Origin of the sequence: Streptomyces sp. NRRL WC-3605 (genome assembly GCF_001509795.1) — a bacterium.
Lineage (GTDB): Bacteria > Actinomycetota > Actinomycetes > Streptomycetales > Streptomycetaceae > Streptomyces > Streptomyces viridochromogenes.
The window spans coordinates 56,021-111,354 of record NZ_LLZN01000041.1; the positions used below are offsets into that span (position 1 = coordinate 56,021).

The following is a 55,334-nucleotide window of genomic DNA, read 5'->3' on the forward strand; positions in this document are numbered from 1 at the left end:
CGCCGAGCTGCTGGGCGGGATGCTCGGCGCCCGCACGGTTCGCCTCCCCCGTACGGCGGCCCGCTCGGCGATCGCCGCCGCGTGGGGGCTGCGGCTGCTGCCGGCGTCTCCGCACCTGTTCGACGCGGTCCTGCGGGTGCCGCTGATGGACTGCTCGCGAGCCCGCGCGGAACTGGGCTGGGAGCCGTCCCGCACGGCGCCCGAGGTGCTCGAGGAGTTCCTGGGGGGCCTGCGGGAGGGCGCGGGCGCGGGCACCGCCAACCTCCGGGGCCGGAAGGCCGGCTGAGGCGGCGGGCGCCGGGCGGATCAGCCCGTCGGCTCCTCCGGGGCCGGGTGCTCGGGGTGGACCGCGCCGGTCTGGGGCTCGCCCTGCCGGCCCGTGCCCGCCTCGTCCGTCTCCGGGACGTCGTCGGACTCGGACTCGGAGGCGTCGCGGGTGGGCCCGGCGGGCACCTCCCACGGGTCCTCCCCGCCGCGCGCCTGCTGGTCCGGCAGGTCCCTGGGGATCGGGTCCGGGCTCTCGCCGGGTGCCTCTCGGCGATGGTCGTCCATGGTGCGCCTCCCGCGTGTCGGACGCTGCGAGTACCGTCCCGGGGCCTCGGCAAACGTCAGCGCGGCACGGACCGCGCGGGGGTGCCGCCGGACTCCGGCGCGGGGCCGGGGCGGCGCCCGCCGTGCGCGAAGAAGTCGGCGACCGGCAGGATCGCGGCGCCGACGGTCACCGCGTCCGGGCCGAGCCTGCCCAGTTCGATGCCGACCTTCTCGGCCGGGTGCCGCAGCGAGTAGGAGGCGGCGTGGCGTCGGACGGCGGGCAGGAAGCGGGTGCCGAGCTGGAGGCCGGCCCAGCCGCCGATCAGGATGCGCTCCGGCTGGAAGAGGTTGATCAGGTCGGACAGGCCCGCGCCGACGTACTCGGCGGTCTCCTCCAGCACGGTGAGCGCCACCGGGTCGGCCGGACCGCCGTCGGCCGGGTAGGCGCCGGAGAGCATCACGGACAGCGCGGTCTCCTCGTCGGCGCCCGGCGGGACGCTGCCGCCGGCCTCGACCCAGCGGGCGAGCAGCGACTCGGCTCCCGCGTACGCCTCCAGGCAGCCCAGGGCGCCGCAGCGACAGCGCCGGCCGCGGACCCGGACCGTCAGATGGCCCCACTCGACGGCCCGCCCGTGCTCCACCTCCGGGGTGACCAGGCAGGCGCCGACGCCGGAGCCGAAGAGGACGACCAGCGCGTTCCCGGCGCCCCGGCCGGCGCCGAACCACATCTCGGCCTGGCCGAGCGTCCGGGCGCCGTTGTCGATGAAGTACGGGACGCTGTCGGGGAGTTCCGAACCGTCGCGCAGCAGCCGCTCCAGCGGGACGGCGTCCCAGCCGATGGTCTGGCCGTGCACCACGGCACCGAGGTCGGGGGCGCGTTCGACGATGCCGGGGACCCCTATGCCGACGCCGAGCAGCCGTCCGGGTCCGATGCCGGCGCCCGCGAGCACCTCGGCGACGCCGTCGCGCACATGGCGGACGATGCCGTCGACCTCGTAGCGCTGCTGCTCCAGCGGCAGTTCGGCGCGGGCGAGTTCGGTGAGGGTGAGGTCGAACAGGCCGACCCGCACCCGGGTCTCGCCGACGTCGACGCCGATCATGTGGCCGCTGCCGGGGGCGACCCGCAGCAGGATGCGGGGCCGGCCGCCGTCGGAGTCGACGCTGCCGGCCTCCTCGACCAGGCCCTCGCCGATCAGCTCGGCGACGACGTTGCTCACGGAACCGGAGCTGAGTCCGGTCGCCGGGCCGAGTTCGAAGCGGCTGAGGGGTCCGTCGAAGTAGAGGCGCTGGAGTACGGCCGTACGGTTGCCCCGTCTGAGGTCCCGTACCGTTCGCCCGTTCCGCCCCGCCATGCGGCTCCCTTCCGACCTGCCGTTTCCCGCCCCGATGGATCCGCCTCCATTGTGAACCACGACGTCAGGTGCTCGGCCGGGCCCCGGCGCATGGCCCCGGCGGCGGCGAAATTCGCTGGCCCCGACATGTCATCCTGCCTAACCTAGCCGTGAACCTAGAGCCCCTAGGTTTTGCCGTTTCCGTACCAGCTCCCCTGGAGGCTCCCGTGAGGTCACTCACCGAGGCAGAGATCCGCGACTCGTTCGTCAACTGCTCCAAAGGCGAGGCGAAGCGTCTGTCGGTGCCACGCGACCTGGACGAACGCCCCTGGGACGACCTCGACTTCCTCGGCTGGCGCGAGCCGGGTGCCCCCGACCGCAGCTACCTGGTCACCGAGCGCGAGGGACGGCCGGTCGGCATCACGCTGCGCTTCCCGTCGCAGCAGCGCGGCTTCACGCACCGCAGCCTGTGCTCCCTGTGCCTGACGACCCACCCGGGCGGGGGCGTCTCCCTGATGACGGCCCGCAAGGCGGGGCCCGCCGGGCGCGAGGGCAACTCGGTCGGCCTGTACATGTGCACCGACCTCGCCTGTTCGCTCTATGTGCGCGGCAAGAAGGCCCCCGCGTCGGGCGGGCGGTTCGAGGAGAGCCTGACCCTTCAGGAGCAGATCGCCCGCACCACCGGGAATCTGCACGCCTTCCTCGACAAGCTGTACGCCTGAGTCCTCGCCCCGCTCCCCCGTGAGCCCGTTCGGCCCACCCGCCGCCCGGGTGTCGGCGGTCACCGGCCCCGCTCCTTGCTGTGGCCCGGCCCCTGCGACCACCCTGGGGTTCCTCGCGGAGCATCATGATCCGCGAGCGGTGTGCGGGGACGGTGAGAGGGGAACAGCCCAAGGATGCGTAAGGCACGTGAGGGGCAGTGGTCCCGCGAGCGGCTGGCCAAGGCCCTCCGGGACCCGGTGGTGGTGCAGACGCTGCGGTCGGCGGCCGCGGCGACGATCGCGTATGTCATCGCGCTGCGCCTGAGCCCCGAGGCGGCGCCGCTGACCGCTCCCCTGACGGCGCTGCTGGTCGTCCAGGTCACCTTCTACGCCACGCTCACCAACGGCATCCGCCGGGTGAACTCCGTGGTGGCCGGCGTACTGGTGGCCATCGCCTTCAGCCTCCTGGTCGGTCTGACCTGGTGGAGCCTCGGCCTGCTGATCGTGGCGGCGCTGGGGGTCGGCCATCTGGTGCGGGTCAACGAGTACGTCCCCGAGGTCGCGATCAGCGCGATGCTGGTCCTCGGCGTCACCTCCGTCGGCGACGTGGCCTGGGCGCGCGTGCTGGAGACCCTGATCGGCGCCGTCGTCGGCCTCGGTTTCAATCTGCTGCTGGCGCCGCCCGTCTGGGTCGACGAGGCCGGTGAGTCCCTGGTGGATCTGTCCCGGCGGCTGCGCCAGTTGATGCTGCGCATCGGCGAGGAGGCCGCGGGCCGGCAGCCGTACGAGCAGGCGGCGGCCCGGCTGCACGAGGCGCGCCGGCTCGACCACGACATCATCGAGGTGGACGCGGCGCTCCGGCAGGCCGAGGACAGCCTGCGCCTCAACCCGCGCGTCCGCGAGGGCCTGCTGCACCGCGTGGTGCTGCGCACGGGACTCGACACCCTGGAGATCTGCACGGTGGTGCTGCGCGTCCTCGCCCGCACCCTCACCGACCTCGCCAAGGACCGCGAGCCCGACTCGCTGTTCGAGAAGGAGACGGGCGCGGTCCTCGACCAGCTGCTCTCCGAGATCGCCGACGCGGTGGTCAGCTTCGCGGTCCTGGTCACCACCCATGTCAGCAGCAACGCCGACGCGGCGGAGTCCCGGCTGTCCGCGGAGCTGCACACGGCGGCCGGCACTCGTGACCGGCTGGCCCCGCTGCTGCGCGAGGAGGCGACGCACCGGCCCGAGCACTGGCAGCTGTACGGCGCCGTCCTGACCGAGGTGAACCGGATCATCGACGAGATGAACACCGAGCACCGCTCCCGCCGTCTGCTGGAGGAGCTGGACCGCGTGTCGCAGGAGCAGCGCGCCAGGATGCCGCGGCTGACCCGGATGCGGGAACGCATGGGGGTGCAGGAGAAGCTGTGGAGCCGCACCGGGGTGAGCGGGCGCTCCCGGTAGCCGTGCGGTGCCCGCGGCGCGCGCGGCGGCCGGTGCCGTCCTTGCGCCGGGTGGCGGCGGCACGCCATGGTGGCCGGGCGACCAGGACGACCGACGACCTGAGGTGGGACATGGGTACGGGTGGGCTGAGCAGGCGCCGGTTCGTCGGGGCGCTCGCGGGGACGGCCGCCGGCGCGGCCCTGCCGGCGGTCACGGGCTGCGACGGCGCACCGGCCCCCTCCCGGACGCCGGCCGCGCGGGCGTCCACCCCCGGGACACGCCCGAGTCCGCAGGCCGAGAGCCGTGCGCCCTCCGGGCCCCGCCCTCTGTACCTGGGCACCTACACCTCCGTCGACGGCGGCGGCCAGGGCATCGGCACCGCCACGTACGACCCGGTCACGGGCCGGGTCACGGGCGCCGGGACGATCGAGGGCGTCCCCGATCCGTCGTATCTGGCCGTCCATCCGGACGGGCGCACGCTGTACGCGGTCGACGAGCGCGACGACGGCGCGGTGACCGCCGTGCGCCTGGCCGACCGGAAGGTGCTGGGGAGCCGGAGCACCGGCGGCTCGGCGCCCTGCCACCTGTCGGTGCACCCGGGCGGGCGGTGGCTGCTGAGCGCCAACTACGGCACGGGCAGCGTGGCCGTGCACCCGATCGAGGCGTCGGGGGCGCTCGGGGAGCGCACCGACCTCGTCACGCACTCCTCTCCGCCGCCCGGCCCGGACCAGGACGGCCCGCACGCCCACCAGATCGTCACGAGCCCGGACGGCCGCCATGTGCTCGCCGTCGATCTGGGCACGGACACGGTGTACACCTACCGCCTCGACACCAACGCCGGGAAGCTCACCGAGGTCTCCCGGGCGCGGGCCGCGTCCGGCGCGGGGCCGCGCCATCTGACGTTCCATCCGGGCGGGCGGTACGCCTATCTGGCGAACGAGGTCGACGACACCCTGGCGGTCTGCGCGTACGACCCGGCGACGGGCCGGCTGACGATCGGGCCGGGGCAGGACACGGGGTCGGAAGCGGGTACCAACTATCCGGCGCAGGTCGCGGTCGCGCCCGACGGCCGGCACGCGTGGCTGGCCAACCGGGGGCACGACAGCCTCGCGCGCTACGCGGTGGAGGAGGACGGCGCCCGGCTGCGGCTGCTCGGCACCGTGCGGGCCGGCGGCGACTTCCCGCGCCAGATCGCGCTGTCCCCGGACGGAGCCCTGCTGTTCGCGGCGAACCAGAAGTCGGGCACCGTCGCCGTCTTCCAGGTCGACGCGGCGGACGGCGGACTGCGCCTCGCGGGCGAGCCCTTCGCGTCACCCGTCGCCGTCTGCGCGCTGCCGCTGTAGGGTCCGCGGGCAGCCGGCGGCGGCCTGCGCGAGCAGCGCGTGGACGCGTTCGGTGAGCTGGGCGAGGTCGTCGGCGGGCCGGTGGAAGGTCAGGCGTACGTCGCCGTGGGTGCGGACGCGTTCGATCCGCAGGGTGAGGCCGTGCCGGTCGACGGCGAGGGGCCGCACCCGGACCGCGCCGTGCAGGCTGCCGGGGTCGACGAGCCGGGAGAGACGCTCCACGGCGTCCGGGTGGCAGTCGGCGAGGTGGGTGAGCAGCCGGGCCTCCGCCTCGGCCAGCGGGTCGGGCCGGGCCTCGGCGAACTCGGCGAGGTCGACGACCTCGGGTCCGGAGGGCCGGCGCAGCACCACCCGTGCGGGCCGGAAGGCGAGTTCGTCCCGCTCGGGCGTGAACCAGCCGGACAGCCAGAGCCGGACGCGGATGCGGGTCCGGACGGGCACGGGGGCGACGTCGGCGAACTCCAGGACGGCGGAGGGCTCCCCGCGCGGCGCGCAGATCGCGGCCGTGCGCAGGGCGCTGTCCTCCGGCACGGACAGCAGGAGCCGCCCGTCGTCGCCCATCCGGTGCGCGCCGACGAGCTCCTCCCGGCAGCTCTCGGTGGTCACCGCGCAGGACCAAGCGGCGGCGAGCACCGAGCGGGCCTGTTGTGCCGCGGAAGGAGCGGCCGTCCAGGTCTGGCTGTCACCCATCCCCAACCTCCTCTTAGGTAAGCCTTGCCTAACCTATCGGAGATCGAGGCGCACGCCAACCAGCCCCGCCCGTCCGGGTCGTGCCGGGGTCAGGAGGTGAGCACACCCAGCAGCGCGCGGACGCACAGGTCCCGCACCTGTTCCCGGGTCAGGTCCTCGCGCCGCAGCCACTCCAGGCAGACGGCCGTGGTGAATGCCAGCCAGCCCCGCACGGCGAGACGGACCTCCGGGCGCTCCCGCGCGGCCGGGCCGAACTCGGGGTCGGCGGCCAGCGCCTCCAGGATCTGCTTCTCCTGCGCGGCCAGGGCGCGCCGGTAGACCGAGCGCACGGCCTGGTCGCCCGCCGCGTCGGCGCGGTGGAAGGCCCGGTAGCCGTGGGCGTGGGCCTCGACGTACCCGAGGAACGTGTCGAGGCTCGCCGAGAGCTGGTCGCGCACCGGGACGCCGGGCTCGGCCGCGGTCATCCGCAGCATGCGCTCGCTCTCCCGCTCGACGACGGCCGCGAAGAAGTCCCGCTTCGTCGGGAAGTAGTGGTAGAGCAGCCCGCGCGAGACCCCGGCGATCTCCGCCACCTGCTCGATCCACACCTCGTCGTACGGGTGCTCCGAGAACAGGCGGGCGCCGACGGCGAGCAGTTGGGCCCGCCGCTCCTCGGTGCCGAGCCGGCGGCGTACGCGCTCCCCCTGGTTCCCGGCCATGCGCGCACCTTACTTGACGGGGCTTCGGCGGCGGGCCCAGACTGTGGCGCGTTATTGAACCCACGTACAACGAGCCCGAACTGCCGCCCCACCGAGGGAGATCGCGTCATGGCGGAGACGACGACCGGCACCGGTCTGCCGAAGGGGTTCCGCGGGGCCGAGCAGGGCTGGCCCGAGCTGTCGCGCATACCCCACCCCCCGTACCGCGTCCCGCTGGTCGGCGATGTGGTGGGCGCCAGCCGGCACACCCCGCTGCAGGACTCCCTGCGGCTCGCGCGGCGGCTCGGCCCGATCTTCCGGCGCCGGGTGCTGAACAGGGAGTTCGTGTTCGTCGCGGGCGCCGCGCTCGCCGCCGACATGGCGGACGAGTCCCGGTTCGCCAAGCACGTCGGCCTGGGCATCGCCAATCTGCGGCCGGTCGCCGGCGACGGCCTGTTCACCGCGTACAACCACGAGCCCAACTGGCAGCTCGCGCACGACGTCCTGGCCCCGGGGTTCAGCCGGGAGGCCATGGCGGGCTACCACCCGATGATGCTCGACGTGGCCGGCCGGCTCATGGACCAGTGGGACCGGGCGCAGGAGGCCGGGCTGACCGTCGACGTGCCCGGCGACATGACCAGGCTGACCCTGGAGACCATCGCCCGCACCGGGTTCGGCCATGACTTCGGCTCCTTCGAGCGGTCCCGGCCGCATCCCTTCGTGACGGCGATGGTGGGCACCCTCACCCACGCCCAGCGCCTGAACTCCGTACCGGTGCCGTGGCTGCTGCGGCGGGCCGCGCGGCGCAACGACGCCGACATCGCGTTCCTGAACCACACCGTCGACGAGCTGATCCGCGCGCGCCGCGCGGACGGGCCCGGCGACGGGGACCTGCTGGACCGCATGCTCGCGACCGCGCACCCGGAGACCGGCGAGCGGCTCTCCGCGCTCAACGTCCGCCGCCAGGTGATCACCTTCCTCGTGGCCGGTCACGAGACCACGTCGGGCGCGCTGTCCTTCGCGTTGCACCACCTCTCCCGGCACCCCGACGTCGCGGCCCGCGCCCGCGCCGAGGTCGACCGCGTCTGGGGCGGCACGGAGGCGCCTGGGTACGAGCAGGTGGCCCGGCTGCGCTACGTGCGCCGGGTGCTGGACGAAGCGCTGCGGTTGTGGCCGACGGCGCCCGCCTTCGCCCGGGAGGCCCGCGAGGACACCGTGCTGGGCGGGGAGCATCCGATGCGGCGGGGCGGCTGGGCACTGGTACTCACGCCGACGGTGCACCGGGACCCGGAGGTCTGGGGCTCGGACGCGGAGCGCTTCGACCCCGACCGGTTCGACCCGCGGGCGGTGCGGACGCGGGCGGCGCACACCTTCAAGCCGTTCGGGACGGGCGCCCGGGCGTGCATCGGACGGCAGTTCGCGCTGCACGAGGCGACGCTCGTGCTGGGCCTGCTGCTGCGCCGGTACGACTTCCGGGCCGATCCCGCGTACCGGCTGCGGGTCACGGAACGGCTGACCCTGATGCCGGAGGGACTGCGGCTGGGCCTGGAGCGGCGGACGGCCGCGCCCGCGCCGGCCGAGGACCTCACGTCCGTGCAGGGAGACGACTCAGCCCCGCGCTGCCCAGCGCGCCGGGCGGGAGACTGAGCCGGGCAGCCGCGTCCCGGCGCTCCCCCGCGCCGCGTTCACCTGCGGCTGGGTCAGGAAGAAGGCGTCCGTCAGATCGGCGTCCGTGAGGTCGGTGTCGCGCAGATCGGCGCCGATGAGGTCCGCCCCGCGCAGATCGGCACCGGTCAGGTCGGCCGCGATGAGGTAGGCGCCGCGCAGGTCGGCCCCGCGCAGATCGGCGCCCCGGAGCCGGGCGCCCATCAGGTCGGCGCCCCTGCGGTTCTTCCCACGGCCCCGCACCCCCGCGCGGGCCAGCTCGCTCGTCCTGAGCAGAAGCACGTTCACCCGCTGCCGGTGGGCGGCGACGTCGAGCGCTGCCAGGTCCTCCGGAGTCCCGAGGGTGAGGGTTTCCGTGGCCTCCACGAGTGCGCGCAGGTCGGCGCGCAGCGGGCGGGCGGCGGGCAGGGACAGGGCCTCTGTGAGGTACCAGAGCAGTTCGTGCAGCTGCCGGACGACGGGGAACACGTCGGACATCTTCCGGGCGCGGTCCGCCGGACCCCGGCGCCAGTCCTCCCCGCCGAACGTGACCTGCGAGACCTTCTGCCCGGCGCCGAAGCAGTCGTAGACCGTGCAGCCGTTGAAGCCCGTGTCGCGCAGCCGGGCGTGGATGCCGCAGCGGTGGTCGTCGAGGAGATTGCGGCAGGGCGTCCCGGCGGCCTTGTCCACCGCGAAGTCCGCGGAGGCGGAGAAGGGCAGCGCTACACAGCACAGCCCGAAACAGTTCGCGCAGTCGCCACGCAGTTCGGCGAGGGCACCGGGGTGATCTTGCATGTCTCTCATCCTAGGCGGCGGACCGGTGCGGCCCGTGCGGGGCGGACGCCTCAGCCGCGCGGGAAGAGCTCGAACGCCACCGCCGGGCGGCCGCCGAACCGCTCGCCCGTCGCCGTGGCGTTCGCGGTGAGGAAGCGGCGGGCGTAGGACTCCGGGTCCTCGTCCGTCAGCACCTCGATGTAGGTGCGGTGTTCGAGCAGGGAGCGCACCGCCCGGTCGAGTCCGGCCGCGGCGTCCACCGCGTGCGTGGGCGAGCTGGAGCCGGCGACCGCGACCCACCGGACGCCGTCCCAGGGTTCGAGGCTCTGCTCGGTGAGCTCGGGGAAGATCCAGCGGTTGCCGGCGTCGCCCGCGGCGTCCAGGGTGGCCCGGCCGACCGCCACATGGTCCGGGGTGTTCCAGGCGACGCCGCCCCAGGTGTCCCGGTGGTTGAGGGTGATCACCAGCTCGGGCCGGTGGCGGCGGATCGCGGCGGCGATGTCGCGGCGCAGCGCGGTGCCGTACTCGATGACGCCGTCCGCGTGGTCCAGGAACTCGACCGCCGTGACACCGACGACCGCGGCGCTGGCCCGCTGCTCGCGTTCGCGCAGCGGGCCGCACTTGGCCGGTTCCAGGGTGTCGATGCCGGCCTCCCCGCGGGTCGCGAGGACGTAGGCGACCTCACGGCCCGCGTCGGTCCAGGCGGCGATGGCGGCGGAGCAGCCGTACTCCAGGTCGTCCGGGTGGGCGACGACGGCGAGGGCCCGCTGCCAGTCCTCGGGCATGGGCTGCAGCTGAGGGGGCGTCGGCTCGGTCATGCCCGCACCCTAACCCGTGGGCGGCGCGTCACGCCTCGTCGCGGGTGAGGGCGAGCAGCCGGTCCAGCACCCGGGGGCCGCCGGCGCGGACGCCGTCGTGCTCGAACTCGTCGGTGACCCAGGTGCGCAGTCCGCGGACGGCGCGGGCGGTGGCCAGGGAGTGCGCGGTGTCGACGTACATGTCGTCGTGGTAGACGGCCGCCGCGACCGGGACCTCGTTGACGGCGAGGCGCGCCGGGTCGTACAGGGGGGTCCAGTCGGTGCGGGCGGCGAGGATCTCGGCGGTGTCGCGCAGCGGGCGCAGCGCCGGGTCGCAGTCGAACATCCAGGGGTGGATCGATTCGCCGGTGAAGAGCAGCGGCCCGTCCCCGGCGAGCGTCTTCGCCGCGTCGAACTGCGGGAACTCGGCGCGCACCCGCTCGGCGGCCCAGGCGGTGGGCCGGGCGTCCTGAGCGTAGATCGCCTCGTGGACGAGCGCGTACAGCGGGTGCCCGGCGTACGACAGCAGGCCCTGGACCTCCTCCTGGAAGGCGTCCGACAGGGCGGTCCCGCCCGAGGTGCGGACGAAGGCGTCCTCCAGGAGGTAGTGCAGCCGGTGGCTGCCCTCGCTGCCGCCGAGGAGGATGCCGAGCGACTGGAAGGCCTCGGCGGTCAGGCGGTAGCCGTTCGGCAGGACGACGTCGTGTGCGAGGAGGTGGTCGGCGATCCGGCGGGCCCGCTCGACGTCCTGCGGGTAGCGGGCGTAGTGCGCGGCGACCTTGCGCTCGATGCGCGGGTAGGCGGCCCGGTAGACGTCGTCGGCGTGCGCGTCCAGGGAGGGCAGCCCGCCGGTGACGACTGCGGCGGTCAGGGCCTCCGGGGCGGTGGAGAGATAGGTGACCGTGCAGAACCCGCCGAAGCTCTGGCCGAGGACGGTCCAGGGGGCGCCGCCGGTCACCTCCCGGCGGATCAGCTCGCAGTCGCGGACGATCGAGTCGGCGCGGAAGTGCGTGAGGTGGTCGGCCTGTTCGGCGGGGCCGCCGCGCAGCGGGAGCGTCTGGCGGTTGGCGGGCGTGGAGTGCCCGGTGCCGCGCTGGTCGAGCAGCAGGACCCGGAACTCCTTGAGCGCGCGGCCGAGCCAGGCGCCGCCCTTCCCGACGAAACGGTTCGCCCCGAAGCCGGGGCCGCCCTGGAGGTAGACCAGCCACGGCAGGTCCTGGTGCGCCTTGTCCCCGGCGACGACCTCCCGGGCGAACAGCTCGATCGTCTCCCCCGTCGGGCGGGAGTGGTCGAGCGGCACGGTGAAGCGTCGGTCGGTGAGGACGACGCCGGGCTGGCGGTAGCTGACGGACAACGGTGCTCCCGGGACGGAGGTTTTTTCGGGCCGCGTCCCAGTTCAGCACATGTTCGTCCGCCGGGTGAGCCCCGGGATCATGAAATCGTACTGAACGGCGGATCAGCGTGCGGCGAGCGAGGACCGCCGCACCACGAGTTCCGGCTGCAGGACGACCCGGCGGTGCTCGTGCGTCCGGGCACCCGTCTGCGCCTCGGTCTCCTCCAGCAGCATCTCCGCGGCCAGCCTCCCCATGGTGACGGCCGGCTGCCGTACGGAGGTCAGCGGGACGGCCGCCGCGGCGGCGAACTCGATGTCGTCGTACCCGACGATGGCCAGGTCGTCGGGGACGCCGACGCCGGCCGCGTACAGGGCCTGGAGCACGCCGAGGGCGAGCAGGTCGTTGGCGCAGAACACGGCGGTCGGCCGGTCCGCGAGGCCGAGCAGGCGGGCCCCGGCGTCCCGGCCGGCGGCCACGTCGAGCCGTTCGGTCGGCAGTTCCCGCAGGTGCCCGGGGCCGAGGCCGGCCTCCTCCAGCGCGTTCAGGGCGCCGGTGCGGCGGTCGCGGACCTGGTTGAGGCCGGGCGGGCCGCTGACGTAGGCGATGGAGCGGTGCCCGGCGTCCACGAGATGCCGTACGGCGAGCGCGCCGCCCGCGACGTCGTCCACGGAGACCGAGCACTCCGTGGTGCCCTCGGCGACGCGGTCGACCAGGACGAACGGGATGTTGTGCCGCCGGAACGCCTCGATGTTGCGGCTGGTGGCGTCGGCCGGGGTGAGCAGCACGCCCCGCACCCGCTGCTCGGCGAACAGGGACAGGTAGTCGGCCTCCTCGCTCGCGCTCTGCGCGCTGTTGCAGACCATCACGCCGAGCCCGGCGTCGCGGGCCGTCCGCTCGGCGCCGCGGGCCACGTCGACGAAGAAGGGGTTGCCCATGTCGAGGACGAGCAGGCCCATGATCCGGCTGCGGCCGGCGCGCAGTTGGCGGGCGGACTCGCTGCGGACGTAGCCCAGGCGGTCGATCGCGGACTGCACCCGCGCCCGGGTCTCGGTCGCGACCGACTCCGGGCGGTTGATCACGTTGGAGACCGTGCCGACGGAGACTCCGGCGGCGCGGGCGACGTCCTTGATACCCACCGACTGGGCCATCGGGCAGGGACCTCCAGTAGAGACGGAACACGACAGGGGCGGCGGGAAGGGGCTTCACATTACCGTCATGCCGCCCACGGCCGACCGCGCTCGGGCGGGCAGGCGGGCAGGCGGACGCCCGAGGGTGCGCACCGGCGCGGACGTCCCGGCTCAGGCCAGATGGAAGACCTCGGTGAGGGGCTTCATGGCCGCGTCGGGTCCGGCGCCGTCCAGCGACTCGAAGAAGGGCGCCATCTCCGCCTGCCAGCGGGCGTTGACGTCGGTGGCCTCCATGCCGGCCCGGGCGGCGGCGAAGTCCTCGGTCTCCAGGTAGCCGACCAGCAGGCCGTCCTCCCGCAGGAAGAGCGAGTAGTTGTGCCAGCCGGTGGCCGAGAGCGCCTGAAGCATCTCGGGCCACACGGCCGCGTGCCGCTCGCGGTACGCGTCGAGGCGGTCCGCCCGGACCTTGAGCAGGAAGCACACGCGCTGCATCAACGCCCCCTCCGTTTCTAGAAGTTGAACTGGTCGATGTTCTTCGCGTCGAAGACGGTCGGCTTGCCGAGGCTGATCACGCCGTCCTCACCGATCGTGTACTCGCCCATGCCGCCGGCCGTGAAGGTCTCGCCCTCCTTGCCGGTGATCTGCCCGGAGGCCAGGGCGACGGCGGTCCGCGCGGCCAGTTCGCCGAGCTTCGCCGGGTCCCAGAGCTCGAACGCCTCGACGGTGCCGTTCTTGACGTACTTGCGCATGTCGTTGGGGGTGCCGAGGCCCGTCAGCCTGACCTTGCCCTTGTACTTGGAGCCCGACAGGTACTGGGCGGCGGCCTTGATGCCGACGGTGGTCGGGGAGATGATCCCCTTCAGGTCCGGGAACTCCTGGAGCAGGCCCTGGGTCTGCTGGAAGGACTTCTGGGCGTCGTCGTCGCCGTAGGCGACCTTGACGAGCTTGACGTCCTTGTACTTCGGGTCCTTCAGCTCCTTCTTCATGAAGTCGATCCAGACGTTCTGGTTGGTCGCGGTCTGCGCGGCGGACAGGATCGCGATCTCGCCCTTGTAGCCGATCTGTTCGGCGAGCAGCTGCACCTCGGTGCGGCCGAGGTCCTCGGCGGACGCCTGCGAGACGAAGGCGTTGCGGCAGTCGGCCTTGGTGTCGGAGTCGTAGGTGACGACCTTGACGCCGTTCTTCATGGCCTGCTTGAGCGCGGTGCACAGGGCGCCGGGGTCCTGCGCGGAGACGGCCATCGCGTCGACCTGCTGTTGGGTGAGGGTGTTGACGTACGACACCTGCCCGGCGGTGTCGGTGGCACTGCTCGGCCCGACCTCCTTGTAGCTGGAGCCCAGTTCCTTCAGGGCCGCCTCGCCGCCCTTGTCGGCGGAGGTGAAGTACGGGTTGTTGACCTGCTTGGGCAGGAAGCCGACGGTCAGTCCCTTCTTCAGCTCGGCGTTCGGGTCGGCCTTGCCGGCCGTGGCGGCGGAGGCACCCTCGTTCTCGACGTCCTCCTTGGTGGTGCCGCCACAGGCGGTGGCCGCGAGGGCGAGGGAGGTGACGGCGGCGAGGGCCGCGCAGGCACGGCTCAGGGATGACTTGCGCATGGCGGTGGGTCCTTTACGGGGAGGAAAGGGCTGGACGTTACGAGGTCGGGGCCGAGGCGGCTCTGCGGCCCGCCCTCGCCACGGAGATCTGGCGCGCGACCCGGGGGCCGAGCACGGACAGCACGAGCAGGACACCGGTGACGACGATCTGCGACTGGGCGGAGACGTCCTTGAGGCTCATCACGTTCTGCAGGGCACCGATCAGGAACACCCCGGCGACGGCACCGCCCAGCGTGCCCTTGCCCCCGTCGAAGTCGATCCCGCCGAGCAGCACGGCGGCGACGACCGACAGTTCGAGCCCGGTGGCGTTGTCGTAGCGGGCGGACGCGTAGTGCAGCGCCCAGAAGATCCCGGTGAGCGAGGCCATCAGGCCCGTCACCGTGAACAGGATCAGCTTCTGCCGCCTCACCCGGATCCCTGTGAATCGCGCGGCCTCCTCGCTCGCGCCGATCGCGAACAGCGACCGCCCGAACGGGGTGGCGTGCAGGGCGACGACGGCGATCGCGAGCAGCACGAGGAAGGGCAGGAACGCGTACGGGAGGAACGTGTCGCCGATCCGTCCGGCCGCGAAGTCCAGGTACTGCGCGGGGAAGTCGGTCACCGCGTCCGACCCGAGCACGATCTGCGCGACACCGCGGTACGCGGCGAGGGTGCCGATGGTGACGGCGAGGGACGGCAGGCCCAGCCTGGTGACGAGCAGGCCGTTGACCAGGCCGCACACCACGCCGAGCAGCAGGCAGATCGGGATGATCGTCTCGATCGCCATGCCCTGGTTCCACAGGGCGCCCATCACGGCCCCGGACAGACCGGCGGTCGAGGCGACCGAGAGGTCGATCTCCCCGGCGACGACCAGCAGCGTCATCGGCAGCGCGATGAGGGCGATGGGGAGGGTGTTGCCGATCAGGAACGACAGGTTGAGCGCGTTGCCGAAGCCGTCGACGGTGCCGAACGACAGCAGGAGCACGACGACGAGGAGGGCGCCGACGACCGTGTCCCAGCGAACGGCGCGCGCGAGGGGGGAGTCAGCCATGGCGAGCGTTCCTCTTCTTCAGGGCGGTGGCCACGCGCAGCGCGACGATCCGGTCGACGGTGATGGCGAGGAGGAGCAGGACGCCGTTGATGGCGAGCACCCAGACGGAGCTGACGCCGAGGGCGGGCAGCACGCTGTTGATCGAGGTGAGCAGCAGCGCGCCGAGGGCGGCGCCGTAGACGCTGCCGGAGCCGCCGGTGAAGACGACGCCGCCGACCACGACGGCGCTGACGACGGTGAGTTCGTAGCCGCTGCCGGTGCCGGAGTCGACGTTGCCGAAGCGGGCCAGGTACAGGGCGCCCGCGAGTCCGGCGAGCGCGCCGCAGAAGATGTAGGCGGCGAGGATGCGCCGGCGCACGGGGATGCCGGCGAGGCGGGCGGCCTCGGGGTTGGAGCCGAGGGCGTACAGTTCCCGTCCGCTGCCGTAGTGCTTCAAGCAGTACGCGGTGGCGACGAGGACGGCGAGGGCGATCAGGGCCGGCCAGGGCACCGCCCACACCCCGCCGGAGCCGAAGTCGACGAAGCCGTCGGGGAGGGCGGAGGCGACGATCTGGCGGGAGCCGACCCAGAGGGAGTCGACGCCGCGGATGATGTAGAGGGTGCCGAGGGTGACGACGAGCGCGGGGACCTGGCCGAGGCTGACGAGCAGGCCGTTCAGCAGGCCGAAGCCGACACCCATGAGGACGGCGAGCAGCACGGCGACGACCGGGTTCCCGCCGCCCTGGAGGTAGAGGCCGGCGGCGAAGGCGCTGATGCCGAGGGTGGAGCCGACGGACAGGTCGACGTTCCGGGTGATCACCACCAGGGACTGCCCGGTGGCGACCAGGACGAGGATGGTGGCGTTCAGCAGCAGGTCCTTGATGCCCTGCTCGGTGAGGAACTCACTGTTCCCCAGCTGGGTGACGGCGATCATCACCAGGAGGACGGCCAGGATGGCGAATTCGCGCATCTTGAAGACCCGGTCGACCAGGCGGGTGCCGCTGGACGCCGGCACGTCGGTCACGGGGGCCTTGTCGGGGGTGGTCACCGTCATGCGGCGGCCCTCCCGGTGGCTGCGGCCATCACGGTTTCCTCGGTGGCTTCGGAGCGCGGGAGCTCGGCGGTCAGCCGTCCCTCGTGCATGACGAGCACGCGGTCGGCCATGCCGAGGATCTCGGGCAGGTCGGAGGAGATCATCAGGACGGCGACGCCGTCGGCGGCGAGTTCGCCGAGCAGCCGGTGCACCTCGGCCTTGGTGCCGACGTCGATGCCCCGGGTGGGTTCGTCGACGATCAGCACCTCGGGCCGGGTGGCGAGCCACTTGGCGAGGACGACCTTCTGCTGGTTGCCGCCGGACAGGGTGGAGACGGCGTCGGCGATCCGGGCGTACTTGACCTGGAGCCTGACGGCCCAGTCGAGGGAGCGGCTGCGTTCGGCGCCACGGTCCATCAGGCCGGCCCGCACGGTCGAACGCAGCCCGGTGAGGCCGATGTTGCGCTCGATGGACAGGTCCATCACGAGGCCCTGGGCGCGCCGGTCCTCGGGGACGAGGGCGAGTCCGTTGGCCATGGCGGTGGACGGGGCGCCGCTGGTGAGGGGCCTGCCGCCGACGTGGACCTCGCCGGCGTCCCATCGGTCGATGCCGAAGACGGCCCGGGCGACCTCGGTGCGTCCGGCGCCGACGAGTCCCGCGAGGCCGACGATCTCCCCGCGCCGGACGTCGAAGGAGACGTCGGTGAAGACGCCCTCGCGGGTCAGCCGCCGCACGCTGAGGGCGACTTCGCCCGGTGCGACGTCCTGCTTGGGGTAGAGCTCGTCGAGGTCCCGGCCGACCATGCGGCGTACGAGGTCGTCCTCGGTCATGCCGTCCACCGGCTCGCTCGCGACGAAGGCCCCGTCCCGCAGGGTGGTGACCCGGTGGCAGATCTGGAAGATCTCCTCCAGCCGGTGGGAGATGAACAGGACGGCGGCGCCCTGGTCGCGCAGGGTGCGTACGACGCCGAAGAGGCGGGCGACCTCGCTGCCGGTGAGGGCGGCGGTCGGCTCGTCCATGATCAGGACGCGGGCGTCGAAGGACAGCGCCTTGGCGATCTCGACGATCTGCTGGTCGGCGATGGACAGGCCGCGCGCGGGGCGGTCGGGGTCGAGCGTGACGCCGAGCCGTGCCATCAGGGCCAGGGTGGCCTCGTGGGTGGCCCGGTGGTCGATACGGCCGAGGGAGCGCCGCGGCCGGCGGCCCATGAAGATGTTCTCGGCGATCGACAGGTCGGGGAAGAGGGTGGGCTCCTGGTAGATCACGGCGATGCCGGCGTCGCGGGCGTCACCGGGTCCGTGGAAGACGACGGGCGAGCCGTCGAGCAGCACCTGGCCGCTGTCGGGCCGGTGCACACCGGCGAGCGTCTTGATCAGGGTCGACTTGCCGGCGCCGTTCTCGCCTGCGAGGGCGTGCACCTCCCCGGGGGACAGCTCCAGGGAGACGTCCCGCAGGGCGCGGACCGCGCCGAAGGACTTGGAGACGTCCCTGAGCGCCAGAACCGGGGCCGGACCCGTGGTGGACGGGTGGGTCATTGGGGGCTCCTCGACGACACCGGCGGGACGGCCCTCCCGGCGTCGTGAAAGGTTTCAACTCGGTTGCCGGGACGTTAGGCACGGACCCCATGTCACGTCAATGGGTGCGGGGCGAAATATTGCGACGCCGGTCGATCGCCGCCATGTCACGGGAAAGTGACGGCGGCACGGGGGTTGACACCCCTTCAGGCGGCTCATACGTTCCCGTTCTGAATCGTTTCACAGTGAAGCGTTCAGTTCGCTCCCCCACCGATCCAGGTCCCGACGTCACAGGAGCCCTCAGTGACCGAGCTCGCCGCGGTGAAGGCCGCACTCAAGTCCCAGGCCGTCGAGACGCCGTCGTGGGCGTACGGGAACTCGGGGACGCGTTTCAAGGTCTTCGCCCAGCAGGGCGTGCCGCGCTCGCCGCGGGAGAAGCTGGACGACGCCGCCAAGGTGCACGAGTTCACCGGGGTGGCGCCCACCGTCGCCCTGCACATCCCGTGGGACCGGGTCGACGACTACGCGGCGCTGGCCCGGCACGCCGAGGAGCGCGGGCTGCGGCTGGGCGCGATCAACTCCAACACCTTCCAGGACGACGCCTACCGCCTCGGCAGCGTCTGCCACCCCGACGCGGGCGTGCGCCGCAAGGCGGTCGACCATCTGCTGGAGTGCGTCGACATCATGGACGCCACCGGCTCGCGGGACCTGAAGCTGTGGTTCGCCGACGGCACCAACTACCCCGGCCAGGACGACATCCGCGCCCGTCAGGACCGGCTGGCCGAGGCGCTGGCCGAGGTGTACGGGCGGCTCGGCGAGGGCCAGCGGATGCTGCTGGAGTACAAGCTGTTCGAGCCGGCCTTCTACACGACCGACGTCCCGGACTGGGGCACGGCGTACGCGCACTGCCTGAAGCTCGGCCCGAAGGCGCGGGTCGTGGTCGACACCGGCCATCACGCGCCGGGCACCAACATCGAGTTCATCGTCGCGACGCTGCTGCGGGAGGACCGGCTCGGCGCCTTCGACTTCAACTCGCGCTTCTACGCCGACGACGACCTGATGGTGGGCGCCGCCGACCCCTTCCAGCTCTTCCGGATCATGTACGAGGTGGTCCGCGGCGACGGCCTCGGCTCCGACGTGGCCTTCATGCTCGACCAGTGCCACAACATCGAGGCGAAGATCCCGGCGATCATCCGGTCGGTGATGAACGTGCAGGAGGCCACGGCGAAGGCACTGCTCGTGGACCGCGCCGCCCTGGCCGGCGCGCAGGCCGCCGGGGACGTGCTCGGGGCGAACGCCGTGCTGATGGACGCGTACAACACGGATGTGCGGCCGTTGCTGCGCGAGGTGCGCGAGGAGATGGGGCTGGATCCCGATCCGATGGGGGCGTACGCCCGGTCCGGGTGGGCCGAGAAGATCGTGGCCGAGCGGGTGGGAGGCGAGCAGGCGGGGTGGGGGGCGTAGGCGTCCGCCGGGTTCTCGTTCCTCGCGGACCGCGGGTTCGCGGGGGCTTGCCGCACAGTTCCCCGCGCCCCTGGAGGCGCGTTCCGCTCACCCTCTTCCTCAAGGACTGGTTGCCATGGTTCACCGTGAAGTCGCTGCTCTGCTTGCCCGGTCTCGTCGGCTGGGCGCCGACCCCCGCAACACCAACTACGCCGGCGGCAACGCCTCCGCCAAGGGCACCGGGACCGATCCCGTCACCGGCGGGGACGTCGAGCTGATGTGGGTCAAGGGGTCCGGGGGCGACCTCGGGACGCTGACCGAGGGCGGGCTGGCCGTACTGCGGCTCGACCGGCTGCGGGCGCTGAAGGGCGTCTACCCCGGTGTGGAGCGCGAGGACGAGATGGTCGCCGCGTTCGACTACTGCCTGCACGGCAAGGGCGGCGCCGCGCCCTCCATCGACACCGCCATGCACGGCCTGGTCGACGCCACGCACGTGGACCATCTGCACCCGGACTCCGGGATCGCGCTCGCGTGCGCGGCCGACGGGGAGAAGCTGACGGCGGAGTGCTTCGGCGACACCGTGGTGTGGGTGCCGTGGCGGCGGCCCGGGTTCCAGCTCGGCCTGGACATCGCCGCCGTGAAGGAGGCCAACCCGCGCGCGATCGGCTGTGTGCTCGGCGGGCACGGCATCACGGCCTGGGGCGACACCTCCGAGGAGTGCGAGGGCAACGCGCTGCGCATCATCCGCGGCGCCGAGGCGTTCCTCGCCGAGCGGGGGAAGACCGAGCCCTTCGGGCCGGTCCTCTCTGGGTTCGAGCCGCTGCCGGAGGCCGAGCGGCGGGAGCGGGCGGCGGCGCTGGCGCCGTACGTGCGGGCCGTCGCCTCACGGGACCGGCCGCAGGTCGGGCACTTCGACGACTCGGAGACCGTGCTCGACTTCCTGGCGCGGGCCGAGCATCCCCGGCTCGCCTCGCTGGGCACCTCCTGCCCCGACCACTTCCTGCGCACCAAGGTGCGGCCGCTGGTCCTGGACCTGCCGCCCACCGCGCCGCTGGACGAGGCCCTGGCCCGGCTGGCGGAGCTGCACGCCGCATACCGCGAGGAGTACGCCGCCTACTACCGGCGGCACGCCCTGCCGGACTCCCCCGCCATGCGCGGGGCGGATCCGGCGATCGTGCTGGTGCCGGGGGTCGGCATGTTCAGCTTCGGCAAGGACAAGCAGACCGCACGGGTGGCGGGCGAGTTCTACGTCAACGCCGTCAACGTGATGCGCGGCGCCGAGGCGGTCTCCGCCTACGCGCCCATCGAGGAGACGGAGAAGTTCCGCATCGAGTACTGGGAGCTGGAGGAGGCCAAGCTGCGGCGGATGCCGCCGCCCAAGGCGCTGGCGACCCGGATCGCACTGGTGACCGGCGCCGGCAGCGGGATCGGCAAGGCGATCGCGCACCGGCTGGCCGCCGAGGGCGCGTGCGTGGTCGTCGCGGACCTGGACGGCGAGAGCGCCGCCGCCGTCGCCGAGGAACTGGGCGGTCCCGACCGGGCCGTGGCCGTGACGGTGGACGTCACCGACGAGGAGCAGATCGCCGCCGCCTTCCGGTCCGCCGTCCTCGCGTTCGGCGGTGTGGACCTCGTCGTGAACAACGCGGGCATCTCCATCTCCAAGCCGCTGCTGGAGACCTCGGCGCGGGACTGGGACCTCCAGCACGCCATCATGGCGCGCGGCTCCTTCCTCGTGTCCCGGGAGGCGGCCCGCGTGATGACGGCGCAGGGACTCGGCGGCGACATCGTCTACATCGCTTCCAAGAACGGCGTGTTCGCCGGCCCGAACAACATCGCGTACGGCGCCACCAAGGCCGACCAGGCCCACCAGGTGCGGCTGCTCGCCGCCGAACTCGGTGAGCACGGCATCCGGGTCAACGGGATCAACCCGGACGGCGTGGTGCGCGGTTCGGGCATCTTCGCCGGCGGCTGGGGCGCCCGGCGGGCCGCGGTGTACGGGGTGGAGGAGGCGAAGCTGGGCGAGTTCTACGCCCAGCGGACCCTGCTCAAGCGTGAGGTGCTGCCCGAGCACGTCGCCAACGCCGTGTTCGCGCTGACCGGCGGCGAGCTGACCCACACCACCGGCCTGCACATCCCGGTCGACGCCGGTGTCGCGGCCGCGTTCCTGCGGTGAGCGCGGGCGTGCGGGCGTACGCGGCGGTCGACCTCGGCGCGTCCAGCGGGCGCGTCATGACCGGCCGGGTCGGCCCCGGCACCCTGGAGCTGACCGAGGCGCACCGCTTCCCCAACCGGCCCGTACGGGTTCCGGAAGGGCTGCGCTGGGACGTCCTCGGCCTGTACGCGGGAGTGCTGGACGGGCTCCGGGCGGCCGGGCGGGTCGACTCCGTCGGCATCGACAGCTGGGCCGTGGACTACGGGCTGCTGGACGCGGACGGGGCGCTGCTCGGCAACCCCGTGCACTACCGGGACGCCAGGACGGACGGGGTCGCGCGGACGGTGTGGGAGACCCTGCCCGCCGCCGAGCTGTACGCGGCGACGGGGCTGCAGTACGCACCGTTCAACACTTTGTACCAGCTGGCGGCCGCCCGTGACTCCGCGCAACTGGCGCGGGCGCAACGGCTGTTGCTCATCCCGGACCTGATCGCCTACTGGCTGACCGGCGAGCAGGGCACCGAGCTGACCAACGCCTCCACCACCCAGTTGATCGACCCGCGCACCCGTGACTGGGCGTACGGTGTGGCCGCGCGGCTGGGCGTGGACCTGAGCCTGTTCGCGCCGCTGCGCGCCCCGGGCGACCCGGCGGGACTGCTGCGCGAGGAGGTGCTGGAGGAGACCGGGCTCACCGGGCCGGTGCCGGTGACGGCGGTCGGCTCGCACGACACGGCGTCCGCGGTGGCGGCCGTCCCGGCCGAGGGCGAGCGGTTCGCGTACATCTGCACGGGCACCTGGTCGCTGGCCGGTCTGGAACTGCGGGCGCCGGTCCTGACGGAGGAGAGCCGGGCCGCCAACTTCACCAACGAGCTGGGCCTGGACGGCACGGTCCGCTACCTGCGGAACATCATGGGGCTCTGGCTGCTCCAGGAGTGCCTGCGGGCCTGGGGCACCCCCGACCTGGACGGGCTGCTGGAGGAGGCGGCCCGGGTGCCCCCGCTGCGGTCGGTCGTGGACGCGGGAGACGCGGCGTTCCTGGCGCCGGGCCGGATGCCGGAGCGCATCGCCGCGGCCTGCCGGTCGTCCGGGCAACCGGTGCCCGCGTCCCCCGCCGAGATCACGCGCTGCATCCTGGACTCCCTCGCGCTGGCGCACCGGCGGGCCGTCCTGGACGCGCAGCGGCTCGCCGGTCACCCGGTGGACGTGGTGCACGTCGTGGGCGGCGGGGCGCGCAACGCGCTGCTGTGCCGGCTGACGGCCGACGCGTGCGGGCTGCCCGTGGTGGCCGGCCCGGCCGAGGCGGCCGCCTTCGGCAACGTCCTCGTCCAGGCGCGCGCCCACGGGCTGGTGGGCGGCCTGGCAGACGGGCGGCGCCTGCTGCGCCGCACCCAGCCGCTCGCCCGCTACGAGCCCGGCGGGGACCCGGCGCGCTGGGCGGCGGCGGAGGCCCGGCTCGCCAGGGCGTGAGCGGTCTCCCCGTGAGCGTGCCGCCGCACTACCCTGCACTCGTCCGATGACCGACCCCGAAGGAGCCGCGATGCGTGTCGCCCTGTTCCTGACCTGCGTCAACGACACGCTCTATCCGGACACCGGGCGTGCCGTGGTGAAACTGCTGACCAGGCTGGGTGTCGAGGTCGACTTCCCGATGGCGCAGACCTGTTGCGGGCAGGCGCACTACAACACCGGCTACCGGCATGAGGCCGAGCCGCTGGCCCGGCATTTCTCCGATGTCTTCGGGGAGTACGACGCGATCGTCACCCCGTCGGGGTCGTGCGGGGCGATGGTGCGGGAACTGTATCCGCGGATGGGTGAGCGGGCCCGGGCGGAGGGGCGCGGCGACACGCTCGCGGCCACGCTGGCGCCGGTGGTGCCCAGGACGTACGAGCTGACGGAGTTCCTGGTGGACGTGCTGGAGGTGACGGACGTCGGCGCGTACTACCCGCACCGGGTGACGTATCACCCGACCTGTCACGGGCTGCGGTCGCTGCGGCTCGGCGAACGGCCGCTGCGGCTGCTGCGGGCCGTCGAGGGCCTGGAGCTGGCCGAACTGCCGGGCGCTGACGAGTGCTGCGGCTTCGGCGGCACGTTCGCCCTGAAGAACGCGGACGTCTCGGCGGCGATGGGCGCCGACAAGGTGCGCAACGCCGAGTCGACGGGTGCCGAGGTGCTGTGCGCGGCCGACAACTCCTGTCTGATGCACATCGGCGGCACGATGGCCCGGCTGCGCACGGGAATGCGGCCGGTGCACATCGCGGAGATCCTGGCGAGCACGAAGGAGGACCCGGCCGTATGAGTGGCACGTTCGTCGGGATGCCGGCGTTCCCCGAGGCCGCCCGGGAGGCGGTGCGCGACGCGACGCTGCGGGGCAACCTGCGGCACGCCACGCACACCATCCGCGCCAAGCGCGCCAAGGCGGTCGCGGAGGTGCCGGACTGGGACCGGCTGCGGGAGGCGGGCAAGCGGATCAAGGACCACACGCTGCTTCATCTCGACCGCTACCTGGAGCAGTTGGAGGCGTCGGTCACGGCGGCCGGCGGGACCGTGCACTGGGCGGCGGACGCCGAGGAGGCCAACCGGATCGTGGCCGGTCTGGTCAAGGCGACCGGCGAGTCGGAGGTCGTCAAGGTCAAGTCGATGGCCACCCAGGAGATCGGCCTGAACGAGGCGCTGGAGGCGGAGGGCATCCGCGCCTACGAGACCGATCTCGCCGAGCTGATCGTGCAGTTGGGAAAGGACCGGCCCTCGCACATCCTCGTCCCGGCGATCCACCGCAACCGGGGTGAGATCCGGGACATCTTCCGCCGCGAGATGGGCGCGTGGGGCCGCCCCGCCCCGGACGGGCTGACGGACACGCCCGCCGAACTGGCCGAGGCGGCCCGGCTGCATCTGCGGGAGAAGTTCCTGCGGGCGAAGGTGGGGATCTCCGGCGCCAACTTCATGGTGGCCGAGACCGGCACCCTGGTCGTCGTGGAGTCCGAGGGCAACGGGCGGATGTGCCTGACGCTGCCCGAGACGCTGATCTCGGTGGTCGGCATCGAGAAGATCGTGCCCACCTGGCGGGACCTGGAGGTGTTCCTGCAGACGCTCCCCCGCTCCTCCACCGCCGAGCGCATGAACCCGTACACGTCGATGTGGACCGGGACGACCGACGGGGACGGGCCGCGCGCCTTCCATCTGGTGCTGCTCGACAACGGGCGCACCGACACGCTGGCCGACGAGGTGGGCCGGCAGGCGCTGCGCTGCATCCGCTGCTCGGCCTGCCTCAACGTGTGCCCGGTGTACGAGCGGGCGGGCGGGCACGCCTACGGCTCGGTCTACCCGGGCCCGATCGGCGCCATCCTCAGCCCGCAGCTGCGCGGCACGGGCAGTGAGATCGACGCGTCGCTGCCGTACGCCTCGTCGCTGTGCGGTGCCTGCTACGAGGTGTGTCCGGTCGCCATCGACATCCCGGAGGTGCTGGTGCATCTGCGGGAGCGGGTCGTCGAGGGCGGCCAGGTGACCTCGCGGGGCGACAAGGTGGTCCTGAAGCCGGCCAAGGGGCACGCGGCCGAGCGCGCGGCGATGCGGGCGGCGCGCTGGGCGTTCAGCCACCCGGGCGCCCTGCGCACCGGCCAGCGGCTCGCCTCGCGCACCCGGCGGCTGCATCCGCGGACACTGCCCGGCCCAGGCAGGGCGTGGAGCGGGACGCGCGATCTGCCGGAGGTGCCCGCGGAGCCGTTCCGGGACTGGTGGCGGCGGACGGACGGCGGAAAGGACGGGGTGAAGTGAGCGCCAGGGAGCGGATTCTGGGCCGGGTGCGGCGTGCGCTGGCGGACGTGCCGAGGGACGACACCCCGTACGAGCGGGCGGTCGTCCGTGACTATCTGCGCGAGCACGGTGAGCGCACCGTCGAGCAGACGGTGGACCTGCTGGCGGAGAACCTGGCCGACTACCGGGCGGTGGTGCACCGTACGGACTTCGACGAGCTGCCGTACCTGGTCATGCGGCTGCTCGCCGAGCGCGGCTCGCAGTACGTGCTCGTCCCGCCCGGCCTGCCGCCGGAATGGATGTCGGCCGCCGATCCCACGCGTATCCACGACCGGGCCGTGAGCACACCCCAGGAACTCGACCGGGTGGAGAGCGTGGTCACGGGCTGCGCGGTCGCGATCGCCGAGACGGGCACGATCGTCCTGGACGGCTCGCCCGACCAGGGCCGGCGCCGGATCACCCTCGTCCCCGACCACCACATCTGTGTGGTCCGGGTCCCGGAGCAGGTCGTGTCGTCCGTCCCCCAGGCGCTCGAACGCCTGGACCCGGCCCGCCCGCTCACCTGGATCTCCGGGCCGTCGGCGACCAGTGACATCGAGCTGGACCGCGTGGAGGGGGTGCACGGCCCGCGCACCCTGGAGGTGGTGCTGCTGCCGTCCTGACGGCCCGCCGTACGTCAGGCCAGGCCGGACGCGTCCAGGAGCAGCGTCACCGTCTCCGTGGTCAGTCCGTCCAGGGTCTCGACGCGGGACCCCGCGCGCGCGTTGGCGCCGTCGAAGACCAGCATGAGCTGACGGGACAGCAGTTCCGGGTCGCGGGCTCCGCCCTGCTGGGCCAGGGCGCGGAAGTGGTCCCTCATCCCGTCCTTGGCGCCCCGGGCGACGACGCTGGCCGGATGCTCGGGGTCCTTCAGCTCGACCAGCGCGGCGAGGTAGGGGCAGCCCTGGTAGCCGGGCTGGGCGGCGCTCTTCTCCAGGCGCTCGAACACGTGCAGGATGCGCTCGCGCGGGGTGCCGGGCTCCTGCTCGGGGAGGATCAGCTGGGCCTCGTACTCGGGGCGCCGGCGCTCCAGGCTGGCGGCCAGGACCTCGTCCTTGGAGGCGAACAGCTGGTACATGGACCGCTTCGAGACCCCGGCGGTGCGGCACAGCGTCTCGACGCCGATGGAGACGCCGTCGCGGTAGAAGAGCTCGGACGCCGCGTCGAGGAGCCGGTCCCGCGTGGACGCCTTGTCTGATGTGGCCATACCCGCGAGGGTACCGCGCGCGGGACCGTCGGGAAACCGATCGGTGTACCACCTTCCGGCGCCGGGAGCCGCCATGGCATCATCCACTGAACAAGCGCTTGGACACTCTCCTTCGGAGGCCCCGTTGTTCACTTCCGTCGACGACGTCTCCGCGCGTCTGGCCGCGACCGGCTACCTCGCCTCGCCCGCCGTCGCCACGACCGTCTTCCTCGCCGACCGGCTCGGCAAGCCCCTGCTGGTGGAGGGCCCGGCCGGGGTGGGCAAGACGGAACTCGCCAAGGCCGTCGCCGAGGTGGCACAGGCCCGGCTGGTACGCCTCCAGTGCTACGAGGGGGTCGACGAGTCCCGGGCGCTGTACGAGTGGAACCACGCCAAGCAGCTGCTGCGCATCAGCGCGGGCCGCGACGAGACGTGGGACGAGACGCGCACGGACATCTTCGGCGAGGAGTTCCTGCTCACCCGTCCGCTGCTGACGGCCATCCGGGGCGACGACCCGAAGGTGCTGCTGATCGACGAGACCGACAAGGCCGACGTCGAGGTGGAGGGCCTGCTGCTGGAGGTGCTCAGCGACTTCCAGGTGACCGTCCCCGAGCTCGGCACCATCACCGCGACCCGCCGGCCCTTCGTGGTCCTCACCTCCAACGCCAGCCGGGAGCTGTCCGAGGCCCTGCGCCGCCGCTGCCTGTTCCTGCACATCGGCTTCCCGGACGAGGAGCTGGAGCGCCGCATCGTCCGGCTGAAGGTGCCGGGGCTCGACGAGGCTCTGGCCCGTTCGGTCGTCCGGGTCGTGGGCGCGCTGCGGGCCATGGACCTGCGCAAGGTGCCGTCGGTCGCCGAGACCATCGACTGGGCGCGCACCCTGCTCGCCCTCGGCGCGGACACGCTGGACGAGTCGGTCGTGCGGTCCACCCTCGGAGTGCTGCTCAAGCACCAGGACGACGTGCTCAAGGCGACCGCCAAGCTCGACCTGGACGCCCTGTGACCACGCCCGCGGGGGTGGCCGAGCGGCTGACCTCCCTGGTGGGGGCGTTGCGGGCGCACGGCATGCGGATCGGCACGGGCGAGAGCGTGGACGCGGCCCGGGCCGTGGAGGCGCTCGGCCTCGCGGACCGGGAGCTGCTGCGGGAGGGCCTGGCCGCGACCCTGCTGCACGGCACCGGGCAGCGGCAGGTGTTCGACCCGGTCTTCGACCTGTACTTCCCGCGCGGGGTCGGCGGCCCCGAGCAGCCCGCGGCCGGCCGGGAGGATCTGCGGGAGCGGCTGGCCGCCGCCCTCGCCGCCGACGACCGGGCCCTGATGCTGCGGCTCGCCGCCGAGGCGGTCGACGGGTTCGGCGGCTACGGTTCGTCACCGGAGTCGGACGGCTGGTCGTCGTACCAGACGCTGGAACGGGTGCGGCCGCAGACGCTGATGGCGCGGGTCCGCGACGACGTGCGGGCGCGGGGCGGCGCGCCGGGGTTCACCGACCGGCTGCTGGAGGACGAGGTCCGGCGCCGTATCGACGCCTTCCGGGCGATGGTGGCCGCCGAGGCGCGGCGCCGGGTGGCCGAGCGGCGCGGCCGGGACGAGATCGCGCGGCGGGGGGTACGGACGACCGCGGACCGGGTCGACTTCCTGTTCGCCGGACGGGATCAGCTGGCTGAGCTGCGGCGCACGGTGCAGCCGCTCGCCCGCAAGCTGGCGACGCGGCTGGCCGCCCGGCGCCGTCGGGCCTCCCGGGGCAGCATCGACCTGCGCAGGACGCTGCGCGGTTCGCTGTCCACGGGCGGGGTGCCGATGCGGCCGGTGCTGCGCCGCCGCCGGCCCGCGCGGCCCGAACTGGTGCTGCTGTGCGACGTGTCGGGCTCGGTGTCGGGGTTCTCGGACTTCACGATGCTGCTCGTGCAGGCGCTGCACGAGCAGTTCTCCAAGGTGCGGGTGTTCGCCTTCGTCAACCGGGTCGACGAGGTGACCGGGCTCCTGGAGCGCGGGGCCGCCGACCCGGAGGGGCTGGCCGCGCGCATCCAGGGCGAGGCCGGCGTCACCGGCTACCACGGCAGCAGCGACTACGGCATGGCCCTGGGCGAGTTCGCCGAGCGGTACGAGGAGGCGGTGGGCCCGCGGACCACCGTGTTCGTCCTCGGTGACGCCCGGACGAACATGAGCGACCCCGGCCTGCCGGCCGTCCGCCGGATCGCCCGCCGGGCGCGCCGCGTGTACTGGCTGAACCCCGAGCAGCGGTCCCGCTGGGGCACCGGCGACTCCGCCGCCCCCGCCTACGCCGAGCTGGTGGAGATGCACGAGTGCCGGACCGCCCGGCAGCTCAGCGCCCTGGTGGGGCGCCTGCTGCCGGTGTGATCAGGCGGCGAACCGCCCGTAGAGGACGGCCGGGTCGGCGGCGAGTCCGGCCTTGACCTGCCGGGAGATGTCGTCGGCGAGCACCTCGAAGGCGTTCGCCTCGATCCCGTCGAGTGCCTGCGCGGCGACGCTGTCCGGGCTGCTCTTCGGCGCGTCGACGTGGGCGGCCAGATCGGTGTCGACATAGCCGACGTGCAGGCCGGTGACCTCGATGCCGCGCGGGCGCAGGTCGAGCCGCAGCGAGTTGGTCAGCGACCACAGGGCGGCCTTGGAGGCGCTGTAGGAGTTGGCGAGGCCGATCCAGGACAGCACGGAGTGGACGTTCAGGATGTGGCCGCCGCCGTTGCGCTCGATGACGGGCACGAGGGCGCGGGTGACCAGGAGCGGCCCGTAGAAATTGGTCTCGAACTCGCGCCGCACGTCGTCGACGGGCGCGTCCAGGAACTTCGCGTTCACGGACGCGCCCGCGTTGTTGATGAGCAGGGTGACGTCCTGCGCCTGCTCGGCCGCGGCGGCGACGGAGGCGGGGTCGGTGACCTCCAGGGCCAGCGGCACGGCGTCGGGGTGCGTGACGGTGCGGGGATCGCGGGCGGTGGCGTACACCTTCTTCGCGCCGCGCTCGTACAGGGCGTCGACCAGGGCCCGGCCGATGCCGCGGCTGCCTCCGGTGACCAGGGCGACGGATCCTTCGATGGCGGTCATGGGTCTCTCCTCGGAACGGGGGTGCGTGTCGGGCCGACCCGCGCGGAAACCGATCGGTTTCCATGGCCGGTAGCGTAAACCGATCGGTTTCCAGAGGCAAGCGCGGGAGGCGCGTGCGCGGGAAACGCGTGTGCGGAAGGTGCGTGCGCGGGAGGTGTGTGCCCCTGCCACCGGCCTCCGGGAGCCCGGGGAGAAATCAGGGTGCGGCCCGGATGGTCAGGTCCCGCGGGCTTTCCTACGCTCGGCGTGAGTGGAGGGGGGACCCCATGAAGGCAGTGGTCCAGGACCGGTACGGGTCGGCGGACACCCTGGAGTTCACGGACGTCGAGCGGCCGTTGCCGGGCGCCGGCGAGGTGCTCGTGCGGGTGCGGGCCGCGTCCGTGAACGCCCTCGACTGGCACTTCATGCGCGGCGACCCCCTGATCGGGCGCGGCACGATGGGCTGGCGCCGGCCGAGGAACCGCATCCGGGGCCGTGACCTCGCCGGCGTGGTGGAGACGGTGGGCGCCGGGGTCACGGGGCTCCAGCCCGGCGACGAGGTGTACGGCGAGGCCGACGGCACCTTCGCCGAGTTCGTGTGCGCCCGGGCCGACGAGATCGGTCCCAAGCCGGCCGGGCTCACCTTCGAGCAGGCGGCCGCCATGCCCCTGGCTGGGAACACCGCGCTGATGGCGCTGCGGGACGTCGCCCGCCTCCAGGAGGGCCAGACCCTGCTGGTGAACGGCGCCTCCGGGGGCGTCGGCACCTTCGCCGTCCAGCTCGGCAGGGCGTACGGCGCCGAGGTCACGGCGGTGTGCAGCGCGCGCAACGCCGACCTGGTCCGCTCACTGGGCGCCGGCCACGTGATCGACCGCGCCCGGGAGGACTTCGCCCGGCGCGCCGAGCGCTGGGACGTCGTGCTGGACCTTGTGGGCAACCGCTCGCTGGGGGACCTCCGGCGCGCCCTCGCGCCCACCGGGACGCTCGTGCTGTCCGGCGGAGGCGTCTTCGAGGGCGGCAGCGTCGTCGGGCCGATGGCGTTGTTCCTCAAGCGGCAGCTGGCCGCGCCCTTCGCGGGCGGCCGGCGGCTGCGGGCCGTCGCGGCCCGACAGAGCCGCGCCAACCTCGCGGCCCTGCGCGAACTGGCCGAGTCGGGGAGGATCGCCCCGGTCGTCGAGCGGACCTACGAACTGGGTGAGGCTGCCGAGGCGATCCGGTATCTGGAGGTCGAGCACGCGCGCGCCAAGGTCGTCATCACCGTCTGACGGACCGGCACGCGCCTCGCGACGTCTACTGCCTGGCGAACTCCCGGGCCGTCTGGCCGTGGAAGTCGTACACGACGACCTGCTCGTCGCCGGCCACCCAGGCGTCGTGCCCGGGGGTGCACACATAGACCTCGCCGGGGCCGACCTCGGTCTCGGCGCCGTCGTCCATGTGGATGTGCAGGCGCCCCTGGACGACGTAGCCGTTGTGGTGCATCTGGCAGGTGGAGGTACCCGCGATCGGGCCCACCGACTCGCTCCAGCGCCAGCCCGGCTCCAGGGTGGCCACGGCGAAGTCCAGGTCGCTCAGGTGGACCGCCTCGATGTGGCCGCGGGGGAAATCACGCCGCTCGTCCGGCTTCTCGAGCATCTTGACTTCCAGCATGGCGCGCTCCCTTCGGGCCGCGTCCCCGCACGCGGCCGGGCCGGTCTCCCAGCGGCCCTGGGCGCCGCCGTCGGCGGCCGGCCCTCTACCACCCCATCGTCCGCCCGGCCACCGGGGCCCGCCAGCCGGGAGTCAGCTAACCGCACCGCACAGCTCGGCGAACCGTCCGGCGTCCACGTTGCCGCCCGAGACGATCACGCCGACCCGGCGCGGGAGCGGGCCGGTCCGGCCGCGGAGCAGGGCCGCGAGCGGGGTGGCGCCGCTCGGCTCGACCACGATCTTCAGGCGTTCGAAGGCGAACCGCATCGCGTCGCGGATCTCGTCGTCGCCGACCAGCACGATGTCGTCGACGAGCCGCCGGTTCACCGCGAAGGTCAGCTCCCCCGGTGTGTGCACCGCCTGCCCGTCGGCGATGGTGCGGGGCACCGGGACGCCGACCCGCCGCCCCTCGGCGAGCGACCGCCGGGTGTCGTCCCCGGCCTCCGGCTCGACCCCGGTCATCCGGATCCCCGGGTGGAGGGCCTTGGCGGCCGTGGCGCTGCCGGCCATCAGCCCGCCGCCGCCGACCGGCACCACCAGCATGTCCAGCTCCCCGGTCTCCTCCAGGAGTTCGAGCGCGGCGGTGCCCTGGCCGGCCATGATGTGCGGATGCTCGTACGGCGGGATCACGGTCAGGCCCCGCTCGGCGGCCAGCGCCTCGGTGATCGCGACGCGGTCGCCGGTGTAGCGGTCGTAGGTGACGACCTCGGCGCCGTAGCCCTCGGTCGCGGCCCGCTTCGAGGGTGGCGCGTCCTCGGGCATGACGATCACCGCGGTGGTTCCCAGCTCGCGGGCGGCGAGTGCGACGGCCTGGGCGTGGTTCCCGGACGAGTAGGCGGCGATGCCCCGGGCGAGCCGCTCCGGGCTCAGCCTGGACGCCGCGTTGTAGGCGCCGCGGAACTTGAAGGCGCCGACCCGCTGGAAGTTCTCGCACTTCAGGAAGACCTCGGCGCCGACGCGTTCGTCCAGGACACGGGAGCGCAGCACCGGGGTGCGGTGGGCGACGCCGGCGAGGCGGGCGGCCGCGTCACGGACGTCGTCGAGGGTGACCGTCGGGGTGGTGGTCGTCACGCGTGCCCTCCAGCGGGGTGAGGTCGGTCGTGCCCGGCGTCCCCGACCCTACGTCCGTTCCTCCAGGAGCTGGGGGCCGTTGTTGCGGACGCTGTTGACCGCCGTGGAGACCGGGCGGGCGGCCAGGTGGCCCTCGGCCGGCTGGACCAGCAGGGCGCGCAGGTCGTCCGTGGACTCGTGCCGCGGGTCGAGCCAGGCGTCGTAGTGGCCGGGCGGAAGGGCCAGCGGCATCCGCGGGTGGACGCGCCCGGCGGCGTCGGTGGCCTCGGTGGTGATGATGGTGCAGCTCAGCAGCCAGGCGGCCGGGTCGTCGTCGTCCTTGACGGCCGGGTCGCGCCAGAACTCGTACAGCCCCGCGAGGGCCAGGACGCTCCCGTCCTCGGGATGGATGAACCAGGGCTGCTTGCGGACCTTCCCGGACGTCTCGTCCCGGACCTGGTCCCACTCGTAGAAGCCGTCGGCGGGGAGCAGGCAGCGGCGTTTGACGAACGCGCGGCGGAAGGCGGGCTTCTCGTGGACGGTCTCCACGCGCGCGTTGATCAGCCGCGCGCCCTGCTTCACGTCCTTCGCCCAGGACGGCACCAGGCCCCAGCGCATCGGGCGCAGCGTGCGCGGCGCCGGGGCGTCCTCGCCCGCGCCGCGCGGCCGGCGTTCCAGGACCGCCCACACGTCGTCGGTCGGCGCCACGTTCCAGCTCGGTTCCAGGGCCTCCTCCGGGTGCCACTCGGCGACCTGGAACAGCTGGGCCAGGTCCTGGGGGCTGCGGGTGGAGGCGTATCGGCCGCACATGGGGCCACTGTGCCACGGGCCCGGCACCCGGTCCTGACGAGCGCCTGACCGACCCTTCCGTGCCGCGGCTCAGCCGCGCAGCGTGCGCGACGGGCTGGTGCCGTACATGGCGCGGTAGAGGGAGGCGAACCGGCCGGGGTGCGGGAAGCCCCAGCGGGCGGCGACGGCGCCGACGGACGTCTCGTCGCCCGGTCCGGCCGCCAGCAGGTCGCGGTGGGCGTGGCTGAGCCTGACCTGGCGCACGTAGCCGAGCGGCGTGGTGTCCAGGTGCCGGCGGAACGCGTACTGCAGCGTCCGGATGGTGACGTGGGCGGCGGCCGCGATGTCGGCGACGGTGATCGGCTCGTGCGCGTGGTCGTCGATGAACGCGACGGCGCGCCGGAGGGTCGCCGAGTGGGCGTCCGTGCGGTCCTGCGCCGTGGGGTCGGTGCGCGCGTTGTTCGGGAAGGCCGCCAGGACGCTCGCGGCGAGCAGCTGGGTGCCGGCCGACACGACCAGCGGTTCCGCGGCGGCGTCCGCGTCGCCCAGCACATGGTCGCGCAGATAGATGATCGTGCGCTTGAGCCGCTCGGCGGCGGCCGGGGTGTGCGGCCGGTGCCCGGTGAGCCGGACGGGTTCGAGCAGGGTCCTCCCGGACCCGGCGGCGACCTGGTCGAGCAGGCCGGGCTCGAGCATCGTGATGTTGTAGCGGGCCTTGTCGATCCGGCCCGCGTACGGCAGGTCCGGCGGCGCGAACATCACCACGTCACCGGGCCCGAAGTCGTCCCGGACGCCCTGGAAGACGTGGTCGCGGACGGTGCCCTCGTGGACGATGCACAGGCAGATCCGGCCGAGCGGGGCCACAGAGTAGGTCATCTCGAAGTCGAGTTCGAGTTCGTCCACGCTCACCGACGCGTCGGCGTCCCGGCGGATGCGCACCCGGCTGGACTCGGGGGTGCTGCTGCCGATGCTCATCCGCGCGTAGGCGCGGCAGAGGAACTCCTCGGTCGCCTCGAGGTCATCACTGTCGAAGATCAGCGAACCCATGAGAACCTTCTGCCCCCGATCGACGCCGTCACCGGTCCGGACGTCCGGACGCCCTCGACTCCGAAGCATCGCATTTCGTTTTCCGTACAGCCACCGCTCCGACGATTCGTTCTCCGCACCCTCGTGCGCGCCGATCGGGGGCAGCGTGTCAGTAACGGCACGACTGACCTTCCGGAGAACCATTTCGCCATGTCGGAGCAGGTGGAGAGCGACGAGACGATCGCGGCGCTGCGGGAAGAGGTCGCGCAGCTCCAGCACGCCGTCCTGTCGCACGCGATCGTGGACCAGGCGATCGGTGTGGTGGTCGCCTACGGCGGGGTGCGTCCGGGCACCGCCTGGGACGTCCTCAAGGAGGTCTCCCAGCACACCAACACCAAGCTGCGGGAGGTGGCCGAGCTCGTCGTGCGCTGGCCCCACGAGGGACGGCTGCCCGAGGACGTGCGCACGGCCCTGACCGCCGCCGTGTCCCGGGTGAACCCGCACCACCGGGCCGAACAGCCGGCAGGCTCCTGACCGTCCGGACCCCGGCTCAGGAGCGGCGCCAGGAGTCGTCCGACGGATGCGAGCCGGCCTGCGGTCCCATACGCGGCCGGCGTCCGAAGGAGAGTCCGCGTACCCCACCCCGCCCGCACCCGGCGTCACCGCCCGGGGCCGCGTTTCCGGTGGGGGGCGGCGGGCACCCGGCCCGCATGCATCTCGGTAGCGCCCCGATCGCGGACAGCTCACTTGCCCTGCTGGCCAAGGGATACGCATGGCTCCCCGACCGCCGGCGCCGTGCCGCGCGCACCCTCGTGCGGGCGCGCGTGATGGGCCGGCACACGGTCGCGCTGCGGGGCCCCGAGGCGGTGCGGTTCTTCTACGACGAACGGCACGTGGCCCGCCGCCCGGCGCTGCCCGGCCCGGTGCTGAGCACCCTGTTCGGCCACGGCGCCGTGCACACCCTGGACGGCGCGGAACACCGGGCGCGCAAGGGCATGTTCCTGGACCTGCTCACCGGACGCGAGGCGGTCGCCGGTGTCGTGGAGAGCGTCGCCGCCGCCTGGGACGAGGCGGTGCCGACCTGGTGCGCGCGGCCGTCCGTGGTCCTGTTCGACGAGGCGAGCCGGGTGCTCACCCGAGGCGTCTGCCGGTGGGCCGGCATCCCGGTGGACGACGTGGAGGGCGTGGCCCGCGACCTGGTCGCCATGGTCGACGGGTTCGCCACGCCCGGTCCCCGCCACTGGAGGGCCCGGCGGGCGCGCTCCCGCAGCGAGATCTGGCTGTGCCGCCTCGTGGAGGACGTCCGCGCGGGCACCGCCACCGCGCCCGAAGGGTCGGCGCTGGACGTCGTCGTCCGGCACCGGGACGCCGACGGCCACCCGCTCGACCCGCACACGGCCGCGGTCGAACTCCTGAACGTCGTCCGCCCGACCGCCGCGGTCACCTGGTTCGTCACCTACGCCGGGCACGCGCTGCACCACCGGCCGGAGATCCGGGAGCGGCTCGCGCAGGGCGATCCCGCGTACGCCGTGGCGTTCGCCCATGAGCTGCGGCGCTTCTACCCGTTCGCCCCGTTCGTGGGCGGCCGGGCCGCCACCGACCTGGAGTGGGAGGGCGAGCCGATCCCGGCCGGGACCCTGATCCTGCTCGACCTGTTCGGCCAGAACCACGACCCGGACCTGTGGAGCGACCCGTACACCTTCGCCCCGGAACGGTTCGTGGCCCGGGCCCCGGGACGCGACGAGCTGGTCCCGCAGGGCGGCGGCGACCCCGCCGCGGGCCACCGGTGCCCCGGTGAGGACATCACGGTGGCGTTGCTGTCGGTCCTCGGGCCGCGGCTGGCCCGCCTGGAGTACCGGGTGCCCGCGCAGGATCTGCGGATCCCGCTCAACCGGCTGCCGTCCCGGGTCCGCAGCGGCCTGGTCCTGGAAGGCGTCCGCGCGCCGGTGCCGGCGGCCGCCGCGGTCCCCGCCTGAGCCGCCGGAAGGAGACGTGGTGAACCTGCTGGGCATCTACCTCAACGACCACCTGGCCGCCGCCACCGGCGGCGCCGAGCGGGCCCGCCACATGGCGCGGTCCTCGGCCGGTACGGAACTGGCGACGGCCCTGGAGCCGATCGCGGCGGAACTCGCCGAGGACCGGGCGGCGCTGCTCGCCCTCATGGGGCGGCTGGACGTCCCCGTACGGCCGTACAAGGTGTACGCGGGCCGTCTCGCCGAGCGGCTCGGGCGATTGAAGGGCAACGGGCGGATCGTCCGCCGCTCGCCGCTGAGTTCCCTGGTGGAGCTGGAGGCGCTGCGGCTGGAGGCGGAGGGCAGGGCGGCCCTGTGGCAGACGCTGCGGGACCTCGCCGACCGCGACGAACGCATCGACCCGGACCACCTCGACCGTCTCCTGGAACGGACGCGTCGCCAACAGGCCGCCCTGGAGGAGCTGCGCCGCCGCCGGATCGGCCCGACGCTCACACCGGCGTAGGTGCCGTCCCCGCCGTCACCCTGACCCGTTGGCCGTGCCGGCACGGCACCAGGCGGTCGGCCAGGCCCAGGGACGCCAGCTCGTCCAGGAACGCGCTCAGCGGCGAGCGCATCACCGTGTAGTCGCCGTAGTGCACCGGCAGGACACGGTGCGGGTTCAGGCGGCGGGCCAGTTCGGCACCCTGGGCGCCGTCCATGGTCACCACGAAACCGCCCGGCAGGGTGGTGCCGCCCAGGTGCAGGACGGCGAGGTCGGCGGCCGGGAAGTGCCGGGTGATCTCGTCCAGGCCGTCGTGCACGAGGGTGTCGCCGGAGAGGTACAGCCGCAGGCGGACGGGACCGCCCGCGGGCCCGAACTCCAGCATGCTGCCCATGACCGGGGGCAGCAGCGCCCGCAGGACCGCGTTGCCCGCGTGCCGGCCCGGCAGCGCCGTGATCCTGACCCGGTCCCGGTGGTTGCCCAGGGTGAGTCCGCGCCAGGTCCGGATGCCGGCCGTGCGGGGGAAGCGGTGCAGGACGCGCAGGCGGCGCGCGGCGTGCGGGGTGGTGACCACCGGCACGGTGTGGTCCAGGTACCGGCTCGCGCGCCGGTCCCAGTGGTCGCCGTGCAGATGGGACAGCACGATCCCGTCCAGCCGGGGCAGTTCGCCGGTGTCGAGCGCGGGCTCGGTCAGCCGCCGGCTCCACAGGCCGTACCCGAGGTGGGCGTACTGGCCGCGGTGCAGGAAGTTCGGATCGGTGAGCAGGGTGAGCCCGCCGTAGCGGATCACCAGGGTGGCGTTGCCGACGAAGTGCACGTCGACCGTGTCGTCGGGGGTGTCGTCGCTGACCGGCGTCATGACCGTCCCGTCCGGCAGGGCCCGGAGGCCGCCCCGCCTCGGCAGGCGTTCCCGACTCCTCCGGACCCACCGCAGTACCCCCGGCAGCCGCTGATCACTACCCGTTCGAGCGCATCGCCCCGGCCGGCCGCCCGGCGCGAGCGCCGCACCGGCCACGGCACGCCTGCACGGTGATGCGCGCGGGCATCCACGCCCCGCACTTCGAGCACGCGGCCAACCACACCGGCCGCAAGGTCGTCGCGATGCCGCACGTCCACACACCGGAGCGGGTCGCCGGCGCCGGGCCCTCGTGCCCGGGGGCGTGGCGTCCCGGGTACCCCCACGCCCCGCGCGTGGCCGGATCCGGTGGGTGCGCGCGCCACGGCGGTTTCCGGGGCCGGAACCGCGGCACTCGGTAGTCGGCGGGCGTGCGCCCGACGGTGGGGCACGCCACCGTGGAGACCGAGACTCCGGCGACGGGGCGGAACAGAGAGCGACCGATGACGACGATCGGTGTGGAAGAGGAGTACCTGCTGCTGGACCCGGTGACGGGTCTGCCGGTGCCCGCGGCCGACAAGGTCCGCGCGGCGGCGGGCCTCGCGTCCTTCGTGGGCGATCAGGAGGTGCAGAGCGAGCTGCTGCAGGCGCAGGTCGAGGTGGCCACGCCGGTGTGCGAGACGCTGGAGGAGGCGGGCGGGCATCTGCTGCGGCTGCGGCACGCCGTCGGGGCGGCGGCGGAGCGGCACGGCTGCCGGCTCGCGCCCTGCGGGACGTCCCCGCTGCGGCACGGGCGGCCGGTGGCCGTCACCGACAAGGCCCGCTACCGGGCCATGCGCTCGCAGGCCCCGCAGCTGGTGGCGGAGCAGCTGGTCAACGGCATGCACGTCCATGTGGCCGTCCCCGGCCGCGAGGAGGGCGTGCAGGTGATGAACCGGCTGCTGGTGTGGCTGCCGGTGCTGACGGCGATGGCGGCGAACTCCCCGCTGTGGGACGGCCACGACACCGGCTTCGCCAGCTGGCGCACGGTGGTGTTCGACCGCTGGCCGGTCAGCGGGATGCCGCCGTACTTCGCGGACGTGGCCGACTACGACCGGCGGGTGCAGCGGCTGCTGAAGAGCGGTCTGATCGCGGACGTGGGCCAGCTGTACTGGCTGGTGCGCCTGTCGGCGAGCTATCCGACGATCGAGGTGCGCTGCCTGGACGTGCAGCTGCGCCCCGACGACGCCGTGCTGTTCGCCGGTCTGGTCCGGGCGCTGGTCCGCACCGAGCTGGAGTCGGTCCAGGCCGGGGCGCCCGCGCCCGACGTCGCGCCGGAGCTGCTGCGGGCCGCGCTGTGGCACGCGGCCCGGCACGGCCTGAACGACACGCTCGTCGATCCCCACGGCGAGGCCCGGCGGGCCGGTGACGTGCTGTACCAGCTTCTGCGGCACGTCTCGCCGGCCCTGGAGGAGGCCGGGGACACCCGGCAGGTGTCGGGTCTGGTCCACCGGCTGCTGCAGGACGGGACCGGTGCCGACCGTCAGCGCGCCGCGCTGGCCGAGGGGGGCCTTCGCGCGGTGACGGAGCTGATCGTCGGATGAGCGGAGCCGCGCGGCGGCGCCGGCTGCGTTTCGACGGCTGGATCGCCGGTCTGGGCACCACGTCCGGGGTGCGGGTCGTCGTCGGGCACTGGCCCGCCTCGCCGTTCGGGCCGTTCTCCGACGTCATGCTCGAACGGGCGGACGGGGAACGGCTGCTGCTGGCGCCCACGCCCGAGACGGCCGACTTCGTCGCGGCGACCTACACGTTCGACACTGTGCGGGTCGTCGCGGTCGACGTGACGGTCGCGGGCCGGGTGTGGACGGTCACCGCGGGGCCGTTGCGGCTCCGCTTCACGACCGGCCACCGCACCGCGCTGGGGCTCCTGCTCCGCGCGGTCCCGGCGCCGCTGGCCCGGCGTCCCGCTTGGAGCGCCCTGACGGACCGTCCGGCCCGGCTGCTGATGCCCGGCGTGCGGACCCGGGGCAGCACCGGCGGCGGACGCCGCGAGTGGTACGGCGCCCGGGACCTGCGCCCGGTGACCTCGCTGTCGGCGACCTTCGAGGGCCACGACCTGGGCGCGTCGGCGCCCGTGGAACCGCCGGTGCGCTTCGGTTTCGGTTCGGTGCCGCACCGGCCCGCCGTCACCCGTGTCACGACCACGGTGGAGCTCGACGCCGGGTGAGGCGCGGGTGGCCGTCGTCGCGACACGCCCGTGCCCCCCGGACGGATGATTGATTGGGCCGTTCGACGCAGACGGGGCGGTCGCCGGGCCGTGCGAACGGGCGGACGGGACTAGGTTCCGCAAGGCTGGTGATCTGTCCCAGCGCGAGCCCCCAGGGCGTGTCCGTGAAGCCCCGTCGTCCGCCCGTCAACGCCTGTGCCGATTGCGAGAACTGATGGCGATCCAGACCGAGCCCGTTTCCCCCGTCCCCGCGGCGGAGAGCCGCAGCCGAGGGGAGGTGATCATCAGCTGGATCACCACGACGGACCACAAGAAGATCGGTCACCTGTATCTGATCACGTCGTTCGCCTTCTTCCTGGTCGGCGGTCTGCTGGCGATGCTGATCCGGGCGGAACTGGCCCGTCCCGGACTGCAGATCATGTCCAGCGAGCAGTACAACCAGTCGTTCACGATGCACGGCACGATCATGCTGCTGCTCTTCGCGACACCGACGTTCGCCGGCTTCGCCAACGCCATCATGCCGTTGCAGATCGGTTCCCCGGACGTGGCGTTCCCGCGGCTGAACATGTTCTCGTACTGGCTGTTCGCGCTCGGCGGGCTCATCGCCTTCTCGGGCTTCCTCACGCCGGACGGCGCGGCCGACTTCGGCTGGACGGCCTACACCCCGCTCAGCGGGGCCGAGCGCACCACGCACGTGGGCGGTGACCTGTGGATCATGGGCCTGGCCCTCTCCGGCTTCGGCACGATCCTCGGCGCCGTCAACTTCATCACCACCATCATCTGCATGCGCGCGCCCGGCATGACCATGTTCCGGATGCCGATCTTCACCTGGAACGTGCTGCTCACCTCGGTCCTGGTGCTGCTCGCCTTCCCCGTTCTCGCCGCCGCGCTGCTGGTGCTGGAGGCGGACCGGAAGTTCGGCGCGCAGGTCTTCGACCCGGAGAACGGCGGCGCCATCCTGTGGCAGCACCTGTTCTGGTTCTTCGGGCATCCCGAGGTCTACATCCTGGCGCTGCCGTTCTTCGGCGTGGTCACCGAGATCTTCCCGGTGTTCTCCCGCAAGCCCGTCTTCGGCTACATGGGTCTGGTCGGCGCGACCATCGCCATCACCGGTCTGTCCGTGACCGTGTGGGCCCACCACATGTTCGCCACCGGTGCCGTGCTGCTGCCGTTCTTCTCGTTCATGAGCTTCCTCATCGCCGTGCCCACCGGCGTGAAGTTCTTCAACTGGATCGGCACCCTGTGGAAGGGCTCGATCTCGTTCGAGCCACCCATGCTGTGGGCGGTGGGCTTCCTGGTGACCTTCCTCTTCGGCGGTCTGACCGGCGTCCTGCTCGCCTCTCCCCCGCTGGACTTCCACGTCACGGACTCCTACTTCGTGGTCGCCCACTTCCACTACGTCGTCTTCGGCACGGTCGTCTTCGCGATGTTCGCCGGGTTCAGCTTCTGGTGGCCCAAGATGACCGGCACGATGCTCGACGAACGACTGGAGAAGATCCACTTCTGGACGCTGTTCGTCGGCTTCCACACGACGTTCCTGGTGCAGCACTGGCTGGGCGCGGAGGGCATGCCCCGCCGCTACGCCGACTACCTCGCCGCCGACGGCTTCACCGCCCTGAACACCGTCTCCACCATCGGCTCCTTCATCCTGGGCCTGTCCACGCTGCCGTTCCTGTACAACGTGTGGAAGACGGCCCACAAGGGCGAGCGGGTCGAGGTCGACGACCCCTGGGGGTACGGCCGTTCGCTGGAGTGGGCCACGTCCTGCCCGCCGCCCCGGCACAACTTCGTCACCCTGCCGCGCATCCGCTCCGAATCCCCCGCCTTCGATCTGCACCACCCGGCCGTGGCCGCGCTCGACGAGAAGGAGTACGCCGGCAAGCGCGACGTGCTCGACGCCGAGGGCCACGAGGGCTCGGAGCAGTGAGGCCCGGCCGGCACGACGCGCCCGCGGGCGAGAGGGACAGCGCCGTCGCCGACGAGGCCGCGGGCTATCTGCTGGTGCACGACCATCATGTCCAGGCATGCCGGGAGGCCGAGGAGCTGTGCGCGCGGCTGCCGTGGCTGACGACCGCTCAGGCCGAGGACGTCTCCCGGCACTACGTGCAGCAGCGCGTCGACCTGACACGGAGGATGCTGCGCGCCACAGTCGAACGGGCGGGGCAACTGCGCGAGGAGTACGAGGCACGGTACGCCGGGCTGCGCCGGGCCCTGCTCCGGCGGCACGCGCTCGCCGCGTGCGCCCTCGTCGCCGGCACGGGCGGCGCGGCCACGCTGGTGTCGCTGCTGGGCCGGTGACAAGGCCGTGCGCGGCGGCTCCCGCGGCGGCGATCCGGTGGCGCCGGCGACGGCGGTCGTGGTGGGCGCCGGCTGGTACGCGGCGCGGGGGCGGGCGCTGCGAGCCGCCTCGCGCCGCCCGGACGGGGCGCTCGACCCGCGGAACGTGCCGCATTGTGCGCACAATATCGGGTAGTCCGACTATGGACTGATTCGCCGTGGAAGGGACCGGGCCGTGATGCTGTCTCACACCGTCGAGCGAGGCGTACTGGTCATCACGGTGCTCGAGGACCCGGGAATCGGCGGGCGGGCCGCCCTGCTCACCCAGATCAGCGATCTCGTGCAGGGGGTCAGGCCGTCGTCCGTGGTCATCGTCCTGGACGAACCCGCGGCGACCGAGGCGGCGGTGAGCGTGGTGCTGCGTGTGCACCGGCTGTGCAGCCACCTCGACCTGGTGACCTTCGTCGCCACCCACAGCGCACCGGCCCGGCGTCTGCTCGACGCCAACGCCGACACCCACGGCATCCGCATGGTCATCCACGCCCGCGCGCACACCGCCATCGAGACCGCCACCGCGCTCACCACGGCCGCCTGAGCGGCCCGGCGGAGGGCCGCACGGGTCACAGGCCCAGGTGGCTCTGCAGCCAGTCGGCAGCGGCCCGCCGGAACAGCCGGCGGTTCTCCGCCCGCAGGAAGTCGTGCCCCTCGTCGCGCAGCGTCAGCAGCTCGGCCTCGACGCCCCGTTCCCGCGCGGCTCGCACGAACTGCTGGGACTCCCCCGGCGGCACGTTGGTGTCGTGTTCGCCGTGGACGGCGAGGACCGGGGCGCGCAGCCCGTCGATCCGGCTCATCGGTGACAGGCTGCGCAGCAGGGCGCGGTCCCGCTCGGGATGCCCGTACTTGTGCGCGGCGGACTCCGCGATCCAGGGCTCGGTCCCGGCGAAGAAGGTCAGGAAGTCCGACATGCCGCAGACGGCGACCGCCGTACGGAACAGGTCCGGGTGCCACACCACGGACGCGAACGTCAGATAGCCGCCGTACGACCGCCCCATGACCGCCAGCCGGGTCGGGTCGGCGGGGCCCGCGACGACGGCGTGCGCCGCGCAGTCCGCCACGTCGTCGAGCGCGGCGAAGCGGCCCGCGCCGAGGTCGGCGTCGACGAAGGACCTGCCGTGCCCCAGGGAGCCGCGCACGTCGGGCGCGAAGACGTCGAGGCCGCGCCCGAGGAGTTCGTGGTACAGCGGGTTGAAGACCGGCCGTTCCTGCTCCTCGGGGCCGCCGTGCAGATGGATGACGCAGGGCGCGGGCACGTCCGGTCCGCGCCCCGGCGCCCGGTAGTACCAGCCGCTCAGGGGCAGCCCGTCCCGCGCGGTCAGCCGCATGGGCACGGGGCGTACCGGCGGGCGGCCGGGTGGGACGGCGTCCTCGTCGCGGGCCGACCAGGGGGTGCGCAGCGAGGCCACGCCCTCGTGGACCCACCAGATGCCGGGGCGGCGCTGCGACCCGGACATGGCCAGCAGCAGCCGGCCGGGGCCCGCCGTGGCGACCCGGGTGACCACCTCGTGGGGCAGCGGGACCGGGCGGAGCGGGCCCAGGGTGCCGGGTTCCCGCCCGGGCGGTGCGGTCTCGACGACCTCCAGTTCGCTGGCGCCCTGCACGTTCCACGCCAGGACGGCGGTGGTGCCGTCGTGGGCCAGGGTCAGCAGTTCCAGGTCGCTGCCGTCGCGTTCGGCCAGGACGGACGCGCCGCGCGGCCCGCCGTCCTCGTCCAGCCCTACGGCGACGAGGGCCGCGAACTCCCGGTCGGCGTTGCTGCGCAGCCACAGGGTGCGCGCGTCGGAGGAGAACCGGCCGATCCACGGGTCGCCGTCGGCCACCGGCATCACGAAGGTGGGCTCCGCGTCGGCGGTGCGCCGCACCACGGCCTCCCGGCGTCCGCGCGGGCCCCGGCGCAGCAGGACGAGGCGGCCGTCGCGGCTGAGGTCGCAGACCCGCAGGGACGCCGCGTGCGTCTCGGTGGAGATCAGCACCGGGGACGCCAGGCCGTCGGGGTCGATGAGGTAGACGGACAGGCCGCCTTCGGCGCGGACGGCCCGGTCGGCCGGGGTGGTGAGGAGCGCGGGACCGCCGTCCGGCCGCGGACCCGTCACAGCGTCGTAGGCGAGGGGGCCGAGGAGGGTGGCGTGTCCGTCCCGTTCCGTCCACTCGGCCGCCGCGCCGGGGGCGCCGCTCTCGTGGTCGGCGGCGGCGGAGGCGGGCGCCATGCCGGCGGCCACGGTGACGGAGACCGTCGACCCGTCGTGCGCCCAGCGGCCCAGGTAGGCGGAGCCCGCCGGGTCGGCGCCCGCGAGGAGCCGCCGTCCCGAGCCGTCGGGGTGGACGCACAGGACCCGGGTGTGCTCGCCGCCGCCCGGCGCGGTGGTGTACGCGATCCAGCGGCCGTCCGGCGACCAGGACACCTCCTTGACGGGGTCCGGCGAGGAGTCCAGGAGCCGTACGTCCTCGCCGCCGACAGGTCCGGCCCACAGCTGGGGGACGCCGCCGCGGTCGCAGATGAAGGCGACCTCCGTGCCGGTGGGGTCGGCGGAGGGGTACCAGCAGCCGTGGGCGCGCAGCCGGGTCACGGCGTCGCGCGGCCCGCCCGCCCTGGGCAGCTGCATGGGTTCCGGTGCGGCGGTCCGGTCGGCACCGCCCCACTCCCCCGCCGCCCGGCTCTCGGCCGGCCACGCGGAGGACGGGCCGGGGGCCGGGCGGAACGCGAGGAGCCGCGGCGCCGGACCGCCCCCGGTGCCGGTCACTTGATTCCGTGCGTCTGCAGCCATATCTCCAGCAACGCGATCTGCCACAGGGCGTTGTTGCCCCGCCGGGTCCTGTGCTCGTCGGGCGCCGCGAGGAGTTCGTCGACGTAGGACCGGCGGAACAGCCCGCGCCGCTTGGCCTCGGGCGCCTCCAGGGCGTCGCGCACGCGCTCCAGGACGGGGCCCGCCATGTGCCGGATGGCCGGCACCGGGAAGTAGCCCTTGGGCCGGTCGACGACGTCCACCGGCAGCAGCTTGCGGCCCGCCGCCTTCAGCACGCCCTTGCCGCCGTCGGCCAGCTTGAGCTCCGGCGGGCAGGCGGCGGCCAGCTCGACCAGTTCGTGGTCGAGGAACGGCACACGGGCCTCCAGGCCCCACGCCATCGTCATGTTGTCGACGCGTTTGACCGGGTCGTCCACCAGCATGACGTGCGTGTCCAGGCGCAGTGCCGCGTCCAGGGCGGTCTCGGCGCCGGGGACGGCCATGTGAGCGTCGACGAAACGGCCTGAGACGTCGTGGTCCGCGAGCAGGTCGGGCCGCAGGATGCGGGCGATGTCGTCGTGGGAGCGGTCGAAGTACACGTCGGCGTAGCGCCGCGGCTCGTCCTCGCGGGTGGTGTCCGCGAGGCGCGGATACCAGTGGTAGCCGGCGAAGACCTCGTCGGCGCCCTGCCCGCTCTGCACGACCTTGACCTCCTTCGACACCTGCTCGGCGAGCAGGTGGAAGGCGACGACGTCGTGGCTGATCATCGGCTCGCTCATCGCGGCGACGGCGCCGTCCAGGGCAGCCGAGACCCGGTGGGAGGGGACCATGAGCCGCCGGTGGTCGGTGCCGAACTCGCCCGCCACCAGGTCCGAGTAGGCGAACTCGTCGCCCTCCTCGCCGCCCTCCGACTCGAACCCGACGCTGAAGGTCTTCAGGCCGCGCTGCCCCTCGTCGGCCAGCAGGGCGACGATCAGGCTGGAGTCGAGGCCGCCGGAGAGCAGGACGCCGACCGGCACGTCGGCGACCATACGGCGCCGGACGGCCGTGCGCAGCGCCTCCAGCACCGCGTCGCGCCACTCGTCCGCGCTCATGCCGGCGTACGCGTCGCGGCGGGTGTACGAAGGCTGCCAGTAGCAGTGGTCCCGGTGCGTGCCGTCGGGCTCGACGACCCGCACGGTGGCCGGCGGGAGCTTGCGGACGCCGTTGAGGACGGTGCGCGGCGCCGCGACCGTGGCGTGCCAGCTCAGGTACTGGTGCAGGGCGGCCGGGTCCAGGGAGGTGTCGACGTCGCCCGCCGCGAGGAGCGCGGGCAGGGAGGAGGCGAACCGCAGCCTGCCGGGGGTGCGGGCCAGGTACAGGGGCTTGATGCCGAGCCGGTCCCGGGCGAGGACGAGCCGGCCGGTGCGGTGCTCGAGGATCGCGAAGGCGAACATGCCCTTGAAGTGGTCGACGCAGTCGGTGCCCCACTGCTGGTACGCCTTGAGGACGACCTCGGTGTCGGACGTCGACGCGAAGCGGTGTCCCAGGGCCCGCAACTCCTCCCGCAGCTCCGGGTAGTTGTAGACACAGCCGTTGAAGACGCCGGTGAGCGCGCCGCGGGCGTCCGTCATCGGCTGGGCCCCGCGGTCCGTCAGGTCGATGATCTTCAGCCGGCGGTGGCCGAGGGCGACGGGGCCCCGGTGCCAGCTGCCCTGCCCGTCGGGGCCGCGCCCCACGAGCTGTTCGTTCATGCGCTCGACAGCCGTCAGGTCGGCCGGCTGTCCGTCGAAGCGGATCTCCCCGCTCAGCCCGCACATGCGGTGCCGCCTCCCTTCCGGGCACCCGCCCCGGCTCGGGAGGGCGGAGGGGCCGGTGCGCGGCCCGCGGAGGCGGCCTCGGCGGTGACGGAACGCATGGGGAAATCCTCTCTGTTCGGGGACAGGGCAGGCGCCGTACGGGACCGGGGCGCGCCGGGGCGCGGGCCGGTCCCCGGCAGCTCAGCGGCCGACCACATCCGAGGCCTCCGGACCGGCCAGCGGACGCGTCGGCGCCATGACGGTCCGGGGCGGCAGGGTGCGCGCGGGGCCGCGGCCGCCGCGCTCGCCGCGGGTCTCGGCGATCAGCATGTCGACGCAGCCCAGCAGGTCCTCGCGGCGGGCCGTGCGGCGCATCCGGCGGGCCGCGGAGCCCTCGGCGAGGGTCTCCTCCGCCAGCTCATGGACGGTCCCCCAGTCGCCGTGCGCCTCCAGCGCGGGGCGCAGCCGCAGCAGCAGCTTCCGTACGACCTGGCGCGCGGAGGCCTCCCGGTGTGTCTCGGGGTCCACCAGCGTGCCCTCCAGGCCCGAGCGGGCGGCCCGCCAGGACGCGCCCCGCAGCCACTCGTGCCGGCCCGCGCAGCCGGGGGCGCCGCGCTTGCGGAGGCGGGCGCGGGCCTCGGTGACCAGGGCGCGGAACAGCCCGGCGATCAGGACCACGGTCTCCGCGCGCGGGCAGGCGTCGCAGATGCGCAGCTCCAGGGTGCGCAGGTGGTCCGAGGGCCGGACGTCGTAGTACACCATCCCGGTGTCGCTGATGATCCCGGCCCGCACGAAGTCGTTCACCGCCGCGTCGTACTCGGCGGCGGTCGGGAAGCAGCCGGGCGGGCCCGCGGTGGGCCAGCGCTGCCACAGCAGGGTGCGCCAGCTCGCGTACCCGGTGTCGGTCCCCTGCCAGAACGGCGAGCTCGCGGAGAGCGCCAGCAGCGCGGGCAGCCAGGGCGACACCTCGCACATGACCTGGACGGCGGTGTCGCGGTCCGGGATGTCGACGTGGACCTGGGCCCCGCAGATCAGCTGCTCGTCGGCGACCCTGCGGTACTCCTCGGCCATGTGCCGGTAACGGTCCTCGGCGGTGGGGTTCGCCGAGGCGGCGGGGGCGAGCGGGGCGGTGCCCGAGGCCACGACGGCGAGCCCCAGGGAGGAGGCGGCGGCGTCCAGTTGCCGGCGCATGCCGGTCAGGTCGGCGTGCAGATCGTGCAGGGACGTGTGCACGGCGCTGTTGGCCTCGACGGTGCACGGTTGCAGTTCGGTCGTGAAGGTCTGTCCGGGGAGGCGCCGCAGCACCGCGTCGGCACGCGGTACGAGCAGCCCGCTCTCCACCTCCAGGACGTGGAACTCTTCCTCCACACCGATGCGCATGGTCACGGGTCTCTCCTCGGGATCCGAGCTCCGGCCCTCCGGGCGGTCTCGGGTGGTTGTGTGTGCTCTGGGTTCCCAGCCCTGAGGAGCACAATCCCGGCACCGTCCGCAGGCACCGCCTGCGTCGCAGGTGAGCGCGTCGGAGGGCCCGCCGGCGCCCCCGCGGCACAGGCGGCGGGCCGGCCGGCGGACCGGCCCCCGGAGGGGGCCCGGCACCCGCGAGCGACCATGGCTCCACCTTGCCCGGACGACGGCCGGCCCGCGCGCCGGGCGTCCTCGCGCTTGGGGCGCGCCCGGCGGGGAACCCGGGCCGCACCATGGGACGTGCGAAGAACTACGCCGTGGCCGCCTCCGGGCAGTGGACCGACGTGGAGGAGGCGGGCCGGCGCCGCCTGCCCGCCGGTGAGGTCCACGCCTGGGAACCCGGCCTGAACCAGACCGTGTGCGGCCTGTCGCTCAGCCGCTCCCGGCTGTCCCGTTTCGCGCACGTGCCCTGGCCGGACATCTTCCCGGAGTCGGGCGGGGCGGCGGACCGCGTGCAGCGGGTGTGCCCCCGCTGCGCGGCGGGGGCGGGCCGCCGGGGCCCGGACGCCCGGCCCCGCTGGCAGCGCGTGCACCCACGCCCCTGACGGCGTCCGGCACCCGGCCGAGGTCCGCCCCCGGCAGGGGTCACGCCAGCTGCGGCACGATCGCCACCGGGCACTGTGCGTGGTGCAGCAGCGTGTGACCGACCCGGCCGAGTTGCAGGCCGAAGTGGCCGTGCCTGCGGCGGGCGCCCAGGACCACCAGGTCGGCCGCCCCCGAGCGGTCCACCAGGATCGTGCGGGCGGGGCCCTCGACCGTGGTCCGGCGCACCCGGACGTCCGGGTGTGCGGCCAGCGGGGCGCGCAGCGCCTCGTCGAGCAGGGTCGCGGCCCGCCGTTCGTCGGCGCCGTCCCCGGCGGTCTCGGCGCCGATCGGCGCGGGGCGCCGCCAGGCGCGCACGGCGTCCAGGGCGCAGCCGCGTAGCTCCGCCTCACGGACCGCGAAGTCCACCGCCCGGCCACTGGTCGCGGTGTCGCCCACCCCGAGCAGGACGCGCTCGTGCAGGCCGACGACGCCCGGATCGTCGCCCCGGACCACGATCACGGGGCAGCGGGCGCGGGCCGCCACACCCAGGCTGACGGAGCCGAGCAGCAGGCCCTTCAGCTCGCCGCGGCCCCGGTCGCCCACCACCAGGGCGTGGGCGTTGGCGCCCTCGTGCAGCAGGGCGTCGACGGCGTCGGCGGGCAGGATGTCCGTCGTGATCCTCAGTCCGGGGGCCCGGCGCGCGGCCCGCTCGGCCGCGGAGGTCACGAGGTGTTCGGCGAGGACGCGCTCGGAGAAGCGTCCGCCGCCCAGCGTCGGCACGGTGCCCGCGTAGCGCTCCCACAGGGAGGCGTGCACCAGCCGCAGTGTCAGTCCGTGGCGGACGGCCTCGTCCGCGGCCCAGTCGACCGCGACCAGGCTGGGATCCGATCCGTCGACGCCCACGATCAGGGGAAGCGTCATCACCCTCACCGCCTTCCGTCCGGCTGCCCGGCCGGACAGCCATCGGCTTTCCGATCCCACCGTCGCTCCGGAGGGGGCGACGGCACGAGAGGCGGACGGGCACCGGTCGTCGGCGAACGGCCCACACGGGGTGGGCCGGGCGGCCCACACGGGGCGTGCGGGGGACGGCTGCCGCTACCCGGTCGGCAGCGGCGCCCACCACACCAGCCGGGTTCCGCCGCCCTCAGGGCTGCTCAGCTCCAGGTCGCCGCCCGACTGCCGGGCCCGTTCCGCCATGTTGCGCAGGCCGCTGCGGCGGCCGCCCGACGGGATGCCGACGCCGTCGTCCGTGACGCCGAGGCGGACCCGGCCGGGCTCGGCGGCGAGGGCCACGTCGACCCGGCCGGCGCGTGCGTGGCGGGCCACGTTGGTCAGGGCCTCGGAGAGCACGGCCACCACGTGGTCGGCGATCTCCCGGGGCACGTCGGTGTCCACCAGGCCCTCCATCCGGACGCTGGGCGCGAAGCCCAGCACCGGTGCGGCCTCGCCCACGACCCGCACCACCCGCGCCCGCAGCCCCGACCCGGCGCCGCCCTCGCGCGAGCGCAGCCCGAAGATCGTGGACCGGATGATCTTGATGGTCTCGTCGAGGTCGTCCACGGCCCGCACGACGCGTTCGGCGGCCTCGGGGTGGTCGATGAAACGGCCGGCGCTCTGCAGGGTCATCCCCGTCGCGAACAGCCGCTGGATCGCCAGGTCGTGCAGGTCCCGGGCGATCCGGTCGCGGTCCTTGAGGACGGCGACCTCCTCGGCGTCCTGCCGCCGCTGCGCCAGCTCCATCGCGACGGCGGCCTGGGCGGCGAACGCCTGCAGCGTCTCCGTCTCCGACGGCGAGAACACGGTCTGCCCGGCCTCCCGCGCCAGCAACAGGACGCCCCGGACCTCGCCCTCGGCGGTGCCGATCGGCACGGCGACGGCGGGGCCGAGTCCGGCGAAGCGGGGCGGCTCCGGGGAGACCCGCGGGTCGTCGCCGACGTCCGCGCTGGTGACCGGAACGGCCCCGGTGAAGGCCAGCCCCATCAGCGTCGAGCCGACCGGCAGGACGAGCCCCTGGTGGGCCTCGGCGTCCAGTCCCACGGCGATCTCCACGGAGAGGGTGCCGGTGTCCTCCATGGGCATGCCGACCACGGCCAGGGACGAGGCGGTGATGTCGGCGGCCCGCTCGGCGATCAGCCGCAGCACCTCAACACGCCCGCCACCGGACAGCAGGGTGTGCGTGATCTCGGCGCCGGCCCGCAACCAGCGCTCCCTCTGCCGGGACTCCTCGTACAGCCGGGCGTTGTCGATGGCGACACCGGCCGCGACGGCCAGCGTCGACAGCACCGCCTCGTCCTCGCCGTCGAACTGCGCCCCGCCCCGCTTCTCGGTGAGGTACAGATTGCCGAACACCTGGTCGCGGACCCGGATGGGGACGCCGAGGAACGTGTTCATCGGCGGGTGGTTGGGCGGGAAGCCGTACGACGCCGGATGCTCCGAGATCTTGGTCAGGCGCAGCGGTTCGGGGTGGCGGATCAGCTCGCCGAGGATGCCGTGGCCCTCCGGGTAGTGGCCGATCCGGGCGATCTGCTCGTCGCTGACGCCCACGGTGTGGAAAGCGGACAGCCGCTTGCCGTCCGGGCCGATCACCCCGAGCGCGGCGTACTCGGCGTCGACGAGGACGGCCGCCGCCTCGACGATGCTGTACAGGGCCTGTTCGAGGTTCAGGTCCCGGCCGACGGAGAGCACCGCCTCCAGGAGGCTGTGCACCCGGTCGCGGGTGCCGCGGGCCGCGTCCAGGCGCGCCTGCAGCTCCTCCAGCAACTCGTCCAGCCTCAGCTGCGGCAGCCTGATGCGTGCCTGCCGCGGCGTCTCGGCGCTTCCCACCTGCGTCTCCTCCGGTTCCGCGGGCGGCCGGACCGGGCCGCTCCGGACAGGCACCACGCTACCGGCCGCCGGTGCGCGCCTGCATGGAATCGGCCGTGCCCGCACGCCCCGTGCGCCCGTGCGCCGCACCTGGGTCCTCCGGGCCCCCCACAGGGCCGCTCGGCCCTGGCGCCGGGCGGCGACACGAGGGATGGTTGAGACAGGAGCGGCACCGATCCCCCGCGGTGTCGCTCCGTGTGTGCAGGCGCGACACGACGCGCGACCCACCCCTACGGAAGCCCGTGATGGTTCACGACGACACCCGGCCGGCCCTCGTGGGGCCGCGCCGACGCATCGAGCTCGACGGCGCCGAGGCGCTGCGGCTGCTGGGCAGCGTGTCCCTGGGCCGGATCGTCTTCACCCGGCACGCGCTGCCCACGGTCCGCCCGGTCAACCACGTCCTGGACGGCGGGGACATCGTCATCCGCACCCACGAGGGCGCCGCCCTGACGTCCCGCACCGAACGGGTCGGGGACCCCGGGGTGGTCGTCGCCTACGAGGCGGACGCCATCGATCCGCGCACGCATCTCGGCTGGAGCGTGGTGGTGACCGGATACGCCCGCCTGGTGACCGATCCCGAGGACCTCGCGCGCTGCCGGGCGCTGGTGCGGCCGTGGATGGACCAGGCGATGGATCAGGCGGTCCGGATCCGCCCCGACCTGGTCACCGGCATCCTGCTGACCGCCGCGGACGACTGCCCGGCCGGGGCCTGAGACCCGCCCCCTGGGCGGACCGGCCGCTCTCAGGCCGCCGCCACCGGCACGATCTCGTCGTGGTGCTCGCCGCCGAGGACCACCTTCAGGGCCCCGGTGTCGGCGGCGCCGGCGAAGACGTCGTACGCCTCCTGCATCTGGTCGAGGACGAAGGTGTGGGTGACGAGGTCGGCGGTGGGCAGCCGGCCGGCGGCCGCCATCCGCAGCAGGGTCGGCGTGGAGTAGGTGTCGACGAGGCCGGTGGTGAGCGTGATGTTCTTGATCCAGAGGTCTTCCAGGTGCAGGGTCGCGGGGGCGCCGTGCACGCCGACGTTGGCGACGTGCCCGCCGGGGCGGACCATGCGGGTGCACAGCTCGAAGGTCGCCGGGATGCCGACCGCCTCGACGACGACGTCCGCGCCGAGTCCGTCCGTCAGATCGGCGACCAGTTGCTCGGGCGTCTCGCGGGCGTCGGCGACCGCGTCCGCGCCGAGCCGCCGGGCGGCCTCCAGCCGGGTGGGCGCGAGGTCGACGGCCACGATCCGTTCCGGTGAGAACAGCCGGGCCGTGGCGACGGCCGCCAGCCCGACGGGCCCGGCGCCGACCACGACGACGGTGTCGCCGGGCCGCACCCGCCCGTTGAGCACGCCCACCTCGTACGACGTCGGGAAGATGTCGGCGAGCAGTACGGCCGCCTCGTCGGACAGGGTGCCCGGCAGCGGGTGCACGGACAGGTCGGCGTACGGGACGCGGACGTACTCGGCCTGGGTGCCGTCGATCAGATGGCCGAGGATCCAGCCCCCGCCGCCCCGGCACTGCCCGTACGCCGCCTGCCGGCAGTAGGAGCAGCGCCCGCACGCCGTGATGCAGGAGACCAGCACGCGGTCCCCGGGGCGTACGGTCCGTACGTCGCCGCCGACCTCGACGATCTCGCCGACCGCCTCGTGCCCGAGGACGGTGCCGGGGCGGACCTCCGGCACGTCGCCCTTGAGGATGTGAAGGTCCGTGCCGCAGATGGTGACGGTTCCGACGCGCACGACGGCGTCGGTGGGTTCCTTCAGGGCCGGGTCGGGGACCTCCTCCCAGGCGGCCTGGCCGGTGCCGTGGAACACGTAACCCTTCATGGCACTCCTCACCCCACTCGTCCGGTGCGTCCCGCATCTCCAGCTTGACCCGGATGGGCGAGGCCCGCACGGGCCGGACGAGCCCCCCGCGGCCGCCCCCGTGCGGGACCGGGGGCCCACCCGGCAGGGACCTACGGCCCTGTCGCCCGCGCGCCCGGCGGAGGTTTGATCGGTGCCATGACCGAGAACCGCACCGAGCCCGCCGGCACCGGGGCACGAGGTGCCGGCGACGGGCCGGCCGTCGTGGCGCTGCGCGGCGAGATCGACCTCAGTACCGCGACCTCGCTCATGATGCGCCTGGACGCCCTGACGTCGGCCCCGTCCCCGGATCTCGTGCTCGACCTGCGCGGTGTGACCTTCATCGACTGCGCCGGCCTCGGTGTGCTGTGCCGGGTCCGCAATCGGGTCCGGGCCCGGGAGGGCCGGCTCCGGCTGGTCAGCGAGAGCGCCCGGTTCCGGCGGATGCTGCGCCTGGCGGACCTGGGCGGCGCCTTCGAGGTCGCGTCCCGGCTGCCGGACGTCATGTCCCGGCCGGTGGACACGGCCGCGGGGGCGCGGGCCGCCCTGCGCTGAGCCTTGCGCCCAGCCACGCGTCGGCTTCCCGCACCCCCGCGTCCCCGCGCCCGGTCAGGAGTTCCAGGACCAGTCGGCCACCTCGGGCAGGTCGGTGCCGTGCTCGCGGATCCAGGCGTGATGGCGGGTGCGGGCGTCCACCATGGCCTGCCGTACGGCGGCGGCCCGCACCGCGAGGCCGGGGACCCGGTCGACGACGTCCATGACGAGCCGGTAGCGGTCCAGGTCGTTGCGCACCACCATGTCGAACGGCGTGGTCGTGGTGCCGGACTCCTTGTAGCCGCGCACATGCATCTCGGAGTGCCCGGCGCGGCGGTACGCGAGGCGGTGGATCAGCCACGGGTAGCCGTGGTAGGCGAAGATCACCGGCTTGTCGCGGGTGAACAGTCCGTCGTACTCGAAGTCGCTCATGCCGTGCGGGTGTTCCTCGCGCGGCAGCAGCCGGGTCATGTCGACGACGTTGACCACGCGGACGGCGAGCTGCGGCAGGTGGCGGCGCAGCAGCTGCGCCGCCGCGAGCACCTCCTGGGTGGGCACGTCCCCGGCGCAGGCCAGCACGACGTCGGGTTCGCCGCCGTTCTCGGTGCCGGCCCACTCCCAGATGCCCGCGCCGCGCGCGCAGTGGTCGCGTGCGGCGTCCATGGACAGCCAGTCGAAGCAGGGCTGTTTCCCGGCCACGATCACGTTGACGTAGTCGCGGCTGCGCAGGGCGTGGTCCGCGACCGACAGCAGGGTGTTGGCGTCCGGCGGCAGGTAGACCCGCACCACCTCGGGGCTCTTGTTGAGGACGTGGTCGACGAAGCCGGGGTCCTGGTGGGAGAAGCCGTTGTGGTCCTGGCGCCAGACGTGCGAGGTCAGCAGGTAGTTGAGGGAGGCCACCGGGGCCCGCCACGGCAGCCGCCGGGACGTCCGCAGCCATTTGATGTGCTGGTTGACCATCGAGTCGACGATGTGCACGAACGCCTCGTAGCAGGAGAACAGCCCGTGCCGGCCGGTCAGCAGGTAGCCCTCCAGCCAGCCCTGGCAGAGGTGTTCGCTCAGCACCTCCATGACCCGGCCGTGCCGGTCCAGGTGCTCGTCGACGGGCAGGGTACCCGCCTGCCACGCCTTGCCGCTGGCGTCGAACACGGCCTGGAGCCGGTTGGAGGCGGTCTCGTCCGGGCCGACGAGCCGGAAGTCGCGGCGCGCCCGGGTGTCGTTCATGACCTGTTCCAGCAGGTCGCCGAGGACGCGGGTCGGCTCGTGCAGGGTCACGCCGGGCTTGTCGACGGGCACGGCGAAGCGGTCCAGCGACGGGACGGGCAGGTCGTGCAGGAGGAGGCCGCCGTTGGCGTACGGGGTGGCGCCCAGCCGCCGGGCGCCCTGGGGCACGCAGGCGAGGACGTCGGCGACGGGCCGGCCGTCCGCGTCGAAGAGCTCCTCGGGCCGGTAGGAGCGCAGCCAGGCCTCCAGCTGCCGCAGGTGCTCGGGGTTGTCGCGGACCCCGGCGAGCGGGACCTGGTGCGAGCGCCAGGTGCCCTCGACGGGGAGCCCGTCGACCTCGCGGGGGCCGGTCCAGCCCTTCGGGGTGCGCAGCACGACCACCGGCCAGTGGACGCGCTCGGTGACGCCCTCCTCGCGGGCGGAGCGCTGCATGAGGGCGATCCGGTCGAGCGCCGTGTCGAGGGCCCGCGCCAGGGCCCGGTGGACGGCGGCCGGATCGTCGCCGGTGACGTGGATCGGTTCGTGGCCGTATCCCCGCAGCAGTGCGTCGAGTTCGGCCTCGGGCAGCCGGGACAGCACGGTCGGGTTGGCGATCTTGTAGCCGTTGAGGTGCAGGATCGGCAGGACGGCGCCGTCGTGGACGGGGTCGAGGAACTTGTTGGAGTGCCAGGAGGCGGCGAGCGGCCCGGTCTCCGCCTCTCCGTCGCCGATGACGCAGGCGACCAGCAGGTCCGGGTGGTCGAAGGCGGCGCCGTAGGCGTGGGCCAGCGAGTAGCCGAGCTCACCGCCCTCGTGGATGGACCCCGGCACCTCCGGCGCCACATGGCTCGGCACGCCGCCGGGGAAGGAGAACTGCCGGAACAGCCGCTCCATGCCGGTCGCG

General features: G+C 73.7%; 52 protein-coding genes (2 of these 52 running past the window's edge). 25 read left to right on the top strand and 27 right to left on the bottom strand.

The window, feature by feature from the left end:
- On the top strand, positions 1-286 hold the final stretch of the coding sequence (locus tag ADL34_RS08700; protein ID WP_062665572.1) for an SDR family oxidoreductase. 743 nt of this gene lie to the left of the window's left edge; 286 of the gene's 1,029 nt are visible here — the last part of the coding sequence; its start codon lies beyond the left edge, outside the window; its stop codon occupies positions 284-286.
- A gap of 20 nt (positions 287-306) precedes the next feature.
- Here the strand turns inward: ADL34_RS08700 and ADL34_RS08705 are convergent, their stop codons facing one another.
- Together ADL34_RS08705 and ADL34_RS08710 are read right to left on the bottom strand one after the other, a co-directional pair.
- Positions 307-552, bottom strand: coding sequence for a hypothetical protein (locus tag ADL34_RS08705; protein ID WP_062665574.1), 246 nt, complete (start codon positions 550-552; stop codon positions 307-309).
- A gap of 56 nt (positions 553-608) precedes the next feature.
- Positions 609-1,883 (bottom strand): ROK family transcriptional regulator, encoded by a 1,275-nt coding sequence (locus ADL34_RS08710; protein WP_062665576.1) that lies wholly within the window; start codon positions 1,881-1,883, stop codon positions 609-611.
- 206 nt (positions 1,884-2,089) lie between these two features.
- Here ADL34_RS08710 and ADL34_RS08715 point away from each other — a divergent pair, with 206 nt between their 5' ends.
- The 3 genes from ADL34_RS08715 to ADL34_RS08725 all read left to right on the top strand — a co-directional run bounded on the left by ADL34_RS08715 (position 2,090) and on the right by ADL34_RS08725 (position 5,331).
- A complete protein-coding gene (locus ADL34_RS08715) occupies positions 2,090-2,584 on the top strand; it encodes an FBP domain-containing protein (protein WP_062665578.1) in 495 nt (164 codons plus the stop codon).
- Between the two features lie 174 nt (positions 2,585-2,758).
- Positions 2,759-4,009 (top strand): FUSC family protein, encoded by a 1,251-nt coding sequence (locus ADL34_RS08720; RefSeq protein ID WP_199835544.1) that lies wholly within the window; start codon positions 2,759-2,761, stop codon positions 4,007-4,009.
- Positions 4,010-4,119: 110 nt separating this feature from the next.
- On the top strand, positions 4,120-5,331 hold the full coding sequence (locus ADL34_RS08725) for a lactonase family protein (RefSeq protein ID WP_062665580.1): 1,212 nt from the start codon (positions 4,120-4,122) through the stop codon (positions 5,329-5,331).
- On the opposite strand, the gene ADL34_RS08730 is transcribed toward ADL34_RS08725, so the two are convergent.
- Positions 5,299-6,021 (bottom strand): DUF2470 domain-containing protein, encoded by a 723-nt coding sequence (locus ADL34_RS08730; protein WP_062665582.1) that lies wholly within the window; start codon positions 6,019-6,021, stop codon positions 5,299-5,301. The genes ADL34_RS08725 and ADL34_RS08730 overlap by 33 nt on opposite strands.
- 89 nt (positions 6,022-6,110) lie before the next feature.
- The gene (locus ADL34_RS08735; protein ID WP_062665584.1) at positions 6,111-6,719 is read right to left on the bottom strand and encodes a TetR/AcrR family transcriptional regulator; all 609 of its coding nucleotides are present in this window, start codon (positions 6,717-6,719) and stop codon (positions 6,111-6,113) included.
- Between the two features lie 108 nt (positions 6,720-6,827).
- Between ADL34_RS08735 and ADL34_RS08740 the strand changes: the two genes are divergently transcribed.
- The gene (locus ADL34_RS08740) at positions 6,828-8,345 is read left to right on the top strand and encodes a cytochrome P450 (protein ID WP_062665586.1); all 1,518 of its coding nucleotides are present in this window, start codon (positions 6,828-6,830) and stop codon (positions 8,343-8,345) included.
- Here ADL34_RS08740 and ADL34_RS08745 read toward each other — a convergent pair.
- From ADL34_RS08745 to ADL34_RS08785, 9 genes are all read right to left on the bottom strand, one after another.
- On the bottom strand, positions 8,307-9,137 hold the full coding sequence (locus ADL34_RS08745) for a pentapeptide repeat-containing protein (RefSeq protein WP_400094050.1): 831 nt from the start codon (positions 9,135-9,137) through the stop codon (positions 8,307-8,309). The two genes, ADL34_RS08740 and ADL34_RS08745, sit on opposite strands and share 39 nt — an antisense overlap.
- Before the next feature lie 50 nt (positions 9,138-9,187).
- The gene (locus ADL34_RS08750) at positions 9,188-9,934 is read right to left on the bottom strand and encodes a PIG-L deacetylase family protein (protein ID WP_062665590.1); all 747 of its coding nucleotides are present in this window, start codon (positions 9,932-9,934) and stop codon (positions 9,188-9,190) included.
- Between the two features lie 28 nt (positions 9,935-9,962).
- Positions 9,963-11,267 (bottom strand): alpha/beta fold hydrolase, encoded by a 1,305-nt coding sequence (locus ADL34_RS08755; RefSeq protein ID WP_062665592.1) that lies wholly within the window; start codon positions 11,265-11,267, stop codon positions 9,963-9,965.
- 102 nt (positions 11,268-11,369) lie between these two features.
- Complete coding sequence (locus ADL34_RS08760; protein ID WP_062665594.1) at positions 11,370-12,395, bottom strand: LacI family DNA-binding transcriptional regulator; 1,026 nt, start codon at positions 12,393-12,395, stop codon at positions 11,370-11,372.
- 150 nt (positions 12,396-12,545) lie between these two features.
- Complete coding sequence (locus tag ADL34_RS08765) at positions 12,546-12,866, bottom strand: L-rhamnose mutarotase (RefSeq protein ID WP_062665596.1); 321 nt, start codon at positions 12,864-12,866, stop codon at positions 12,546-12,548.
- Positions 12,867-12,883: 17 nt separating this feature from the next.
- Positions 12,884-13,966 carry a rhamnose ABC transporter substrate-binding protein gene (rhaS, locus tag ADL34_RS08770; RefSeq protein ID WP_062665598.1) on the bottom strand — a complete coding sequence of 361 codons (1,083 nt, stop codon included), beginning with the start codon at positions 13,964-13,966 and terminating at the stop codon, positions 12,884-12,886.
- A gap of 37 nt (positions 13,967-14,003) precedes the next feature.
- Entirely contained in the window at positions 14,004-14,996 is a 993-nt protein-coding gene (locus tag ADL34_RS08775) for an ABC transporter permease (RefSeq protein ID WP_062665599.1), read from the bottom strand.
- A complete protein-coding gene (locus ADL34_RS08780) occupies positions 14,989-16,029 on the bottom strand; it encodes an ABC transporter permease (RefSeq protein WP_062665601.1) in 1,041 nt (346 codons plus the stop codon). Before ADL34_RS08780 ends, ADL34_RS08775 begins: the two co-directional genes overlap by 8 nt.
- Positions 16,026-17,543 (bottom strand): sugar ABC transporter ATP-binding protein, encoded by a 1,518-nt coding sequence (locus ADL34_RS08785; RefSeq protein WP_062665603.1) that lies wholly within the window; start codon positions 17,541-17,543, stop codon positions 16,026-16,028. Before ADL34_RS08785 ends, ADL34_RS08780 begins: the two co-directional genes overlap by 4 nt.
- A 282-nt stretch (positions 17,544-17,825) precedes the next feature.
- On the opposite strand from ADL34_RS08785, the gene rhaI reads away from it, so the two are divergent.
- The 6 genes from rhaI (at position 17,826) to ADL34_RS08815 (ending at position 25,525) form a co-directional block, all read left to right on the top strand.
- The gene (gene rhaI, locus ADL34_RS08790; protein WP_062665605.1) at positions 17,826-18,986 is read left to right on the top strand and encodes an L-rhamnose isomerase; all 1,161 of its coding nucleotides are present in this window, start codon (positions 17,826-17,828) and stop codon (positions 18,984-18,986) included.
- A gap of 115 nt (positions 18,987-19,101) precedes the next feature.
- Complete coding sequence (locus ADL34_RS08795; RefSeq protein WP_062665608.1) at positions 19,102-21,138, top strand: bifunctional rhamnulose-1-phosphate aldolase/short-chain dehydrogenase; 2,037 nt, start codon at positions 19,102-19,104, stop codon at positions 21,136-21,138.
- A gap of 56 nt (positions 21,139-21,194) precedes the next feature.
- The gene (locus ADL34_RS08800; protein ID WP_199835548.1) at positions 21,195-22,583 is read left to right on the top strand and encodes a rhamnulokinase; all 1,389 of its coding nucleotides are present in this window, start codon (positions 21,195-21,197) and stop codon (positions 22,581-22,583) included.
- A gap of 70 nt (positions 22,584-22,653) precedes the next feature.
- Positions 22,654-23,409: a (Fe-S)-binding protein gene (locus ADL34_RS08805; protein ID WP_062665612.1), complete on the top strand. Its 756-nt coding sequence runs from the start codon at positions 22,654-22,656 to the stop codon at positions 23,407-23,409.
- Positions 23,406-24,884 carry a LutB/LldF family L-lactate oxidation iron-sulfur protein gene (locus tag ADL34_RS08810; RefSeq protein WP_062665614.1) on the top strand — a complete coding sequence of 493 codons (1,479 nt, stop codon included), beginning with the start codon at positions 23,406-23,408 and terminating at the stop codon, positions 24,882-24,884. Before ADL34_RS08805 ends, ADL34_RS08810 begins: the two co-directional genes overlap by 4 nt.
- The gene (locus ADL34_RS08815; RefSeq protein ID WP_062665616.1) at positions 24,881-25,525 is read left to right on the top strand and encodes a LutC/YkgG family protein; all 645 of its coding nucleotides are present in this window, start codon (positions 24,881-24,883) and stop codon (positions 25,523-25,525) included. The genes ADL34_RS08810 and ADL34_RS08815 overlap by 4 nt, the downstream gene beginning before the upstream one ends.
- 14 nt (positions 25,526-25,539) lie before the next feature.
- Here ADL34_RS08815 and ADL34_RS08820 read toward each other — a convergent pair whose 3' ends face one another.
- Positions 25,540-26,109, bottom strand: coding sequence for a TetR/AcrR family transcriptional regulator (locus ADL34_RS08820; protein WP_062665618.1), 570 nt, complete (start codon positions 26,107-26,109; stop codon positions 25,540-25,542).
- Positions 26,110-26,233: 124 nt separating this feature from the next.
- On the opposite strand from ADL34_RS08820, the gene ADL34_RS08825 reads away from it, so the two are divergent.
- Both ADL34_RS08825 and ADL34_RS08830 read left to right on the top strand, forming a co-directional pair.
- Positions 26,234-27,091, top strand: coding sequence for an AAA family ATPase (locus ADL34_RS08825; protein WP_062665619.1), 858 nt, complete (start codon positions 26,234-26,236; stop codon positions 27,089-27,091).
- Positions 27,088-28,446 (top strand): VWA domain-containing protein, encoded by a 1,359-nt coding sequence (locus tag ADL34_RS08830; protein ID WP_062665622.1) that lies wholly within the window; start codon positions 27,088-27,090, stop codon positions 28,444-28,446. Before ADL34_RS08825 ends, ADL34_RS08830 begins: the two co-directional genes overlap by 4 nt.
- Here ADL34_RS08830 and ADL34_RS08835 read toward each other — a convergent pair whose 3' ends face one another.
- Positions 28,447-29,148, bottom strand: coding sequence for an SDR family oxidoreductase (locus ADL34_RS08835; RefSeq protein ID WP_062665623.1), 702 nt, complete (start codon positions 29,146-29,148; stop codon positions 28,447-28,449). It abuts the gene before it with no gap.
- A 266-nt stretch (positions 29,149-29,414) separates the two neighbouring features.
- On the opposite strand from ADL34_RS08835, the gene ADL34_RS08840 reads away from it, so the two are divergent.
- A complete protein-coding gene (locus tag ADL34_RS08840) occupies positions 29,415-30,392 on the top strand; it encodes an NAD(P)-dependent alcohol dehydrogenase (RefSeq protein ID WP_062665625.1) in 978 nt (325 codons plus the stop codon).
- A 25-nt stretch (positions 30,393-30,417) separates the two neighbouring features.
- Here the strand turns inward: ADL34_RS08840 and ADL34_RS08845 are convergent, their stop codons facing one another.
- The 4 genes from ADL34_RS08845 to ADL34_RS08860 all read right to left on the bottom strand — a co-directional run bounded on the left by ADL34_RS08845 (position 30,418) and on the right by ADL34_RS08860 (position 33,699).
- Complete coding sequence (locus tag ADL34_RS08845; protein WP_062665627.1) at positions 30,418-30,774, bottom strand: cupin domain-containing protein; 357 nt, start codon at positions 30,772-30,774, stop codon at positions 30,418-30,420.
- Between the two features lie 132 nt (positions 30,775-30,906).
- Positions 30,907-31,884, bottom strand: a complete 978-nt coding sequence (locus ADL34_RS08850) for a threo-3-hydroxy-L-aspartate ammonia-lyase (protein ID WP_062665628.1) — start codon at positions 31,882-31,884, stop codon at positions 30,907-30,909.
- Between the two features lie 48 nt (positions 31,885-31,932).
- Positions 31,933-32,673 carry an SOS response-associated peptidase gene (locus ADL34_RS08855; protein WP_062665630.1) on the bottom strand — a complete coding sequence of 247 codons (741 nt, stop codon included), beginning with the start codon at positions 32,671-32,673 and terminating at the stop codon, positions 31,933-31,935.
- Between the two features lie 69 nt (positions 32,674-32,742).
- The gene (locus tag ADL34_RS08860) at positions 32,743-33,699 is read right to left on the bottom strand and encodes a helix-turn-helix transcriptional regulator (protein ID WP_062665632.1); all 957 of its coding nucleotides are present in this window, start codon (positions 33,697-33,699) and stop codon (positions 32,743-32,745) included.
- Positions 33,700-33,888: 189 nt separating this feature from the next.
- Between ADL34_RS08860 and ADL34_RS08865 the strand changes: the two genes are divergently transcribed.
- The 3 genes from ADL34_RS08865 (at position 33,889) to ADL34_RS08875 (ending at position 36,153) form a co-directional block, all read left to right on the top strand.
- Positions 33,889-34,212 (top strand): ANTAR domain-containing protein, encoded by a 324-nt coding sequence (locus ADL34_RS08865; RefSeq protein ID WP_062665634.1) that lies wholly within the window; start codon positions 33,889-33,891, stop codon positions 34,210-34,212.
- A 176-nt stretch (positions 34,213-34,388) separates the two neighbouring features.
- Positions 34,389-35,654: a cytochrome P450 gene (locus ADL34_RS08870; protein WP_062665636.1), complete on the top strand. Its 1,266-nt coding sequence runs from the start codon at positions 34,389-34,391 to the stop codon at positions 35,652-35,654.
- Between the two features lie 16 nt (positions 35,655-35,670).
- A complete protein-coding gene (locus ADL34_RS08875; protein WP_062665638.1) occupies positions 35,671-36,153 on the top strand; it encodes a hypothetical protein in 483 nt (160 codons plus the stop codon).
- On the opposite strand, the gene ADL34_RS08880 is transcribed toward ADL34_RS08875, so the two are convergent.
- Entirely contained in the window at positions 36,140-36,991 is an 852-nt protein-coding gene (locus ADL34_RS08880) for an MBL fold metallo-hydrolase (protein WP_062665640.1), read from the bottom strand. The genes ADL34_RS08875 and ADL34_RS08880 overlap by 14 nt on opposite strands.
- A gap of 479 nt (positions 36,992-37,470) precedes the next feature.
- Here ADL34_RS08880 and ADL34_RS08890 point away from each other — a divergent pair, with 479 nt between their 5' ends.
- From ADL34_RS08890 to ADL34_RS08910, 5 genes are all read left to right on the top strand, one after another.
- Positions 37,471-38,550 (top strand): carboxylate-amine ligase, encoded by a 1,080-nt coding sequence (locus ADL34_RS08890; RefSeq protein ID WP_062665644.1) that lies wholly within the window; start codon positions 37,471-37,473, stop codon positions 38,548-38,550.
- Complete coding sequence (locus ADL34_RS08895; RefSeq protein ID WP_062665646.1) at positions 38,547-39,173, top strand: hypothetical protein; 627 nt, start codon at positions 38,547-38,549, stop codon at positions 39,171-39,173. Before ADL34_RS08890 ends, ADL34_RS08895 begins: the two co-directional genes overlap by 4 nt.
- A gap of 214 nt (positions 39,174-39,387) precedes the next feature.
- Positions 39,388-41,100, top strand: coding sequence for a cytochrome c oxidase subunit I (ctaD, locus tag ADL34_RS08900; RefSeq protein WP_079034037.1), 1,713 nt, complete (start codon positions 39,388-39,390; stop codon positions 41,098-41,100).
- A complete protein-coding gene (locus ADL34_RS08905) occupies positions 41,097-41,471 on the top strand; it encodes a hypothetical protein (protein WP_199835545.1) in 375 nt (124 codons plus the stop codon). Before ctaD ends, ADL34_RS08905 begins: the two co-directional genes overlap by 4 nt.
- 217 nt (positions 41,472-41,688) lie before the next feature.
- Positions 41,689-42,045: a hypothetical protein gene (locus tag ADL34_RS08910; protein WP_062665693.1), complete on the top strand. Its 357-nt coding sequence runs from the start codon at positions 41,689-41,691 to the stop codon at positions 42,043-42,045.
- Positions 42,046-42,070: 25 nt separating this feature from the next.
- Here ADL34_RS08910 and ADL34_RS08915 read toward each other — a convergent pair whose 3' ends face one another.
- From ADL34_RS08915 to ADL34_RS08925, 3 genes are all read right to left on the bottom strand, one after another.
- Complete coding sequence (locus ADL34_RS08915) at positions 42,071-44,272, bottom strand: prolyl oligopeptidase family serine peptidase (protein ID WP_062665650.1); 2,202 nt, start codon at positions 44,270-44,272, stop codon at positions 42,071-42,073.
- On the bottom strand, positions 44,245-46,029 hold the full coding sequence (locus tag ADL34_RS08920; RefSeq protein ID WP_062665652.1) for an N-acetylglutaminylglutamine amidotransferase: 1,785 nt from the start codon (positions 46,027-46,029) through the stop codon (positions 44,245-44,247). Before ADL34_RS08920 ends, ADL34_RS08915 begins: the two co-directional genes overlap by 28 nt.
- 180 nt (positions 46,030-46,209) lie before the next feature.
- Positions 46,210-47,388: a carboxylate-amine ligase gene (locus ADL34_RS08925; RefSeq protein ID WP_062665695.1), complete on the bottom strand. Its 1,179-nt coding sequence runs from the start codon at positions 47,386-47,388 to the stop codon at positions 46,210-46,212.
- Positions 47,389-47,705: 317 nt separating this feature from the next.
- Here ADL34_RS08925 and ADL34_RS08930 point away from each other — a divergent pair, with 317 nt between their 5' ends.
- Complete coding sequence (locus tag ADL34_RS08930; protein ID WP_062665654.1) at positions 47,706-48,017, top strand: hypothetical protein; 312 nt, start codon at positions 47,706-47,708, stop codon at positions 48,015-48,017.
- Positions 48,018-48,057: 40 nt separating this feature from the next.
- On the opposite strand, the gene ADL34_RS08935 is transcribed toward ADL34_RS08930, so the two are convergent.
- The gene (locus tag ADL34_RS08935; RefSeq protein WP_079034038.1) at positions 48,058-48,918 is read right to left on the bottom strand and encodes a universal stress protein; all 861 of its coding nucleotides are present in this window, start codon (positions 48,916-48,918) and stop codon (positions 48,058-48,060) included.
- A gap of 174 nt (positions 48,919-49,092) precedes the next feature.
- Entirely contained in the window at positions 49,093-50,820 is a 1,728-nt protein-coding gene (locus ADL34_RS08940; protein ID WP_062665657.1) for a GAF domain-containing sensor histidine kinase, read from the bottom strand.
- 284 nt (positions 50,821-51,104) lie between these two features.
- On the opposite strand from ADL34_RS08940, the gene ADL34_RS08945 reads away from it, so the two are divergent.
- A complete protein-coding gene (locus ADL34_RS08945; RefSeq protein ID WP_062665659.1) occupies positions 51,105-51,572 on the top strand; it encodes a pyridoxamine 5'-phosphate oxidase family protein in 468 nt (155 codons plus the stop codon).
- A gap of 29 nt (positions 51,573-51,601) precedes the next feature.
- Here the strand turns inward: ADL34_RS08945 and ADL34_RS08950 are convergent, their stop codons facing one another.
- Positions 51,602-52,675 carry a zinc-dependent alcohol dehydrogenase family protein gene (locus ADL34_RS08950; protein WP_062665660.1) on the bottom strand — a complete coding sequence of 358 codons (1,074 nt, stop codon included), beginning with the start codon at positions 52,673-52,675 and terminating at the stop codon, positions 51,602-51,604.
- A 177-nt stretch (positions 52,676-52,852) separates the two neighbouring features.
- Between ADL34_RS08950 and ADL34_RS08955 the strand changes: the two genes are divergently transcribed.
- Positions 52,853-53,248, top strand: a complete 396-nt coding sequence (locus tag ADL34_RS08955; protein WP_199835546.1) for an STAS domain-containing protein — start codon at positions 52,853-52,855, stop codon at positions 53,246-53,248.
- Positions 53,249-53,302: 54 nt separating this feature from the next.
- On the opposite strand, the gene ADL34_RS08960 is transcribed toward ADL34_RS08955, so the two are convergent.
- A protein-coding gene (locus ADL34_RS08960) for a phosphoketolase (protein ID WP_062665662.1) crosses the window boundary here: on the bottom strand, positions 53,303-55,334 show its 3' portion. The gene runs 368 nt beyond the window's last position; 2,032 of the gene's 2,400 nt are visible here — the last part of the coding sequence; its start codon lies beyond the right edge, outside the window — the gene reads right to left on this strand; it ends in the stop codon at positions 53,303-53,305.

Coding starts and splice junctions, on each gene's coding strand:
- ADL34_RS08725 (WP_062665580.1), top strand. CDS start 4,120: ATGGGTACGGGTGGGCTGAGCAGGCGCCGGTTCGTCGGGGCGCTCGCG.
- ADL34_RS08745 (WP_400094050.1), bottom strand. CDS start 9,137: ATGCAAGATCACCCCGGTGCCCTCGCCGAACTGCGTGGCGACTGCGCG.
- ADL34_RS08765 (WP_062665596.1), bottom strand. CDS start 12,866: ATGCAGCGCGTGTGCTTCCTGCTCAAGGTCCGGGCGGACCGCCTCGAC.
- ADL34_RS08910 (WP_062665693.1), top strand. CDS start 41,689: ATGCTGTCTCACACCGTCGAGCGAGGCGTACTGGTCATCACGGTGCTC.
- ADL34_RS08760 (WP_062665594.1), bottom strand. CDS start 12,395: ATGGCCCAGTCGGTGGGTATCAAGGACGTCGCCCGCGCCGCCGGAGTC.
- rhaS (WP_062665598.1), bottom strand. CDS start 13,966: ATGCGCAAGTCATCCCTGAGCCGTGCCTGCGCGGCCCTCGCCGCCGTC.
- ctaD (WP_079034037.1), top strand. CDS start 39,388: ATGGCGATCCAGACCGAGCCCGTTTCCCCCGTCCCCGCGGCGGAGAGC.
- ADL34_RS08735 (WP_062665584.1), bottom strand. CDS start 6,719: ATGGCCGGGAACCAGGGGGAGCGCGTACGCCGCCGGCTCGGCACCGAG.
- ADL34_RS08795 (WP_062665608.1), top strand. CDS start 19,102: ATGGTTCACCGTGAAGTCGCTGCTCTGCTTGCCCGGTCTCGTCGGCTG.
- ADL34_RS08870 (WP_062665636.1), top strand. CDS start 34,389: ATGCATCTCGGTAGCGCCCCGATCGCGGACAGCTCACTTGCCCTGCTG.
- ADL34_RS08925 (WP_062665695.1), bottom strand. CDS start 47,388: ATGCGCATCGGTGTGGAGGAAGAGTTCCACGTCCTGGAGGTGGAGAGC.
- ADL34_RS08935 (WP_079034038.1), bottom strand. CDS start 48,918: ATGACGCTTCCCCTGATCGTGGGCGTCGACGGATCGGATCCCAGCCTG.
- ADL34_RS08955 (WP_199835546.1), top strand. CDS start 52,853: ATGACCGAGAACCGCACCGAGCCCGCCGGCACCGGGGCACGAGGTGCC.
- ADL34_RS08835 (WP_062665623.1), bottom strand. CDS start 29,148: ATGACCGCCATCGAAGGATCCGTCGCCCTGGTCACCGGAGGCAGCCGC.
- ADL34_RS08810 (WP_062665614.1), top strand. CDS start 23,406: ATGAGTGGCACGTTCGTCGGGATGCCGGCGTTCCCCGAGGCCGCCCGG.
- ADL34_RS08705 (WP_062665574.1), bottom strand. CDS start 552: ATGGACGACCATCGCCGAGAGGCACCCGGCGAGAGCCCGGACCCGATC.
- ADL34_RS08915 (WP_062665650.1), bottom strand. CDS start 44,272: ATGGCTGCAGACGCACGGAATCAAGTGACCGGCACCGGGGGCGGTCCG.
- ADL34_RS08895 (WP_062665646.1), top strand. CDS start 38,547: ATGAGCGGAGCCGCGCGGCGGCGCCGGCTGCGTTTCGACGGCTGGATC.
- ADL34_RS08780 (WP_062665601.1), bottom strand. CDS start 16,029: ATGACGGTGACCACCCCCGACAAGGCCCCCGTGACCGACGTGCCGGCG.
- ADL34_RS08805 (WP_062665612.1), top strand. CDS start 22,654: ATGCGTGTCGCCCTGTTCCTGACCTGCGTCAACGACACGCTCTATCCG.
- ADL34_RS08950 (WP_062665660.1), bottom strand. CDS start 52,675: ATGAAGGGTTACGTGTTCCACGGCACCGGCCAGGCCGCCTGGGAGGAG.
- ADL34_RS08785 (WP_062665603.1), bottom strand. CDS start 17,543: ATGACCCACCCGTCCACCACGGGTCCGGCCCCGGTTCTGGCGCTCAGG.
- ADL34_RS08880 (WP_062665640.1), bottom strand. CDS start 36,991: ATGACGCCGGTCAGCGACGACACCCCCGACGACACGGTCGACGTGCAC.
- ADL34_RS08860 (WP_062665632.1), bottom strand. CDS start 33,699: ATGGGTTCGCTGATCTTCGACAGTGATGACCTCGAGGCGACCGAGGAG.
- ADL34_RS08820 (WP_062665618.1), bottom strand. CDS start 26,109: ATGGCCACATCAGACAAGGCGTCCACGCGGGACCGGCTCCTCGACGCG.
- ADL34_RS08720 (WP_199835544.1), top strand. CDS start 2,759: ATGCGTAAGGCACGTGAGGGGCAGTGGTCCCGCGAGCGGCTGGCCAAG.
- ADL34_RS08710 (WP_062665576.1), bottom strand. CDS start 1,883: ATGGCGGGGCGGAACGGGCGAACGGTACGGGACCTCAGACGGGGCAAC.
- ADL34_RS08945 (WP_062665659.1), top strand. CDS start 51,105: ATGGTTCACGACGACACCCGGCCGGCCCTCGTGGGGCCGCGCCGACGC.
- ADL34_RS08775 (WP_062665599.1), bottom strand. CDS start 14,996: ATGGCTGACTCCCCCCTCGCGCGCGCCGTTCGCTGGGACACGGTCGTC.
- ADL34_RS08800 (WP_199835548.1), top strand. CDS start 21,195: ATGACCGGCCGGGTCGGCCCCGGCACCCTGGAGCTGACCGAGGCGCAC.
- ADL34_RS08840 (WP_062665625.1), top strand. CDS start 29,415: ATGAAGGCAGTGGTCCAGGACCGGTACGGGTCGGCGGACACCCTGGAG.
- ADL34_RS08730 (WP_062665582.1), bottom strand. CDS start 6,021: ATGGGTGACAGCCAGACCTGGACGGCCGCTCCTTCCGCGGCACAACAG.
- ADL34_RS08845 (WP_062665627.1), bottom strand. CDS start 30,774: ATGCTGGAAGTCAAGATGCTCGAGAAGCCGGACGAGCGGCGTGATTTC.
- ADL34_RS08740 (WP_062665586.1), top strand. CDS start 6,828: ATGGCGGAGACGACGACCGGCACCGGTCTGCCGAAGGGGTTCCGCGGG.
- ADL34_RS08750 (WP_062665590.1), bottom strand. CDS start 9,934: ATGACCGAGCCGACGCCCCCTCAGCTGCAGCCCATGCCCGAGGACTGG.
- ADL34_RS08920 (WP_062665652.1), bottom strand. CDS start 46,029: ATGTGCGGGCTGAGCGGGGAGATCCGCTTCGACGGACAGCCGGCCGAC.
- ADL34_RS08865 (WP_062665634.1), top strand. CDS start 33,889: ATGTCGGAGCAGGTGGAGAGCGACGAGACGATCGCGGCGCTGCGGGAA.
- ADL34_RS08855 (WP_062665630.1), bottom strand. CDS start 32,673: ATGTGCGGCCGATACGCCTCCACCCGCAGCCCCCAGGACCTGGCCCAG.
- ADL34_RS08890 (WP_062665644.1), top strand. CDS start 37,471: ATGACGACGATCGGTGTGGAAGAGGAGTACCTGCTGCTGGACCCGGTG.
- ADL34_RS08930 (WP_062665654.1), top strand. CDS start 47,706: ATGGGACGTGCGAAGAACTACGCCGTGGCCGCCTCCGGGCAGTGGACC.